At 46.7% G+C, this 57671-nt stretch carries 41 protein-coding genes (1 of these 41 only partly in view); 15 read left to right on the forward strand and 26 right to left on the reverse strand.

Annotation, left to right across the window (positions count from 1 at the left end; genetic code table 11):
* On the forward strand, positions 1-254 hold a 254-nt coding region (locus QUB70_RS04565), incomplete at its 5' end, for a hypothetical protein (RefSeq protein ID WP_332978614.1).
* A gap of 162 nt (positions 255-416) precedes the next feature.
* On the opposite strand, the gene trmB is transcribed toward QUB70_RS04565, so the two are convergent.
* The 3 genes from trmB to csaB form a co-directional block, all read right to left on the reverse strand.
* Positions 417-1049 carry a tRNA (guanosine(46)-N7)-methyltransferase TrmB gene (gene trmB, locus QUB70_RS04570; protein WP_332978615.1) on the reverse strand — a complete coding sequence of 211 codons (633 nt, stop codon included), beginning with the start codon at positions 1047-1049 and terminating at the stop codon, positions 417-419.
* Between the two features lie 159 nt (positions 1050-1208).
* Positions 1209-1982: a Uma2 family endonuclease gene (locus QUB70_RS04575; protein ID WP_332978616.1), complete on the reverse strand. Its 774-nt coding sequence runs from the start codon at positions 1980-1982 to the stop codon at positions 1209-1211.
* Between the two features lie 22 nt (positions 1983-2004).
* Positions 2005-3042, reverse strand: a complete 1038-nt coding sequence (csaB, locus tag QUB70_RS04580) for a polysaccharide pyruvyl transferase CsaB (protein ID WP_332978617.1) — start codon at positions 3040-3042, stop codon at positions 2005-2007.
* A 190-nt stretch (positions 3043-3232) separates the two neighbouring features.
* Between csaB and QUB70_RS04585 the strand changes: the two genes are divergently transcribed.
* From QUB70_RS04585 to QUB70_RS04595, 3 genes are all read left to right on the forward strand, one after another.
* Positions 3233-3577 carry a DUF2499 domain-containing protein gene (locus QUB70_RS04585; protein ID WP_332978618.1) on the forward strand — a complete coding sequence of 115 codons (345 nt, stop codon included), beginning with the start codon at positions 3233-3235 and terminating at the stop codon, positions 3575-3577.
* Positions 3567-3986 carry a lysozyme inhibitor LprI family protein gene (locus QUB70_RS04590; protein WP_332978620.1) on the forward strand — a complete coding sequence of 140 codons (420 nt, stop codon included), beginning with the start codon at positions 3567-3569 and terminating at the stop codon, positions 3984-3986. The genes QUB70_RS04585 and QUB70_RS04590 overlap by 11 nt, the downstream gene beginning before the upstream one ends.
* A 189-nt stretch (positions 3987-4175) precedes the next feature.
* The gene (locus tag QUB70_RS04595) at positions 4176-8009 is read left to right on the forward strand and encodes a DNA polymerase III subunit alpha (protein WP_332978621.1); all 3834 of its coding nucleotides are present in this window, start codon (positions 4176-4178) and stop codon (positions 8007-8009) included.
* 42 nt (positions 8010-8051) lie between these two features.
* Here the strand turns inward: QUB70_RS04595 and QUB70_RS04600 are convergent, their stop codons facing one another.
* The 3 genes from QUB70_RS04600 to QUB70_RS04610 form a co-directional block, all read right to left on the reverse strand.
* Positions 8052-8351, reverse strand: coding sequence for a DUF3593 domain-containing protein (locus QUB70_RS04600; protein WP_332978623.1), 300 nt, complete (start codon positions 8349-8351; stop codon positions 8052-8054).
* A 525-nt stretch (positions 8352-8876) separates the two neighbouring features.
* A complete protein-coding gene (locus QUB70_RS04605; RefSeq protein WP_332978624.1) occupies positions 8877-9527 on the reverse strand; it encodes an ATP-binding protein in 651 nt (216 codons plus the stop codon).
* Between the two features lie 248 nt (positions 9528-9775).
* Positions 9776-9955, reverse strand: coding sequence for a hypothetical protein (locus tag QUB70_RS04610; protein ID WP_332978625.1), 180 nt, complete (start codon positions 9953-9955; stop codon positions 9776-9778).
* 153 nt (positions 9956-10108) lie between these two features.
* Here QUB70_RS04610 and QUB70_RS04615 point away from each other — a divergent pair, with 153 nt between their 5' ends.
* A complete protein-coding gene (locus QUB70_RS04615) occupies positions 10109-10852 on the forward strand; it encodes a pentapeptide repeat-containing protein (RefSeq protein ID WP_332978626.1) in 744 nt (247 codons plus the stop codon).
* 233 nt (positions 10853-11085) lie between these two features.
* Here the strand turns inward: QUB70_RS04615 and QUB70_RS04620 are convergent, their stop codons facing one another.
* The 3 genes from QUB70_RS04620 to QUB70_RS04630 all read right to left on the reverse strand — a co-directional run bounded on the left by QUB70_RS04620 (position 11086) and on the right by QUB70_RS04630 (position 14690).
* Entirely contained in the window at positions 11086-12144 is a 1059-nt protein-coding gene (locus QUB70_RS04620) for an alpha/beta hydrolase (protein ID WP_332978628.1), read from the reverse strand.
* Positions 12145-12265: 121 nt separating this feature from the next.
* Complete coding sequence (gene gatA, locus QUB70_RS04625; RefSeq protein ID WP_332978629.1) at positions 12266-13726, reverse strand: Asp-tRNA(Asn)/Glu-tRNA(Gln) amidotransferase subunit GatA; 1461 nt, start codon at positions 13724-13726, stop codon at positions 12266-12268.
* Positions 13727-14486: 760 nt separating this feature from the next.
* On the reverse strand, positions 14487-14690 hold the full coding sequence (locus tag QUB70_RS04630) for a hypothetical protein (protein WP_332978630.1): 204 nt from the start codon (positions 14688-14690) through the stop codon (positions 14487-14489).
* Between the two features lie 117 nt (positions 14691-14807).
* On the opposite strand from QUB70_RS04630, the gene QUB70_RS04635 reads away from it, so the two are divergent.
* The 3 genes from QUB70_RS04635 (at position 14808) to QUB70_RS04645 (ending at position 17876) form a co-directional block, all read left to right on the forward strand.
* Positions 14808-15263, forward strand: coding sequence for a helix-turn-helix domain-containing protein (locus tag QUB70_RS04635; protein WP_332978671.1), 456 nt, complete (start codon positions 14808-14810; stop codon positions 15261-15263).
* Positions 15264-15718: 455 nt separating this feature from the next.
* Positions 15719-16984, forward strand: a complete 1266-nt coding sequence (locus tag QUB70_RS04640; RefSeq protein ID WP_332978631.1) for a serine hydrolase — start codon at positions 15719-15721, stop codon at positions 16982-16984.
* A 55-nt stretch (positions 16985-17039) separates the two neighbouring features.
* On the forward strand, positions 17040-17876 hold the full coding sequence (locus tag QUB70_RS04645) for an alpha/beta fold hydrolase (protein WP_332978632.1): 837 nt from the start codon (positions 17040-17042) through the stop codon (positions 17874-17876).
* A gap of 119 nt (positions 17877-17995) precedes the next feature.
* Here QUB70_RS04645 and QUB70_RS04650 read toward each other — a convergent pair whose 3' ends face one another.
* The 5 genes from QUB70_RS04650 to carA all read right to left on the reverse strand — a co-directional run bounded on the left by QUB70_RS04650 (position 17996) and on the right by carA (position 22698).
* On the reverse strand, positions 17996-18274 hold the full coding sequence (locus QUB70_RS04650; protein ID WP_332978634.1) for a DUF1816 domain-containing protein: 279 nt from the start codon (positions 18272-18274) through the stop codon (positions 17996-17998).
* 174 nt (positions 18275-18448) lie between these two features.
* Entirely contained in the window at positions 18449-19867 is a 1419-nt protein-coding gene (rlmB, locus tag QUB70_RS04655) for a 23S rRNA (guanosine(2251)-2'-O)-methyltransferase RlmB (RefSeq protein WP_332978636.1), read from the reverse strand.
* Between the two features lie 266 nt (positions 19868-20133).
* Complete coding sequence (locus tag QUB70_RS04660) at positions 20134-20580, reverse strand: Mini-ribonuclease 3 (RefSeq protein ID WP_332978637.1); 447 nt, start codon at positions 20578-20580, stop codon at positions 20134-20136.
* A gap of 321 nt (positions 20581-20901) precedes the next feature.
* Positions 20902-21258: an STAS domain-containing protein gene (locus QUB70_RS04665; protein WP_332978638.1), complete on the reverse strand. Its 357-nt coding sequence runs from the start codon at positions 21256-21258 to the stop codon at positions 20902-20904.
* A gap of 282 nt (positions 21259-21540) precedes the next feature.
* Entirely contained in the window at positions 21541-22698 is a 1158-nt protein-coding gene (carA, locus tag QUB70_RS04670; protein ID WP_332978640.1) for a glutamine-hydrolyzing carbamoyl-phosphate synthase small subunit, read from the reverse strand.
* A 248-nt stretch (positions 22699-22946) separates the two neighbouring features.
* Between carA and QUB70_RS04675 the strand changes: the two genes are divergently transcribed.
* Positions 22947-23591, forward strand: coding sequence for a retropepsin-like aspartic protease family protein (locus tag QUB70_RS04675; protein ID WP_332978641.1), 645 nt, complete (start codon positions 22947-22949; stop codon positions 23589-23591).
* A 279-nt stretch (positions 23592-23870) separates the two neighbouring features.
* Here the strand turns inward: QUB70_RS04675 and trpD are convergent, their stop codons facing one another.
* Positions 23871-24986 (reverse strand): anthranilate phosphoribosyltransferase, encoded by a 1116-nt coding sequence (gene trpD / locus QUB70_RS04680; RefSeq protein ID WP_332978642.1) that lies wholly within the window; start codon positions 24984-24986, stop codon positions 23871-23873.
* Between the two features lie 624 nt (positions 24987-25610).
* Here trpD and QUB70_RS04685 point away from each other — a divergent pair.
* Positions 25611-25868: a hypothetical protein gene (locus QUB70_RS04685; protein ID WP_332978644.1), complete on the forward strand. Its 258-nt coding sequence runs from the start codon at positions 25611-25613 to the stop codon at positions 25866-25868.
* Between the two features lie 53 nt (positions 25869-25921).
* Positions 25922-28909: a PAS domain-containing sensor histidine kinase gene (locus QUB70_RS04690; RefSeq protein WP_332978646.1), complete on the forward strand. Its 2988-nt coding sequence runs from the start codon at positions 25922-25924 to the stop codon at positions 28907-28909.
* A gap of 168 nt (positions 28910-29077) precedes the next feature.
* On the opposite strand, the gene QUB70_RS04695 is transcribed toward QUB70_RS04690, so the two are convergent.
* From QUB70_RS04695 to QUB70_RS04730, 8 genes are all read right to left on the reverse strand, one after another.
* Positions 29078-29254, reverse strand: a complete 177-nt coding sequence (locus QUB70_RS04695) for a hypothetical protein (RefSeq protein ID WP_332978648.1) — start codon at positions 29252-29254, stop codon at positions 29078-29080.
* The gene (locus tag QUB70_RS04700) at positions 29248-31014 is read right to left on the reverse strand and encodes an adenylate/guanylate cyclase domain-containing protein (RefSeq protein WP_332978650.1); all 1767 of its coding nucleotides are present in this window, start codon (positions 31012-31014) and stop codon (positions 29248-29250) included. The genes QUB70_RS04695 and QUB70_RS04700 overlap by 7 nt, the downstream gene beginning before the upstream one ends.
* Complete coding sequence (locus QUB70_RS04705) at positions 31011-31406, reverse strand: response regulator (protein WP_332978652.1); 396 nt, start codon at positions 31404-31406, stop codon at positions 31011-31013. The genes QUB70_RS04700 and QUB70_RS04705 overlap by 4 nt, the downstream gene beginning before the upstream one ends.
* Before the next feature lie 589 nt (positions 31407-31995).
* Positions 31996-38019, reverse strand: a complete 6024-nt coding sequence (locus QUB70_RS04710) for an ATP-binding sensor histidine kinase (protein WP_332978653.1) — start codon at positions 38017-38019, stop codon at positions 31996-31998.
* A 190-nt stretch (positions 38020-38209) separates the two neighbouring features.
* On the reverse strand, positions 38210-38899 hold the full coding sequence (locus QUB70_RS04715; protein WP_332978655.1) for a ribonuclease HII: 690 nt from the start codon (positions 38897-38899) through the stop codon (positions 38210-38212).
* A 2-nt stretch (positions 38900-38901) separates the two neighbouring features.
* A complete protein-coding gene (locus QUB70_RS04720) occupies positions 38902-41193 on the reverse strand; it encodes an Rne/Rng family ribonuclease (protein ID WP_332978656.1) in 2292 nt (763 codons plus the stop codon).
* A gap of 1052 nt (positions 41194-42245) precedes the next feature.
* Positions 42246-45431 (reverse strand): TIGR03960 family B12-binding radical SAM protein, encoded by a 3186-nt coding sequence (locus tag QUB70_RS04725; protein WP_332978657.1) that lies wholly within the window; start codon positions 45429-45431, stop codon positions 42246-42248.
* 231 nt (positions 45432-45662) lie between these two features.
* Positions 45663-46007 carry an STAS domain-containing protein gene (locus QUB70_RS04730; protein ID WP_332978658.1) on the reverse strand — a complete coding sequence of 115 codons (345 nt, stop codon included), beginning with the start codon at positions 46005-46007 and terminating at the stop codon, positions 45663-45665.
* Between the two features lie 454 nt (positions 46008-46461).
* On the opposite strand from QUB70_RS04730, the gene QUB70_RS04735 reads away from it, so the two are divergent.
* Positions 46462-46659 (forward strand): hypothetical protein, encoded by a 198-nt coding sequence (locus QUB70_RS04735; RefSeq protein WP_332978672.1) that lies wholly within the window; start codon positions 46462-46464, stop codon positions 46657-46659.
* A gap of 662 nt (positions 46660-47321) precedes the next feature.
* Here the strand turns inward: QUB70_RS04735 and QUB70_RS04740 are convergent.
* From QUB70_RS04740 to QUB70_RS04750, 3 genes are all read right to left on the reverse strand, one after another.
* Positions 47322-50150, reverse strand: a complete 2829-nt coding sequence (locus tag QUB70_RS04740) for a PAS domain S-box protein (protein ID WP_332978659.1) — start codon at positions 50148-50150, stop codon at positions 47322-47324.
* A 1258-nt stretch (positions 50151-51408) separates the two neighbouring features.
* Positions 51409-54201, reverse strand: a complete 2793-nt coding sequence (locus QUB70_RS04745; RefSeq protein WP_332978661.1) for a Vgb family protein — start codon at positions 54199-54201, stop codon at positions 51409-51411.
* Positions 54202-54439: 238 nt separating this feature from the next.
* Complete coding sequence (locus QUB70_RS04750; protein WP_332978662.1) at positions 54440-54565, reverse strand: hypothetical protein; 126 nt, start codon at positions 54563-54565, stop codon at positions 54440-54442.
* 473 nt (positions 54566-55038) lie between these two features.
* On the opposite strand from QUB70_RS04750, the gene QUB70_RS04755 reads away from it, so the two are divergent.
* From QUB70_RS04755 to ftsY, 3 genes are all read left to right on the forward strand, one after another.
* A complete protein-coding gene (locus QUB70_RS04755; protein WP_332978663.1) occupies positions 55039-55764 on the forward strand; it encodes a DUF502 domain-containing protein in 726 nt (241 codons plus the stop codon).
* 380 nt (positions 55765-56144) lie between these two features.
* Entirely contained in the window at positions 56145-56777 is a 633-nt protein-coding gene (gene nusB, locus QUB70_RS04760) for a transcription antitermination factor NusB (RefSeq protein ID WP_332978665.1), read from the forward strand.
* 191 nt (positions 56778-56968) lie between these two features.
* On the forward strand, positions 56969-57671 hold the 5' portion of the coding sequence (ftsY, locus tag QUB70_RS04765) for a signal recognition particle-docking protein FtsY (protein ID WP_332978667.1). It continues 1046 nt past the right edge of the window; only the first 703 of its 1749 coding nucleotides appear in the window; the start codon lies at positions 56969-56971; its stop codon lies off the right edge, out of view.

Below are 57671 nucleotides of genomic sequence, written 5' to 3' on the forward strand. Positions count from 1 at the left end.
CACAAGAAAAATTAAGTTTTGTGGAACAGGCATCTTGCCTGTTCCTAACGGGCTCTCCGGCCCGTTCCACAAGAAAAATTAAGTTTTGTGGAACAGGCATCTTGCCTGTTCCTAACGTTCCACAAGAAAAATTAAGTTTTGTGGAACAGGCATCTTGCCTGTTCCTAACGGGCTCTCCGGCCCGTTCCACAAGAAAATTAAGTTTTGTGGAACAGGCATCTTACCTGTTCCTAACCAAGGTACAAGAAAATTAAGTTTTGTGGAACAGGCATCTTGCCTGTTCCTAACAAAGGTACAAGATGCCCGTTCCACAAGAAAATTAAGTTTTGTGGAACAGGCATCTTGCCTGTTCCTAACCAAGGTGCAAGATGTAAGTTATAACATTTATCACAAAGGTGAGTTTGCAAAAGCGAGCATTATTTTTGATAGAGTGCTCGATAAACTGGTTCGCCCCGTTTCAGAGTAGCAATTTCTCTTTCAGTAGCAACAGGTAGGGGATTTTCTGCTAGCCATTCGCCCCCATTTTGACGTTTAAAACAGGGGTGAGATGAAAAGCGATCGCACATTTCGCTTTCTACTTCCTCTATATCAGATTGAATAAAAACTTCGCCGCCAACTGCGAGATAAGTTGCCAATTCGTTGACTAATTCCTGCTGCACCACCCGCCGTTTGTGGTGCTTTTTCTTGAACCACGGATCGGGAAATTGAATGCTAACTCGCTGCAAAATACCTGCGGGCAAAGTTTCTAAAATTGGTTTCAGGGAACTATTCGCATTGCAAAACAAATAGTGCAAATTTGTCAAGCCTTTTTCGTCCCGCCAAAGATTCGCTTCTTCTACCAGCGGTTCCCGAATTTCTAATCCGAGAAAATTCCAGTCAGTTTGTACTTGCGCCATGTGCCACAAAAACCTTCCTCTGCCGCAGCCGATGTCTAAATGCAGCGGTAAATTTAAGTCGGCATAGATTTTAGTCCAATCCGGGGGACTTGCAGATGCTTGATATCTAATTGATAGGGGATTGACGTGTTCCCGCACTCTTACTCTTGCCAATTTTTCTGTCTCCTGAATGTAATTTTTAACCGCTGATGAAGGCTGATTAACGGGGATTAACGCAGATAAATATTGATTTTTGCGATGTTGTTCAATACTTTTTAATTAATGAGCAATTAAAAATTGTTTGTCGGCAATTTTTAATTGCTCATTATTGCATTAGGCTTCGGGTTCAATGCCTAATGCTCTTAATTGTGCGGCCAATATGGACGATCGTTCTCGTTCTTGTTCGGCCCGTTCTCGTTCTTGTTCGGCTTGCTGTTGAGCGATTACTCTTTCTTGCCTTTCTCTTTCTACCATTTCTGCACCCCACAATAACATCTCGCCGCTTTCATCCCACCACCGCAACCAATATCCGGTTCTTTCGGCTTTTGTTCCCTGCCAAACACCCAGAAATAACCCAACTCCTGAAATCCAATAACGGCCGAAAGAATCGGGTGGTTGTACTTCATACTTTCCTGATGAATCCAAGTAGTAGACTTCTAACACTCCGGCGGCTGGCTCAAAAAGTACATAGATTGGAACTCGCAATATTTGCTCGTAAAAATACCATTTTCCGGGGGGATAAGTTTTTTTGCTAGAATATTCATCGTTGGGACTAGCTGATAAAAATTCCATGACGATCGCCGGAATATCTCCTTCTAAGTTGGGAGTGTAACTGCGGCGAATTTCTTGACTAGAAAGCGGCTGGACGTTGCGGGCATAAAACCAATCTGGAGCTTTGATAACTAGCTTGTCGTTTAATGTAGCGCAAATTCCCATGTTTGGGGCAACTAATATTCCTGTTAAAATTAGCCCTGCGATTTCTAAGATTTCTCGCAAGGCGGCGGCTAGCAAGGGTTGGTCGATATTTTCCACTGGTTCCTCGTCTAAAATGAAATCGTCGGGCAATTTTTCCCAGGTAATTTTTAATGCGGCTGTACTGAGTGTCATTGTATTTCACCTCTGAATGAGATTACTGGAGCGCGACTCGCAATACTTCGCGATGAAAGAGCGATCGCCCTACAATAAATTTTATCCTGTCTGGCGATAGTGCGTCGCCGTTAGCATAGTGTTCGATCCAGGTTTTGCTGATTAAATAAGGATCTTCTGGCAATTCTGATAATAAGTATCCGGGCATTTCTAACTCGTCCATCAATTGACTGACTTTGGGATCGTAGCTGAGGGCAAAACAGCGGCATTCTTCGGATGCTGCCATAATTAAACTGTGGTAGCGCATCCCGATCGCCATTTCGACACCCCGGAACACTCCTTTCAATTTTCTGGGGTCTTCTAAACTGAGGATGCGGCTCCTTTTGGGCAGGGCTTCGTGCAAATGTTTCGCAATTTCTAAGTCGTGAGACGCTTGAAAAGGCAGCAGCAAAATTAAGGTGCGAGTTGCTTTTTGAAAGTCAACTAAAGCTTGAGTTAAGATTGACAAACGGGCGGGAGTTAGTGTAGAATGAGAGCGCAAACAAACAGCAACTCTGGGCGCAGGTAAATCCCACAAACCGGACACGGGCGAGTTCTCCAAAGCCCACACGGGATCGGGTGCTAAAGTAAAAGGAATTTGCCAATCTGCAAGTAAAGTAGCTGAGCCTTTATCCCGCACGCTGACGGCGGTGCATCCAGCAAAACAGCGCTGAGATAACTTGCGAGTGATTTCGCGCTTTAAAGGGCCAATTCCCTGAGCCCAGGCAACTGTTTTTAAGCCCATCCGCTGCGCTAATCCCATCAAACCGCCATAATAGAAAGGGCTCGCAATGCTGGTAGCGTCTTGGATTAAACTGCCGCCGCCCCAGATTAGCGCGTCAGAGGTGCGGAGTGCTTCGAGAACTTGAAACGCATTCATGCGATCGCGCGCAGCTACCCCGTACCGCTGATTTGTCTCGACAGGATTGCCAGACAGGACGATCGGCGTCACGCCATCTGGTAACATTTGCAGTAGCGATGCCAACAGCGCCTCGTCGCCGCCGTTGCCTTTACCGTAATAGCCGCACAAAATTGCTCGCATTTCTACTCTTGGTTTATAATGGGGAATCTAAGTATTACAATATCTAATTGTTGCGGTCGATTCGTAAAATATTTTAACAGTTAACAGTTAACACTCAACAGTTAACACTCAACAGTTAACAGTCAACAGCCTTAAACAAATAAATACATATTTTATCTTCCCCGTTCTCTGTTATTTTAGAATACAAAAAATGCACGCTTTGTCAATTCCCACCTGGATTATTCATGTCTCTAGCGTCGTCGAGTGGATTGCCGCCATCTGGTTAATTTGGACTTACGGCGAAGTCACTCAAAACCGAGCTTGGTGGGCCCTTTCCGCCGGAATGCTGCCCGCTCTCGTCAGCGCTATGTGTGCCTGTACGTGGCACTATTTCGACAACTCCCCAGCCCTAGAATGGATCGTTACCCTGCAAGCGGCGATGACTCTCATTGGCAATTTTACTCTGTGGGCGGCGGCTTGGTGGATTTGGCGATCGGCTCAGCCAGAATCAGAAAAAATTAAAGATTTAAAAATGGAGAAACTAATTGAAAAATAGCACTATTTGGGTAAAATTTGCGGCGAGTTTGCTTTTGTTGACAGCCGGATTTTTGCTTCCCAGCAAAGCCAGCAACATTCCCCTGCAAATCGCACAACAGCCTAACTGCAAAAATCCTCAAACCACGCTAGAGATGAATGTCTGTTCCAGTCAAGAGTTTGAGGCTGCCGACAAAAAGCTAAATCAAGTCTATCAGCAACTGCAAGCAAAAATCAGCAGCAGACAAAAGCAGAGATTGACGGTGGCACAGCGTACTTGGATCAAATTTCGAGATGAAAATTGTGATTATGCAAAAGGACAGTTTGAAGGCGGTAGTTTGGCTGCTTCTACCTACGATTATTGCAGGGCCAGAGTGACGCAAGAACGGATTAAAGATTTGGAAGGTTATTTGAAACAAGCAAATTTGTAAAAGTTCGATCGCGATCGAGAATAATTTACCCATTCAATGATCAATACCGCGACAACCTCATCTTTTTCACTTTTAGAAGCCCCAGCACAAACCAGCTCAAGAGTGATATAAAGCTTTGTTTTTTATTTTACGCTTTGACACGCCAATGGTGTAAAATCTAAATTCTCAAGTCTTATATTTTAAATCCCTATGTCCTTCGTTGGTTTGCACATTCACAGCGATTATAGCTTACTAGACGGGGCGTCTCAGCTACAGCAGCTCGCAGAACGGGCGGTGGAATTGGGGATGCCCGCGATCGCCCTTACAGACCACGGGGTGATGTACGGGGCGATCGAGCTAATCAAAGTTTGCCGAAATAAAAATATCAAGCCGATTATTGGCAATGAAATGTACGTCGTCAACGGCGACATTGAAGTAAAAGTTCGAGGTAGAAGAAAATACCATCAAGTTGTTTTAGCTAAAAATACCCAAGGTTATAAAAACCTCGTCAAACTAACTACAATTTCCCATTTAAAGGGAATGCCAGAAAGAGGTATTTTTGCCCGCCCCTGCATCAACAAGGAACTGCTAAAACAATACTCCGAAGGTTTAATTGTCACCAGCGCTTGTTTGGGCGGGGAAGTTCCCCAAATGATTCTGCAAAACAAGCTAGATACTGCCCGTGAAGTTGCCACATGGTATAAAGAAGTATTTGGAGAGGATTATTATATAGAAATTCAAGACCACGGTTCCCAAGAAGACCGGATTGTTAATGTTGAAATCGTCAAAATTGCCCGCGAACTAAACATTAAAATAATTGCCACCAATGATTCTCACTATATTTCCTGCAACGACGTAGAAGCACACGACGCTTTGCTGTGCATTAACACCAACAAACTGATTGAAGAAGACAAGCGGATGCGCTACAGCGGCACTGAATATCTTAAGTCTGCGGAGGAGATGGCGCAACTGTTTCGAGACCATTTGGATGCTGAAACGATCGAAGAGGCGATCGACACCACTTTAGAAGTCGCAAATAAAGTAAAATCTTACGACATCATGGGGGAATCGCGCATTCCCAACTATCCAATTCCCCCAGAACACACAGCAGACACTTTTGTCGAAGAAATATCATGGAAAGGACTATTAGAACGCCTAAAAGCTAGAAGTCGCAATGAAATTACCGCCGTCTACAAAGAACGGCTGGAATACGAACTAAAAATGATTCAGCAGATGGGTTTTTCCACCTACTTTCTAGTAGTTTGGGACTACATGAAATATGCCAGGGACAACCAAATTCCCGTAGGCCCAGGACGCGGTTCCGCCGCAGGTTCCCTAGTTGCATACGTCTTGAAAATCACTAATATTGACCCCGTACATCACGGACTGCTATTCGAGAGATTTCTCAATCCCGAACGCAAATCCATGCCAGATATCGATAGCGATTTCTGCATAGAAAGACGGGACGACATGATTAAATACGTTACTGAAAAGTATGGCGAAGAGCGGGTAGCGCAAATTATTACTTTCAACAGAATGACATCAAAAGCTGTCTTGAAAGATGTTGCCAGAGTGTTAGGCATTCCCTACAAAAAAGCAGACGAAATGGCGAAATTAATTCCCGTGTCGCGGGGTAAACCGGAAAAACTCAAAGTAATGATTTCCGGTGAAACACCTGCACAGGAATTTAAAGACAACTACGAAAATACAATTTGCATCAATGAAGAAACCGGGACAGAAGTCCCTGTTCGTCAGTGGATTGACATGGCAATTCGGATTGAAGGGACAAACAAAACCTTTGGCGTTCATGCGGCCGGCGTAGTGATTTCTTCAGACCCGCTCGATGAAATTGTACCGCTACAAAAGAATAACGAAGGTGCTGTGATTACTCAGTATTATATGGAAGATTTGGAAGCACTAGGTCTTCTGAAAATGGATTTTCTGGGATTGAAAAATTTGACAACGCTTCAGAAAACTGTTGATTATATTAAGCAAACCCAAAATCTAATTGTCGATCCAGAAATGCTACCTTCTGATATAGAGCGCAGAGCCCAAGAAACTTTTGGCAGAATCAAAAAGTTACCTGATGATGTAGATAAAACTTATAGACTTTTAGAAAGAGGAGATTTAGAAGGTATTTTTCAGTTAGAATCATCTGGAATGCTGGATGTAGTGAAAAAACTCAAACCTTCTTGTCTGGATGATATTTCTTCTATTTTGGCACTTTACCGACCCGGCCCGCTGGATGCAGGTTTGATTCCTCAGTTTATTGACTGCAAGCACGGTAAAGCTGTTGAGTACGATCATCCGCTATTAGAGCCGATTTTAAAAGAGACTTACGGAACGCTTTGTTTTCAAGAGCAAATTATGCGGATGGCTCAAGATTTGGCAGGCTATTCTTTGGGTCAAGCTGACTTGCTGCGGCGCGCAATGGGCAAGAAGAAAGCTGATGAAATGCAGAAGCAAAAGGAAACGTTTATCGACGGCGCAACTAAGAATGGAGTCAGTCAAAGAATTGCTGAAAAGTTGTTCGCGCAGATGCTACAATTCGCGGAATATTGTTTTAATAAATCCCATTCAATGGCCTATGCCTATATCACTTATCAAACTGCCTATTTAAAGGCGAATTATCCTCTAGAATACATGGCTGCACTGCTGACTGCTAACAGGGGCGATCAGGAGAAAGTACAGAAATATATTGCCAATTGTCTCAAGCTGGGTATTGAGGTTGAGCCGCCGGATGTTAATAGTTCTGAACTTACTTTTACACCGCTTCCCAAACACATGACGGGCTCTGCAAAAGATAAAATTTTGTTTGGGGTTTCGGCGGTAAAAAATGTGGGAGAAGCGGCTATTGAAAATATTTTGGCTGCGCGGCAGGAAGGGGGTAAGTTTAAGTCGCTGCCGGATTTGTGCGATCGCGTAAATCTCCATTCTGTCAACCGCCGCGCTTTAGAAGCATTAATTCAATGCGGTGCTTTTGACAAAATTGAAAAAAACCGCAAGCAATTAGTACACGACCTCGAAGGGGTGATGAAATGGGCGCAAGACCGCAAGAAAGATCGAGAAAGCGGCCAAGGTAATCTCTTTGACTTGTTAGGTACGAATAGCTTTGGGAAGTCGGCCAATACCTATGAGTCTGCGCCAAAATCTAAATTGGTAAAAGATTTTGAAAAACAGGAGAAGTTGCGTTTAGAAAAAGAATTGCTTGGCTTTTATGTATCAGAACATCCCCTAAAGTTTCTGATGCAAGTAAATCAAGACCCCGATGTGGTGACTATCGAACAGTTAGCAGATAAAAAGGGGAAAGTATCAGTTATTGTCATGCTAAACGCTATCAAACTTGTAGTAACAAGAAAAGGCGGCGAGGCGATGGCTATTTTGCAGTTAGAAGATTTGACACATCAAATAAAAGCTGTTGTGTTTCCCAAGGCTTACGAACAAGTGAAACCTTACATTGTAGAGAATGCTATCTTACAGATTAGTGGAAAAATTGAGAAAGATGGGGAGGAAATTCAGATAATTGTAGACACTGCAAAGCCTGTAGAAACAGTAGAGGTTACAGAGGAAATCGAGACGACGGAACTGGAAATAAAAAACCCTTGGCCGGCGGAACCAGTCAACATTGTACGATCGACAAAACCTGTGGAAGTTTTAGAAATGGTGATTGTCAAGCTTACACCGCAGCAAGTACAAGACGGGAAAAAACTCAATTCCCTCAAAGCTATTTTGCAAGAACTTTCCAATCGGGGAGAAGGTGCTAGCGTTTCTGTGGGGGGAATTGTTGTCGGTGAATATTCCTGTCAACCGCTTCGTATTAGCCCTCAATTGTGGGTGCAAGATGGCGAGGGAACTGTTAGCCGGCTCAAGTCGGCTGGATTTGATGCTTGGGTTTTTCCTCTCAACAATCGCCCAGATGCTGCGGTATTTCGAGAAATGCGATCGCAACTTAATGTACATTCTTGGGCGAGTCGTTTACTTGACACTGACACCGATCGCATTTCTCGGTATCTCAATTATCTCGCCCAACTAAACAGACGCTAGCCAAATGAAAATTTCGCATTAATCCCGACTACCATCACAACTTTATTCTTGTGATGATGCTTTGGCTTTAATCACCGCTTCCCTAAAGCCTAAAACTACTAAAATATTGGCAATTGTTAAAAATAGCTCCGCAGAACCGTGCAGCCAATCGACATTTGCTAGCGACTCGTTGTACGCAACTTTTGCGTAAATTGCGGCGGGAATAGTCACGGCCACAAAAACGAGAGTGCCGTAAAATCCCATCAAAGCTAAACGGGGTGTTTTTCCCGATCGAGTCAAAAACCAGAGAAATCCCAAGTAGGGAAATAAAGACAGAACAAATAAAGTTTCTTTGGAAATCATTAGTAATGGGAGAGCGACCAGATACTATGATAAATTAAAATATCAAAAATTAGTGTGAATAATTTTTAACTTTTAATTTTGAGTTTTCAATATTTAATTCGGGCTTGCTGAAAAAGTGTAGGTAATGGAAAAACGAGGCTACACAGCTTGAAAAATAGTAGGTTTATTCCTAAATTCCCAAATTTAGCCAGAAATGAATAAGGAAAGTGCAAGGGTTTTGAGCCTCTATAATCCTATAACTTGCACTTGTTTGAGCGAAAAAAGCTTTAACCCCTTATTTGGCAAGCTTTCTACTTTTATTCAGCAAGCCCTAATTCGAGAAATGATGTACCCGTTTCTATCGAACCGTTAGAGACTTAGAGACTCACCCAAGCCCATAGCTCTTAACCAAAGCCGCAGCAGGTCGGCAGTATTTAAAACCCCTGACCCACGCGGAGACAAAACCCGTAACTCGTCCCCTAACACCGTTTTTAGGATAACACATTTTTAACGGTTCCAGTCTGTTAATTGGCCCTCTCCCCAAAGCTACCCAGCAATTAGAAATAGAGACGGTTCCAAAGTTTTCAGTCTGCTAGGCATCAAGCAAGCATCGTTCAAAACCTCTAAATCCAAGCAGCCTTTTATATGTGCTGCGATAATTTCCTTGAGCTTAGCATCAAAATCAAAACACGGGCCGCAATCCCAAACTTTGAGTTCCCAGCGTCCGTTAAACATCGTAATTTCCAGTTGAACAGGAGTTTCTACTGGCAGATTTTTGTGAGCGTGGCGAACTGCATTAGTGAAACCTTCAGCCAAAGCTAACTGAAACTTCCACCAAACCTCATTGGGGATCGATAAATCTTTCAACTGCTCAAACCACTCCAAAACTAGAGTTAAAGCATTCACGTCTGTGTTGACTTGCAGGCTAATGTGTTGAACAGAACTTTCATACAGCTCTTCTTCCTGCTGTGTTTCACTCTGCCAATCCCAGGTATTTAATAAATTCATTAACCCATCTAAAACGCTAGCATTTTTTATATTTTGCGATCGATTGCGACCTTCTACTTCGTAAGTTTTGCTCAGCGACAAACAATTTCGACCGTCGAGAGTCCGGGTGTAACTTAGCTCGTCGGCAATCTGCCACATGAGTTTGATCCCCCGACCGCCTTCTGCCAGTTCATCTATGCTGTTCGACATTTATTTTCCTCGTCTGAAAGTATTAGCTGTACCCTATTTTCACACCCGCCGAGACACGAGGTATTTTTTTTATACTTGCTTGCTCGGTATTATTTCGGGATCGCACAATAATGCTATCTTTTTAGAGAAGGCAGCGCATCAGCTATATGTCTTAAGAGTCTAAGCCAATTGGCTTATTTACCGATCGCCTGTACGGAGAACTCACGCCCTCCGCAGCAAAATCCGACTACATCGAATACAACAAATACTTATCCGCTGTCGGAGTCAGCCACTTGCCACAGCCGTCGCAAGCTCCAGAATCCCTGACATTCAGCGCAGCGAACGGCCGTTGGAAGCTCCAAGGGAGCCTTGAGGTGCGCGCGCTCATCCCAAAGGTCTAAGTAATATCCGCGATCGCGATCGAACCTTACACCGTCGAGGCGCGTCAATGCACTAGACTAGGACTTAGGCAAACAACTCTGTTTCTGCTAAGAATCTTGGGTTTGAGAGCGAGAAATTAACGAAGAAACCGGGTTTTTAACCGCGCGTAAGTCCAGCAGACAACTCGGTGATGAAAGGCAGTTACAGGACTTACCCAGACTATGACGAAAATCCAACTGAAAATTCTCACAGCAGCAATACTGCTACTCCCATTTTGTGCAGCACTTCCCTTACAAGCTCAAAATCTGTCTCTAGTCAAGCGGCTGCTAGAAACAAGAGGATGTCCTGGATGCGACTTATTTGGCGCATCCTTGAGCCGTGCAGATTTGTTTGGCGCATCCTTGAGCCGCGCCACTCTCAGCAGGGCCGACTTAGCTGATGCCAACTTGACTGCGGCTGACTTAATGGAAGCTAATTTAAACAACGCCAACATGAGAAACGCCTTGTTGGCTGACGCCGACCTCAGCAAAGCCGACATGAGCAGGGCAGACATCAGGGGAGCGAACTTAGAAAATGCCAACCTCAGCGAGAGTTCTCTTCGAGAAGCATCTCTCCAGTTGGCTAACTTAAAATGCAGTAATTTGAGCGCCGCCAAACTAAGTCGAACCGACCTGAGAAATGCCGATTTAACTGGTGCAAATCTCATCGGTGCAGACCTCAAAGAAGCCGATTTAAGCGGTGCAAATCTCAGCGGTGCAGACCTGAGATCGGCCGACTTGAGGGATGCGAGATTGAACAAAGCTAATCTCACAGATGCCAATCTCTGCGGTGCCCGGATGCCAAACCAAAAAACATCTCGGCGAGGCTGCGAAGTTAAGAAAGAACAAGCGATAAGCACGAATAATTACTGCAATTACTGCTATGCCTTGAATGACTGGTGGCTGAATGTATTAAGGTTCTACTAAGCTGTTCGACATTTAAACCACTAACGAGGCCTGTAGGGTGCGTCAGCTAGAACACTTACTAAGCAAGGGAAACAAGATAGGGCTGACGCACCCTACAATACTATTTTAAATGCGTAACAGCTTAAGCAGTATCATCGCGATAACTGCTCTGTTTCAGATATGTACTGTTAGAAAGAAGTGCGAGCAGGCGGTACAGATATCCAACTGAACCTGTTACCGCCAACAGCTTTTATCTAGTTTGAAGAACCTAAAAATTGGCTCACTATTTGGAGATATTCTGCGCCCCCGATCTGTGCCACATTATTGTGACCTCCATCAGGAACTATGTAAAGCTGTTTGGGTTCAGGTGCTGCATCAAACAGTTTTTTGCTCATTTGGGCTGGAACTACACTGTCAGCAGTGCCGTGAATAAATAGCACGGGCATTTGCAGGCGATCGACTTTTGAAAGAGAATCAAAGCGCTGTGTCAGCAAAAAATCGATCGGAAACATCCAAAACAGCCCTTTTTGGAAATCCACCATCTCCCGCGTCGAAGTAAAAGAACCCTCCACAAGTAACCCTGCCGCCTCCGGGTGGCGCACTGCTAAATCGATCGCGATCGCCCCTCCCAAAGAATGACCGTAGATATAAATTTGATTCGGGTTAACCCCCCGCTGTTTCACCAAATAATCCCAAGCAAGTTGAGCATCCTCATAAACCTGAGATTCACTCGGAAAATCGCCCTGGCTTTTTCCATAACCGCGATAATCGATCGTAAATACCGACAAACCTAAGCGATGAAATCGATGAGCGTGTTCGACATTTGCTCCCACATTGGAACCATTCCCGTGCAGGTACAAAACTACCCCCCCTAACCCCCCCTTGTTAAGGGGGGGAACCGGAGCGACGGCCCCTCTCTCACTTTGCGGGGAAGTTCCGACTCCTCTAGCTCCCCCCCTTAGCAAGGGGGGGCTGGGGGGGGTTTCCGAGTCTCCGGTGTCAACAGAGGGAACAGCCTCCCCCTTTCTTGCTCCCCCCCTTGCTAAGGGGGGGCTGGGGGGGGTTTCCGAGGCAGGAATCCACCAGCCATGCACGCTTTCCACCGCGCCTGTTTTAGTTGGAATTGGCAGCCAAACATCTTGATATCTCAACTGAAAATCGTCTGGAGTAGTTTCGATCGCCCGCGCGGGAAAAAAAATAAACTTACCTTGCGCTGCAAATAGAAACAGACAAGCAGCAGAATAAGCAACCGCCAAAACTATCCCAAAAGTTATTAGCGATTTAGACAAGAGGAATACCAGAAACTTGTTCATAGAAAATAGGGCACGCTGGAAATTAGAGATCGGTCAAAAGCTAATGGCAAAGGATTAATTCAGACAATTAGCCAAGATCGATTACTAACTTCCGTCGCAGCGTTCCGCCGAATTTTAAAAATTAATCCAATTCGGGGCGGTGAAAGTGCCAATTCGTAGACTGTTCGTAAGCATGAGCCACTTGAAACAGCCGAGATTCTTGCAAAACATTAGCAATCAGTTGTATGCCCACCGGCAGTCCTTTATCATCAAATCCGCAGGGCAAACTCAAAGCTGGCAAACCAGCAAGATTCACCGGAATAGTCATCAAATCTGACAAATACATACTCAGGGGGTCGTCAATTTTTTCGCCTGCCTTAAAAGCCGTAGTAGGAGCAGTGGGACAGACCAAAACATCAACTTGAGAAAAAGCTTTTTCAAAGTCTTCTTTAATCAAAGTCCGAACTTTTTGAGCTTTTAGATAATAGGCGTCGTAATATCCAGCCGACAACACGTAAGTGCCGATCGCAATCCGGCGTTTAACTTCCGCACCGAACCCTTGAGAGCGAGTTTTGGCATACATATCCAAAAGATTATCGGCGTCTGGAGACCGGAAACCAAACTTAACTCCATCATATCGCGCCAAATTTGCCGAAGCTTCCGAGGGAGCAATAATGTAGTAAGTGGGTAAACCGTAGCGGAACCGGGGACAAGAAATGACTTGAATTTCTGCGCCCAATTGTTGAAATTGCTCGATCGCCTTAGTAACGGCTTCTTTAACCCCGGAGTCCAACCCTACACCAAAAGTTTCTTTAATTACCCCAATTCTAATCTGACCCTTCGGGCGCAAACTGGGTCTCAAAGCTTGGGCGTAGTCAGGAATTGGGACATTCAGACTCGTGGAATCTCTCTTGTCGTAACCGGCGATCGCCCCCAACAAAATCGCCGCATCCTCAACAGTCCGGCCAAAGGGCCCAATTTGATCGAGAGAAGAAGCATAGGCCACCAAACCGTAGCGAGAAACCAACCCGTAAGTCGGTTTCAGCCCCACCAAGCCGCAAAAAGCAGCAGGTTGGCGGATCGATCCCCCAGTATCCGAACCCAAACTCACGACGCATTCTCCCGAGGCTACCGCTGCGGCAGAACCGCCAGAAGACCCTCCGGGCACGCGCTCCAAGTCCCAAGGATTCGCGGTAACTTGATAAGCAGAAGTTTCTGTCGAACTCCCCATTGCAAACTCGTCCATATTCGCCTTGCCCACAATCACCGCACCGGCTGCGTGGAGTTTCGAGACGACGGTTGCATCGTAGGGAGGCACAAAATTCTCCAAAATCCGAGATGCACAGGTTGTGGGAATGCCGTTTGTGCACATATTGTCTTTAACGGCGATCGGAATGCCGGCCAACAGGCCAATTTCCTCGCCTGCTGCGATTTGGGCATCCACTTTGTGGGCCTGGGCCAATGCGCTGTCTGCCGTCACGCACAGAAAGCTTTTCAATTTCGGCTCTAGCTGGGTAATTCGGTCTAATGCTTCTTGAGTAATTTCCACAGCCGAGCGTTCTTTATTGACCAGTTGTCGGTGCAACTCGCGGATGGATGCCATGCTCGTACCTTTATCTTTTCTACTAGCCACTTAGCCAATATAGCTGGCAATTGCACCTGCTTACAGCCTCCGTGCAAAGTCTGCGTTTGGGGCGGGCTGGGATACTCGTGCGGATAGTTGATTTTTGTGGCGATTGTTTGACCGGGCGATCGGCGGCTTTACATCAAACTTATTAAGTGCCAATTATAACACCGTTTATAAGCTGTTCGGCATTTAAAGGAGGATAGTAGGGTGCGGAGCGTAAATAAGCGTTTCCCCTGTATAGTAAGTGTTCTAGCTGACGCACCTTACCTGGATCGTTAATGGTTTAAATGCTCCACAGCTTAACACCGTACAGAAAAGAGCGATCGACTTTTTCACCTATTATTTAAAAAAGAGCGATCGACCCTAACTCTGCTACCATTACTATCGCTTTTCCTTGCTTCGGAATCATAATCTTTCGATTGCAGCGATCGGAGTGCAAGCTCGCGACCTCGATAGCATAGCAAGCGGGTTTTAACTGCGATCACCCCTGACACCCCATAACCAAATGAAGAATAAATAGATAATTTTCACCAAGAAGGTATTAGCTTGGGGCGGCAATTTTTAAAATAATTATGACCGGATTATGAAGTGTACTATTTTAGTCAAAAATTACTGAAATTTATCAGTTATCCGAGCGAATTAATGGCGGCTGCGCGATCGGAGAAAATAGCGATCGACCTTCTCCCATTCGCGTTAATTGGGGGACGAGCCAAAAAGCCTGTGAGAAATCTGCTGTTCACAAAAAAAGGTCGATCGCCCCTTCATTCAACAGAACAAAAGAGCGATCGTGCTTACTGTAGCCTAACCTATCGATCAGAGGTTTAGCGGCGGGGCGATCGCAGCTTGTCCGAGGGCCGATGGAAACGCTCACTGCCACGCGGACGCCTCTTGTTGCGCGCACCTGCAAAAAAAACAGCAGCCCTTCTTCAACTGCGTGCATCTGTGGCAAAAAAAACCTCCATATTTGCCCCAACGATCCCAGCATCAAAATTTCATCCGGAATTCTCCACAAACCGAGAGAAATATGGTAAGAAGTTCCCGATGCCCCGTTGGAGGAATGCCACCTAAAGCTCACCTAGAATCTCACCTGACGGCAGAGGAACTCAAACTTCGCTACCGGCAGGCACAAAACACCACAGAGTCCCGCCGCTGGCACTTGCTGGTCTTAGTTTCCCGAAATTGGACTATCAAACAAGCAGCCCTAGTTGTAGGTATCAACTACGACTACGCCAAAGAAATTGTCCAGCGCTACAACCGAGAAGGGCCTGACTCTGTGAGAAACCGCAGCGGAGACCGCCAGCCCCCTCCTGCAAAATCCTTGCTGAATCCAGAACAGCAAGAAGAACTGCGACAAGCGCTGCAAAACCCAGCCCCCGACGGCGGAGACTGGACGGGTCCCAAAGTAGCTCGCTGGATTGCCGAAAAGACCGGTAACGCTCATGTCTGGCCTCAACGCGGCTGGGATTACCTCAAGCGGTTGGGTGCTGACTGGCAGCGGCGGCGCAGAAAGTAGATAGTTCGCAATATTTTAGAGGGGGTTGATTGCTAAAAGTGCGATCGCTCCCTTTATTTTGGCAGAAGTCATTAGTCAGCAGTCATTAGTCAATAGCAGTATTCGTAGGGTGTGTCGCCATTAAAAATCCCTAAATTAAATCGACTATTCTGTGGCGACGCACCTTCTATCATTTATCAACAAGCTTGCTACCACAAAAATGTTGGGTGGAGTGAAACGGAGGGTTGTTGCCTGGGTTCATTAAAATAAAAGGTGCGTCGCTATGAGATGGTCGCTCTTTTTTGAGGATTTAAGGGTGGCGACGCACCCTACGGCTACGGCTAAAATCCCAAATCTCAAATCTCCAATCTAAAATCGTTTGACTGATGTAACAATAGCTGCTTATATAGAATTTGGTTGTGTTGAGGATGTTGAATATGCGAGGGATCAGGCGTTTTTTGTCGATCGCAAACAAGATGGCGGCAGTAGTAGCCGGCATCGGACTGGTTCAGATGTTAACCATCGCAAGTTCATTCTCTCAATCATCTAACCCGCGTTCCCTAGACGAACTCTACAAAATTCGCGATCGACTCGTCACCGAATTAGAACAACCCGCCTCTCCCTCCCCAGAACCAACCCTGCTTTCGGGCTTAATTCCCCTCGCCGCCAATCCTCAAGAAAAACTGCTTTCTCAGTTGCAAGCGCTAGAGGTACAAATATTAGTAGAACAGAGGGCTAACGACAACTTGCAGCAAGCAGTCCGTTTAGCCGACCAAGCCGTAGAAAGAGGACGGCAGCCAAATCAGTCGATCGAATTTTCGCAGCAAACTAAATTTTTGTGGCACCAAGCCCTCAACAACTTACAGGAAGTTCCTCAAAATTCATTTTTAGCTCCTCTGACTGCCTCAAAAACTCAAGAATACCGGGAAAATTTAACGGCAGCAACGTCTCAAGTGCAGCAAGCAAAATCCGATTTTTTGGCTGCGGTTGCTCGGGAAAGTGGCTTGTCTGGGCAAGCTTCGATCGGCATTTGCCACCTTTCTAGAGAGTGCGTAAACCTGCGGGGCGATGTGCCTCCTGTCAGTCCTGCCAGCTTAATTAAACTGCCGATTGCTGTAGCGCTGATGCAAAAAGTCGAAAAAGAAAAAATTAGTCTGAACAAAGAAGTATTTGTCAATCGCGGTAATTTTACAGAAGACTCATCGACCCAGATTTTGTCTCCTAAAAATTACCCGCTACAGCTACTGTTAGAAGAAATGATCGATCGCAGCAGCAATACCGCCACCAATCAACTTATTGATTATTTGGGTTCGGATTACATCAATCAATTCTTAGAGAATCGCGGCTACCAAGTCACCCGCGTCAACTTCAAATTAATGGGGAAAAAGATTATGCCAACCAACCCCGGTTCCGGCCCCAACCGCTTGACTGCTAACGAGCTCACCGAAATGATGGTGCAAATTTACAATGGCGAAACACCGGGTGCTAAACTGTTAATAGAAACTCTCAACCGCCAGTACGATCGCGCTCTGGGATTTGCAGCCTTGGAAGGAACTCAAGCTCAATGGCTGGGCGAAAAAACAGGCGAAAATTCCCTGGTTCTGGGTACAACTTTAGCGATGAGCATTGACGGCGAAGCCTATGTGATGACTGTGATTGACAGCCGCAGCGGCAGCGATACAGAAATGCGCCAGTCTATTTCTAAAATTGCCGATTACATTAGTAAGAATCCCAGCTTTTAACGGTTGGAATACACAATTTATAGCGGGGACGACGCATCCCCCAAACAGTTGAAAAATGGCGCATCAAAAACTTAGCGTTTCCGTCAAAGGTGAAGGATTTCCCATCCTCTGCTTGCACGGCCATCCAGGTTCCGGCGATTGTATGTCCGTCTTTACAGAACACTTATCAAAGCGGTTCCAGACGATCGCCCCAGACTTGCGCGGATACGGCAACAGCCGCACCTCCACTCGCTTTGAAATGACCGACCACTTGCTTGATTTAGAAGCACTTCTAGACAGATTGGGAGTCGATCGGTGTTTGGTAATCGGATGGTCTTTGGGAGGGATTTTAGCCCTGGAATTAGCCATGAAATATCCCCAGCGAGTCACGGGTTTGATTCTACTCGCATCCGCAGCCAAACCGCGAGGAAGTAACCCTCCCATCTCTTGGCAAGATAACCTTTACACCGGTTTAGCCGGAATTATCAATTGGGCGATACCCGGTTGGCAGTGGAATATTGATACTTTTGGCAGGCGATCGCTCTTTCGCTACTTGATACAGCAGCAGAAAGCCACCCCTTACCGCTACTTAGCACAGGCAGGTACCCCCGCCTACCTCAAAACTTCCAACACGGCCACCAAGGCTTTAAATACCGCTCTGAGGGCTGGATACGATCGACTGATCCACCTCGGCGACATTCAATGTCCGTCCTTGGTGTTGGCCGGAGAGGCCGATCGGCACATCACCTCGGCATCCAGTTTAGAAACAGCCCGCCACCTCCACGAATGTCAGTGGCACTGCTATCCAAATACAGCCCACTTGTTCCCTTGGGAAATTCCCGATCGGGTACTCGCAGACATCGATCGCTGGATCGAGAGTTTCCCCCAAGCAGTTGGCAATTGCGAGTGTTGAGTTTTTAGTTTGTCACAACCCATTTATCGCCCAAAAGTCAAGAGTTTTGGATTTACAACTCACAACTCAAAACTCAAAACTCAAAACTCAAAACTCAAAATTCAAAATTACCTCTACTTTTACTGACTGCTCAAAACAGGCCACAGCCCTCCCTCACCAAGCTTTCCCAAATCATCTGCAACCGTCAAACTAATAGGTTTGCAGCGGTGAATCGAAACACTCAGACCTTCTGCCCCTTCATTTTCTATGTCTTCTATATATCCTGCTTTTGCAGCTTCCGCCTCTTGAGAAGTCAAGAACGGGCCAAAATAGTAAATGCACCGCGGCGCTGAAGTTTTAACTTCAACCCACCAAGCCAATCCGAAAAAATTGAGCAAGCTAATCAAGAGTTCTTTCATGTGATTTTCTAATGTATTTTACGGTTTTTTCCAGAGTGCTGCGGGCAAGGCCTAGACCTTCGTTATGTACACTTTGTTATACTGTGTTGCATTTCATTTTTCAATCACCGAAGATGGGAAGCTTGGGGGGGGGGGCGAGAAGCCCCCGGCTTTAGAAGGTGGGGCTAATGACCGTTACGATCCGTGTACGTGAAACTTTTTGGGCCCGCGCTGGCGGTAAATTTCGTATAAAGCCATTCCCGTTGCTACCGAAACATTCAAGCTAGGAGTATTTCCCCTTAAAGGAATTGAAACTAATCCGTCACAGCCGCGCTGTATCAAAAGGCTCAAACCGTCAGCTTCACCGCCCACAACTAAAACAGTGGGCCCAGAGAACTTGATTGTCTCTACCGAGTCACCCACGCCTGCGACAGTGCCGTAAATCCAGAATCCAGCCTCTTTCAATTCTTCCAGCGCCCGGTTAAGATTGACAACCCTCGCCACTGGCAGGCTTTCCAATGCCCCTGCGGCCACTTTTCTCACTGCCGAGGTAATCCCAACGGCCCGCCGCTGTGGAATCACCATGCCCTGAGTTCCCAATGCTTCAGCCGTGCGAATAATCGCCCCTAGATTGTGGGGGTCGTTGAGTCCTTCTGCTACCACAATGACGGGATCGGCGCAAGCAGACTTAGCCTTCGCGATCAGTTCGCTCAAATCCAGGTATTCGTAAGCTGATACTTGAGCGGCTACGCCTTGGTGGTTTGCCTTGCGCGTGATGTAGTCGAGGCGCAAATCGTCAACTTCGTCAATGATGCTGCCGTTGGCTTTGGCTTCGGTTAGCAAGCTGTGAAAGCGGGGATCGTAACGCAGGTGCGGGACAACCCAGATCCGGTTGAGCACTTGGTTTGTTTCTAAAGCCGCTTGCACCGCATGGCGGCCGTAAATCATGTCTGAGTCTGTGTCTGGCTGCACGACGGTGTTTGATGCACTGTCAACAGGGCGAGTGTCTCTGTCTTTGTCTCTGTCTCTGAAATGGTTGCCCCGGAATTCCGGCGGGCTGCTGTCTCTGTCTTTGTCTCTGTCTCTGAAATGGTTGCCCCGGGATTCCTGCGGGCTGCTGTCTCTGTCTTTGTCTCTGTCTTTGTAATAATTGCCCCGGGATTCCTGCGGGCTGCTGTCTCTGTTTCTGTCTCGGAAATTGTTGCGGGCCGGCTGCGGGCTGCTGTCTCTGTCTCTATCTCGGAAATTGTTGCGGGCCGGCTGCGGGCTGCTGTCTCTGTCTCGGAAATTGTTGCGGGCCGGCTGCGGGCTGCTGTATCCGTCTCTGTCTCCGTCTCCGTCTCTGTCTTTGAAAGGATTATTTCTGCGAATGGACGGTTGGCTGTCGGAATCGACTCTCCGTTTGAAAATCGATCGCACGACGGGCATTTCTCGGGGTTGGGGGGAGAAAGTCGATCGTTTGTGAGGCGCGTCTACTCCTGGGCGAGTGTCGGGACGGGGCTTGCGTTCAAAGCGGGGAGAGGATGGTTGTGAGTCCTGACGGCGGCCTTCGCTTTTGAATGGTTTGCTGTCGGAATTTGGGCGCGAGAAGTTTGGTCTGGTAAATTTTCTCATTGGTTTCTTGTAGTCAAAAAGTTTTGGCTGAAGGCTAATCGATTGTAGATTGTAGATGTGAGATTCTTGATTGAGGAAGCAATCTTTGGGCTTTGAGATTTTAGATAGTCTAGGGAGGTAGCAAGGATTTTGCTGTGTTCAAATTGCTAGTTAATAACTGATAAATCCTGTTTTGCCGATCGAGCTTTTTGCTGTTTTAGCTTTGCCACCGTGCCAGAGTTGTTAATTAATGCCTCGCGATTGGCAACTCTTAACTGCTAAATCTTTTAAGTCTCAAGTTCTAAAAGTGCCAAAAGTTCACTCAATCTTTTGGGATCGGTGAGGTACAAATATCCGACCAAAGTTTCTAAGCTGCTGGCTTGTTGGTATATCTCTGGATCTGCTCGCTTGGAACGGCCCGCTGCGGCATTGCGTCCGCGCTTGACAATCGCTAATTCTGTACTGTTCAAGTAAGGACAGAGCGATCGCAAGTGACGCGCTTGAGTTTCGGCTCGTACTTGCCCCACCACCAATTCGTGATAAGCTTGCAATCTTCTGGGCGGCACTAAGTACGAACTCCGAATGTAGAGTTCGTAGACTGCATCTCCCAAATATGCCCATGCTGCGGGCGAAATCCTTTCTATTTCTGCTGGTGTCGCCCTCGCAGGATGCACTCGATTTAAACTGATATCAGTCAGACTCAGTTTGAGCCCGTCATCTGCGATCGGCGACATACTTTTTTAAATAAAACTTCCGCACAGCTTGGTTTTTCTCGTCACTTACTTATTTCGTCTTTCGTCACTTCAGCAATTATAGCGAGTGCACGGCTTTGTTAACGCGATCGCTACCTGCTGCTTCCCTACTTCTTATACCATTTTTCCGCGTGTTTGCCGCACCTATTTTACTGCCCATCCACCGGAGTTCAAAGCATTGGGGGAAACAGTGGCAAGACCTGTTGCAGCTTCTGGGAAAATCGGTATGGTTTTACCAGCACAAAAATAAAAATTTGCTATCCAGCATTGAGAACCGGATAGCTAATTAAATCCACTTTGGTGTCAAGCATCCTTGACGTTTTTTACCGCCTCATCAACCGAAGGCTGCAAAGACAAAAATTTCTCTAAGCGAACCAGTTTAACAGTCTGAGTTACGCGGGGATTTGAGACAATTTGCAATGTCCCCTCCAAGGTTTGGGCTTTTTTGACAAGTTGCACAAGTGCGCCCAAGCCTGAACTGTCCACAAAGTCTATCTGAGACAAGTCCAAAATTAGGTGTTTTGGGCCCTCGTCAATACATTTGCTCAGTACCTTCCGAAAAGTTGCCTCAGAAAAAGCGTCCAGCAGGCCCGTCAGGCGAAATAACTGATAGTTATTCCTGACTTCGCGAGTGCCTCTGAGGCTAACGGTCAGGGTCAATGACTCAGGAATGACACCCTCCTAGCTAGATATTGCTTAAAGTTGAGGATTCATTGTACGAGTTTTTTGGTCTTTTGTCTACTGTTTTTTAGTTATTGGTCATTAGTCATTGGTCATTGGGGATCGGTCATTGGTCATTAGTCATTGGTCATTGGTTAGCTAACTGCTGAGTGTTGAGTGTTGACCACTGACTACTGACCACTGACTACTGACTACTGACTACTGACCACTGACCACTGACCACTGACCACTGACTACTGACCACTGACCACTGACCACTGACTACTGACTACTGACTGCTTTCTGATTTTCTCTCATTGACTGCACGAATCGATCGAACAAATAGTCAGCGTCGTGCGGCCCCGGACTGGCTTCCGGGTGGTACTGGACTGAGAACAGCGGCAGGGTTTTGTGCTTCAATCCGGCTACGGTGCGATCGTTCAAATTGAGATGAGTAATTTCTACTTCCGGGAGTAGGGAATCCGGGTCGATCGCAAAACCGTGATTTTGGCTAGTAATTTCTATTTGCTGCGTCAAACCCGCTGGATGATTTAATCCCCGGTGGCCGAACTTGAGTTTAAAAGTTTCTGCACCCAAGGAAATCCCCAGAATCTGGTGTCCCATGCAGATGCCGAATACGGGTTTGTCCGACTTTAACAAAGCTTTCGCAGTCGCGATCCCTTCCGTTACCGCCGACGGATCTCCCGGGCCGTTGGACAGAAAAATGCCGTCCGGGTTGTATTTGAGGATTTCTTCCGGCGACGTGTCAGCGGGGACAACAATTACCCGACACCCGTAACTCGCCAAACGCCGCAGGATGTTGCGCTTGATCCCAAAATCGATCGCTACCACCGTCCACATTTTGCCGTTAGCAGGTTTGACAGTGGGACTGAACTCCCAAACCGAATCTGTGGCTTCAGACCACTCGTAAACCTCGCGGGTGGTCACTTCCCGGACAAGATTGAGCCCGGCCATGCTGGGCGCGTCTTGCACTTGCTCCAAAAGCTCCGCCTGGTCGAGAATCGTCGTCGAAATGCCGCCGTTGATCGCTCCCACCGTGCGAATTTTGCGAGTCAGGGCGCGGGTGTCGATCCCGTAAATTCCCGGGATCTCATACTGTTTCAGGTAGTCTTGCAGAGATTGCGAACAGCGCCAGTTGCTGGGTCGGCTGCATACGTTCCGGGCGATCGCACCTCGAATTTGCGGGCGCGAGGATTCTTCGTCTTCGAGATTTACCCCGGTATTGCCCAATTCTGGATAAGTAAAAGTTACAATTTGGCCGCAATAGCTGGGATCGGTCAAGACTTCTTGGTACCCCGTCATTCCCGTATTGAATACTACCTCGCCGACGACGGTAGCGTTAGCGCCAAACGACCAGCCTCGGTAAGCAGTACCGTCAGCCAGGACTAGGAGAGCGGGTTGTGCAGTTGAAAGTGACATGGCATCCTCGAATTACTGTCGTGTGGTTTAATTCTTATCACTGCCAGGGATTTGATGCTAGTCGGCAATATACAGATATTATTTTAATTTGTGCAATGCCAGTTTCTGCCGATCGACAACAACCAGCCCCCGCCTCTATCTGGCGCTCGGTCAAACTAAAGTAACACCTCTGGGCGATCGCCACAGCTAAATCTCTACCGATCGGCAGTTGTCGCTGTTACGATCGAGCTACAGCGTTTTACTAAACTATGCCTAGCAAATCTCAAAAGCCTTTACTCTCAAACTTATACAAGCATCTACTGAACGCTCAAAACCTGCGCCAACCTTTACTGTTTTTAACAGCGGTTATTTCTCTGAGCAGTTCAATTTTAGTAGGGACTGTTGCCAACTCCTCCCGAGCTGCGGCTCAAGAAAGCGAGGGATGCTTCATGCGTAGTTCCTCCGGGCGCACCCTCAACCTCAGCCAATCAGTCTGCGGTTTTCTCCCCAAAGAATCGACTCCCGCCACTTCGCCCGCTGCCAAGTCTGGAGTATTTCAGGCAAAAATTAAACGCAGAGAGGCTAATATCCCGGTCATAGAAGTCACGTTTAACGGCAAACAAAAGTTCGAGATGATGGTAGATTCTGGAGCCAGCGGCACAGTAATTACACCAGCAATGGCTAAAGCCTTGGGCGTTGTTCTCCAGGGAACAGTGCAAGCACAAACTCCCAACGGAGTGGCTACTTTTCCCCTCGGTCGTTTGACTTCTATTGAAGCTGGGGGTCTGGCGGTTCAAAATGTAGTTGTTGCCATCTCGCCATCCCTAGATATCGGACTGTTGGGTCACGACTTTTTTGGTAATAAAGACATAACGATTAAGCAAGATGTGATTGAATTTCGATCGCGCTCTTAAAAAAAACGCAGAAGGAAGAGGGAAGAAGTAAAGAAAAATTGAAAATTCAATAATTAGACCTCTTGCAAAAATAACTAGGACGGGCAAGATGCCCGTCCCACAAAATTTTTTTTCTTGTGGAATGGGCCGGAGAGCCCGTTCCAGAATTTGATTAAAAGGATTTTTGCAAGAGGTCTATTTTTCTTGTTGGTTAGTTAAAACAAAAAACTCCTTCTTCCTTCTTCCTTCTTCCATCCGTTACATCCATTACAAAATCCGTTGCCGAACTTCCTTCTTCCTTCATTTCAAAAACTCAATCAACTGCTGCAACTTCACCCAAGATTCGCCGCTCAATAAAATCTCCTTAGCCAAACAAACCCCTGCTGCGTGAGAACCCATAGGAATTGCGCCTCCCACCTGAAAAGCCAAAGACGCATTCAAAGCTACAACATCCATTTGTGCTGGCGTACCTTTGCCTTGCAAAACGTTCCGCAAAATCTCGGCGTTTTCCTCAACATTTCCGCCTTTTAACGAGCCGATCGCACTTGGTGTCAATCCTACCTTTTGGGGGTCTAAAGTAGTGAGTTCCACTTTGCCATCCGACAAAACCGCCAAATCAGTCACATCTCCCAAACCCGCCTCATCCAATTTTTCTCTGCCGTGAACCACTACAGCTAACTCAGTCCCCAACTCGCCCAAAGCTTGCGCCATAGTTGATACCAGACTAGGATCGAACACCCCGATTACCTGCCCTGTAGGGCGCATAGGATTGACAAGGGGCCCTAAAAGGTTAAAAACAGTCCGCACCTTCAAAGTGCGCCGGAGCGACGCTACAGCCTTAAGTGCAGGATGCCACCCAGGCGCAAATAAAAAGGTGATGCCTACTTCGTCTACTGCGGCTCTTACCTTCGCGGGATCGGCGTTGAGGTTGACTCCGAGTGCTTCCAACACGTCAGCAGAACCCACTTTGCTTGAGGCCGATCGATTTCCGTGTTTCGCGACTCGAACTTGGCCTGCGGCGGTCACAAAAGCTACAGCAGTGGAAATGTTAAACGTCGAAGCGCCGTCGCCGCCGGTGCCGCAAGTATCAATTAATTTAAGATTCGAGATTGAGGATTTGGGATTGAAAACACTCTCGGACTCGCCTGCAAGCGACTGAGAATGCAATACCTGAGCCATTCCTGCCAATTCTTGGGCCCAGATGCCTTTGGCTTGGAGGGCCGCTAAAATTGCTCCTGAGAGGACGGGGGGAATAGCTTCTGCTAGCCATCCCTGCATCAAGTCGCAGGCTTGGGCGCGCGAGAGAGATTGTCTGTCTAACAGTTGTTGCAGCAGGGCCGGCCACAGAGGAGAATCCGCCGTCTGGGTTGAAGCAGGAGATAACTCTGGCGTTGCTAGTAGAGGGGAGTCTGTCATTTATTAGTTCGTTCTAGTCAAATTTAGCCCGATCGAGCTTTTGGGCCAAACCGAGAATCGATCGGGATTTTACCAGACTTGCCGACCAAATTTTGCGTACCTGCACCCAGATTTTTGCTCAACTGCCAGCACCGCGACAGAATTTGCTCGCCCGCAGCAGCCGAATATGAATTTTTTGATACAACAATTACCCTCTTGTTGTGGCAACTTTACAGATAAACCCCAGATAGGACAACTGCCAGCAGTCTGCTGTATTATCTATCAGCAAGAATACTTAACAGTGACTCAGAGCACCCAAAGACCGATAAAAGTTTCCGACAGGAGTTGGGGAGACCCAAAAATTTTAGACACTAGGGAGAGCCCCAGATTCATCTGTGGAGTCAATTCTTTCAATCTAAAATCTCAAATCTCAAATCGACTGACAGCAGGGACAGCGAGCGTTTAGCTCGTCCAGGCGGGTTAGTTGCTTCGGGTAAGAGTCGATCGAACTCTCACCCAAAGCCTAAAAATAGACTCTTGCAGTTTTAGAAGTTGCTGCCTTTTATTGTAACAACAGCCTTGCCACTAACTTATTTCAGGGTATTCAACTGCTAATATCTTCAGGGAGATTGCAAGGAGCGGGTTTTGCTCGAACATCTGCACCGCAGGCCGATCGATCGATTTGCCAATGCGATCGTGACAGCCAGTCAAGCATCAAAGAAAGACAGACCGGATAAACTAAACTTTCATCAGCAGCAACTAACAACTAACAAGCCCGTAGGACAGATGAATAAACACACTTGTGTCATTGCAACCGGACACCAAGCAACCGCAAAGCTTTCTGCTGCTTGGTGTCTGGCTGCGGCACAGCATTCTTCTGCCTCATTAGCGGCTCAAATTTAATAGATGCTCGATCAAAAATATTCAACTCACATACGAGAGCAGGGTATTCACAAGTGGGAAATCAAAAATTAGAAAATAAAGCGATAGAATGCCTGAATGTCGCGGAGGCACTGCACAAAATGGAAGCAAAATATTACAGTATGTTTGAAAATGCTGTGTCGGGCATTTTTCAAACAACCCAATCCGGTCGCTACCTCAGCGCTAACCCAGCCTTGGCTCGCATCTACGGATATAATTCCGCCGAAGAATTAATGGGCTGTCTGACTGATATCAGCGATCAGCTTTACGTCAACCCCGATCGGCGCGATCAGTTTATTTGTGCTTTGCAAGAACAAGGCGTCGTGTCGGATTTTGAGTCGCAAATTTATCGCCGAGACGGAACAATAATTTGGATCGCTGAAAATGCGCGGGCGGTCTGCGATGAAGGGGGGAAATTACTCTACTACGAAGGTTTTGTAGAAGATATCACCCAGCGCAAGCAGGCAGAATCGGGACTTCGAGAAAGCGAAGAACGCCTGCGCTTAATAATTGAAGGCGTTAAGGATTACGCTATATTCATGTTAGATCCTGATGGGTATGTAGCTAGCTGGAATTCTGGTGCCGAACGCATTTTGGGATACAGAGCTCATGAAATAGTCGGAAATAATTCAGAGTGTTTTTTCACGAAAGAAGATATTGAAATCGGCAAGCCCCAAGAAAAATTAATCAGGGCGGTGGCAGAAGGTCGATACGAAAATGAAGGCTGGCGGTTTCGCAAAGACGGCTCGCGATTTTGGGCGAATATTATTGTTACTCCTTTGCGCGATGAAAAAGGAGAGTTGCAGGGCTTTTCTCAAGTAATGCAGGACATTACCAAGCAAAAGCAAGCAGCCGAGGAAAAAATGCAGTTGATTGCTTCTTTGCAAGCCTCAGAAAAAAAGTTTCGCAGTTTGTACGAATCGACGACAGACGCGGTAATGCTGCTAGACGAACAGGTTTTTTTGGATTGCAATCCGGCTACTTTAAAGTTATTTGGATGCAGCACTGAATCAGAGTTTTGCGGCAAGCATCCTTCAAAATTTAGCCCGCCGCTGCAACCAAACGGACAAGATTCTATGAGTCTGTTTCAAGAGCAAATTGGTACGGCTCTAGAAATGGGAAATTGCCGCTTTGACTTGCTGCAATGCCGTTTGGACGGTTTCGAGTTTCCGGCGGAAGTGGTGCTAACTTCTATGGATATCGGCGGCAAAATGGGGCTGCAAGCCGTGGTACGCGATATCACTTATCGGGTGCAGGCTGAGGAAGCCCTGAAGCAGGCTAATGAAATATTAGAATGCCGGGTTAAAGAGCGGACAAGTCAGTTGGAAGCAGCTATTAAACAGTTAAGTTTGTCGGAGGAAAAGTTTTCTAAGGCTTTTCGATCGAGTCCCGATCCGATGACTATTACTACTTTTGTTCAGGGGCGGTTTCTTGAGGCTAACGACAGTTTTTTGTCGGCGCTCGGTTACTTTAGGGAGGAGGTAATCGGTCATACAGTACCGGAATTAAATATTTGGGTAAAGCCGCAAGACCGATTTGATTTCAGGCAAAATTTGCAGGAACAAGGTGTTGTTCGCAGTCAGGAATGTGAGTTTCGGATGAAGTCGGGATCGGTGGTGGTGTGTTTGCTGTCAGCGGAGTTGATTAATTTGGACGGCGAACTCTGTATGCTGGCGGTGATGACGGATATTACCGATCGCAAGCACGCCGAAGAAGCCCTGCGGGAAAGCCAGCGGGCATTGTCAACGCTGATGAGCAATTTGCCGGGGATGGCCTACCGTTTTCGCAACGATGCCGATCGCAGTATGGAGTTTGTCAGCGAAGGTTGCTATCAGTTAGCCGGCTATTCTCCTGAAGAATTTATCGGCACTCGGCAAGTTTCTATCTCGGAATTGACTCACCCGGACGATCGCGATAATTTGTGGAATGCCGTGCAAGTTGCCTTGCAAGAAAACCGACCCTATCAGCTAAATTACCGCATTACTTCTAAAAACGGCGAATTAAAATGGGTTTGGGAGCAAGGTTTGGGAGTGTTTTCCGACTCGGGAGAATTGATAGCTTTGGAAGGGTTAATTACTGATGTTTCCGAGCAGAAACGCAGTGAAGAAGCTTTGCTGCGATCGCAAACAGAGTTAACCCAACAAAAACTTCAGCTCGAAAATACTTTGCACGAATTGCAGCAAACTCAAGCATTATTAATTCACACTGAAAAAATGTCTACACTCGGTCAAATGGTGGCCGGTGTCGCTCACGAAATAAACAATCCTGTTAATAGCGTCTGCGGCAATCTCGTTCACGTCGGTCACTACACGGAAGATTTGCTGAATTTGATCGATATGTACCAGCAGCACTGCCCCCATCCGCCGGCGCCAATTCAAGATAAAATTGAGGATATCGAGCTAGAGTTTCTGCTAGAAGATTTGCCGAAAGCGATGTCCTCGATGCAGGTTGGGGCCGATCGCATTCGGGAAATTGTGCGCTCGCTCAGAAATTTCTCCCGCAAAGACGATTCTCAAATGAGCAAGGTTAACCTGCACGAAGGGATTGAAGGAACGCTGCTGATCCTGCAAAGTCGTTTGAGAGCGCGCGGCAGCTATCCAGAAATTACCGTAATTAAAGACTATGGAAATTTGCCTTTGGTTGAGTGTTATGCCGGGAAAGTCAATCAGGTATTTATGAATTTGATCGGAAATGCGATCGACGCGATCGAGGAATACAACGAAGGGCGTTCAGTTGACGAAGCCACAGCTAACCGCAGCAAAATTAAAATTAGGACAGAAGTCCAAAACTCCAATGCTGTAATTCGGATTTCTGACAACGGCTCCGGTATGCCAGAAGAAGTTTCCCAGCAGTTGTTCGAGGCCTTTTTTACCACCAAACCCGCCGGCAAAGGCACCGGTTTAGGCCTGTCAATTTCCTACAAAGTTATCCAAGAACACGGCGGCAAACTGAGCTGCGTGTCTGCACCGGGCCAAGGAGCCGAGTTTATCATCGAAATGCCGATCGAACAAATTAGTCAGTAGTTATTAGTCAGTAGTCAGCAGTCAGTAGTCAGCAGTCAGTAGTTATTAGTCAGTAGTCAGCAGTCAGTAGTCAGCAGTCAGTAGTCAGTAGTCAGCAGTCAGTAGTCAGTAGTCAGTAGTCAGTAGTCAGTAGTCAGTAGTCAGTAGTTACTGATTATTGGGAGATATTCAAAACAAATAACAAATAACAACTGCCAACCACCAACTGCCAACCACCAACTGCCAACCACCAACTGCCAACCACCAACCACCAACTGCCAACTGCCAACCACCAACTGCCAACTGCCAACTGCCAACCACCAACTGCCAACCACCAACTGCCAACTGCCAACTAACTACTAACACCTATCCAAATAAATTCCCGCCACCTTATCCCCCGGATTTTGCCGCAAACAATCCGCAAAAAATACCGCAGCTTCCCTAAAACTCTTCATATTGTACAAAGACAAAGCCTCAGTAAACACCTGCAAAGTAGCCAACTTTCCCGCTTTAACTTCCGGCAAATCCGCATCAAAAACTTCATAAACAGTCACCCATTCAGACTTACCCTTAACCTGAACCTTATCAATTACTCTAACTGCATAATCAGCAGGATTTTTCAAGCGATCGAAAGTCTGCTGAGTAATTAACAGCGACACCCCGTAATTTTTCGTCAAATTTTCAATCCGAGAAGCCAAATTAACCGCATCGCTAATCACAGTACCGTCCATCCGGCTTTTTCCGCCCACTATACCCAGCATCAAAGAACCAGTATTAATTCCCACCCCAATCTGAACCGGCGCATCGCCCACAGAAGCGCGATGTCGATTGTATTCAGCAAGAGTATGCAGCATGGCAATTCCCGCTTTCACAGCATCATCCGCCCCCTCGCTAAACAAAGCCATAATTGCATCGCCAATATATTTATCAATAAACCCCTTATTTTCCACAATCAGCGGTTCCATTCGACTCAGATAAGAATTGATAAATTTAAAATTTTCTTCCGGTGTCATCTGTTCCGAAAGAGTAGTGAAATCGCGGATGTCAGAAAACAAAACCGACATTTCCAACTCCACCGCTTCTCCCAATTTAATATCAACAATACTGTCACATCCCAAAAAAGCTAAAAACTCATTGGGTACAAAGCGACTTGTCGCCTCCGCAATTTCTAATTCTGCATCCAGTGAAATTTCCAAATTGCAATTAACCTCAAAAAGATCCTCAATGAACTTTTTGCGCTCGGCCTCAGCTTCTTTGCGTTCCGTGATATCTTGAAGAGTGTTGATAGCATAAACAATATTGCCTTGTCGATCGTAGATTGGAGTAGCGAAAATTTCTATGGGAATAATCTTGTCGCCTTGATGGATTTCAGCATCGTCAGCGGTAGCACTTTCCCCCTTCAACGCGCGCACGATGGGCAAATTCTCGACAGGATACTCTCGATTTGTGCCTGCTTGATAGACTTGATAAACCTCTGACAATTGCTCGGAACTCGTATCCGGCACAACTCCTTTACCAAATATCTCTTGTGCTTTCCGATTGATGTAGTAAAGTTTGCCGTCCGCATCCAGCACACCCACACCAATCGGCATTGCTTCCAAAAACTGTGTCAAGCGATTTTCGTTTTCATGGAGTTTGGTAATCAGTACCGCTTGCTCGTAGTTTAACTGTGCCAACTCCTGATTCATTTGCTGGAGTTGGGTGTTTTGTTCGGTCAGTTTTTTATCTTGAATATAACTATTTAGCGCTTCTCTAACCGTCAATTTCAAATCTTCAGCTTGCCAAGGTTTTGTAATATAACGATATAAGTTTGCCGAGTTGATAGCATGGGCGATCGCCCCAATATCTGCTTGTCCTGTCAGCATAATTTTTATAGTTTTAGGCGAAATGAGATGAGCCTGTTTTAACAGCTCATCTCCCTTCATCTCAGGCATAATGTGGTCGGAAATAATTAAAGGAATTTCATCTCCATCATCTAGCAATTCTTCAATTAACTCTAATGCCTCTTCTCCACCTTCAGCAATTTCGATTATATAATCATTGCCGACAGCCTCTTGCAGTTCTGCTTTGAGGCTCCTGAGTACAGTTCTCTCATCATCGACACAGATAATTACCTGTTGGCTCATAGTTTAGATAAACCAGATTTAATAGTTTCCAGCAAATCGGCTTCCGACCAAGGTTTAGATAAGCAGCGATGGAGGTTAGCCTGTTTGTTGGCTCGGTCAATTGCTACTTCATCAGCTTGACCTGTCAGCATAATTTTAATAACATGGGGGTATTTTTTGTGAATGCGAATCAGCAACTCATCTCCCTTAATACCGGGCATCAACCAATCCGAAATAATCACAACAACGCTAATTTCATCGTCATTTAGTTCACTAATTAACTCGAAAGCCTCCTCAGCATCTTCGGCTCCTTCATAGGTGTAAGTATTCCCAAATTCTGCTGCTAGCTGCGTCCTGAGACTGTCTAACACCATTCTCTCATCGTCAACGCACAAAATAACTGGTTTAGACATCTATTTTTTCTCCTTTTTAATTGTCATTAGTAGCAAAAGTAGTCAAGTGTATTAGTAGACCCCATCTTATCTTAAGATGTCACAAGCCAGCCGATCGCCAAATCCTCTCCCCCTCCCAGTCGCCGAAACCAAGAAATCTATATGCGTAGCAGCTTAGCTGAGCATAACGCATCGTACTGCTGTTTTACATCGATTTCCGGTGGAATCGAAGTTATTGGCGTCAAAACGCTTTAACTTTTGACATCCTCCCGATCGGGTAAATTGCAGGTTGGGTGGAACCAAGTAATACCATTTTAGATTTTAGATTTTAGATTTTAGATTTTAGATTGGGGATGACTGATTCAATATGGGTTGGGAGCACGGGCCTACAGTTGCATTCTTTTTTTTACTTGTATAAAACCAGACCTACTTACTAAGTTATATCGTTTGCGAGATCCTTGACCGAAAGCATCCAGGATACAAGCCCCCGGATTCATCCGTGGAGAAATAAAAAATCTGTATCCGAGAAACTTGCCCCCCGAATTTATCCGTGGGGTCAATGCTTCAATTCTAAAATCTAAAATCTAAAATCTAAAATCGATTGACCTGCTTATAGGCCGCTCATGGGCAGGAAAACATTAAATGTGGTTTGACCCGGAATTGATTCCACTTCAATTTTTCCCTGATGTTTGTCAACAATCTTCTTCACAATATCTAGTCCCAATCCGCTGCCTTCTCCTGCCGGCTTAGTAGTAAAAAATGGCTCAAATATTTTCGCTTTTATCTCTTCTGGTATCCCCTGACCGCTGTCGCTAATGCTAATCTTAGCCTGGTAATCTTGAGCAGTTAACTCAATTGTTAGCGTGCCTCGATAACCCATTGCTTGCAAAGCATTGTGAATTAAATTAGTCCAAACTTGATTTAATTCGTCGGGATAGCACAGTATCGGCGGGATTTCGGCATAGTTTTTGATGACCTTAACTCCCTGTTTAAGTAGATTTTGATAGAGGGTTAAGATTGTTTCAATGCCTTCTGTAATGCTGGCTACTGTTTTTTCGCCCGACTGTTCGTAGCGGGCATAGGTTTTCAAGGCAAAAACTACTTTTGATGCTCTATCTGTGGCTGTGTTGATAGTAGCAATACCTCTTTTTAATTCGGAAAGTTTGTAGGCGATTTCTAAGAGGTGCAAGCTGTCTGCTCTTTGCAGCAGGGGAACAAAAGTGTCGATTTCATTATAAACCCCCATTATGACTAATCGATCGGCAACAGTATCGGCACTGTCAATCTCTGATTCTTGCAGTTGAGTCCTTAAAGCTCTCTTCAATTTGCGTTCTTCTTTGGTTGATAATGTTGCTTCTTGTTGGAGCGATCGCTGAAGTAATTCTAAGAAGTTCTGCCCTGCTTCTGGGGAGAGAGATTGAAAAAGTGCGGGCAACTGTTCTAGGGTTTGATTCAAGAATTTGGCAACATTTCCGGCTGAGGATCGAATCGCACCGAGGGGTGTGTTAACTTCGTGAGCAACTCCCGCCACAAGTTGTCCTAAAGCTGCCATTTTTTCTGATTGAATCAGTCCTTCTTGGGTGGCTTCCAGTTGTTGGAGAGCATCGCTTAGTTCCTGATTTTTGGAGTGCAAAGCTGATTCAGCTTGTTTGCGATCGCCAATTTCTCGCCAAACCGTGTGTAAAATTTCCTTACCATCTAAAGGAATTACAGTCAGCAATACTTCTACCCAAAAATCTTCTCCGTCGGTGCGCTGGTGCATCCATTCAAACCGATGGCTGCCTCGCGAGAAGGCTATGGCGGTGATTTCCTTGGCTTTCTCAAAAGAGTTTCTACCGTCGGGTTGAATCTCTGGGGAAAGTTGAGCCGGATGTAGGGAAAGAAGCTGTGTTTTGTCATTGCAGCGCATCATTTTTACCGTTGCGGGGTTGCAGTCGATAAAAGCGTCTCCATCTAACAGCAGAATAGCATCGCCAGATTGCTCGTAAAGTTGTCGAAAACGAGCTTCTGACTGCTGGAGTTCTTGGGTGCGTTCTTCGACTTTGGCTTCTAAGTTGGCATAGAGTTGGGCATTTTCGATCGAGATGGCTGCTTGGGAGGACAAGACTTTTAAGAGGGCTACCCTATCGGGAGTAAATGCACAGGCTACTAGGTTATTTTCTAGGTAAAGAATGCCGATCGTTTTTCCTTGATGTTGAATCGGCATACACAAAATCGACTTTGGTTGATGCTCGATGATATAAGAGTCAGCAGCAAATTTATTCTCAGCCGCAGCATCATTAATTACCAAGGTTTCTTGAGTGCGCCAGACATAGTTTATCTGGGCGATCGGAATTTCCGTAGAGTCAGCAACTAAAGTAGACTCTAGGCTGCACGTTTTACGGATCGAACAGCTAACAGCAACGAAGAGTAAATTTCCATCTTGCAAAATCAAACTACCTTTTTCTGCTCCCGCATTCTCAATCATCACTTGCATCAAAGTAGATAGCAAACTATCGAGGTTTATTTCTCCTGACATTGATATAGAGGCTTTAATTACTGTTGCCAAGTCCAGAATTCCTGACACGCCTGAACTGGTACTTGCAACACTTACAGTCATCATTTGGGCAATTGTCTCGCCTGTATTTAAGCTAGTTTTCTGATTAAAAATAGGCGCCAGTAATTGGGGATAGCGTTTTTCTAAATCTTCAACTTTTGCCTTGGCTCCCCACCGTGCATAGGCGTAGTAAGCATCAGTTAGGTAGAGTTGGGCAAATTTCTCTTTCCCCCAGCCGAGATAGCATTTGGCGGCGAGTTCGTTGGCGAGTGCTTCTTCGTTAATGTACTCGTTTTCTTTAGCTCCTTTGATGGCGCGATCGTACATTTCCATTGCCTCGAAATTTTCCCCTAAAACTCGATGCCGTTCAGCCTCTACGAGATAGAATTTATGCAGATAATTCATCGGAGCATGATTCGCCCATTTTTGCATTTTTTCCTGATTGGCAATTACAGTTTCGACAATTATTGGTTTTTCGGAAACTTTTACATCAGAATACACAGCCAACTTAGAGAGAGAATCGTAGGTATAAAAAATCGGCAACAATATCGAAGCTACTCCCGCATCTAAATACTGTTCTGCTGCGGCACAATACTCCACCGCTTCGCGGTAGCGATCGAAAAGATAACAAAGGATTAACTTATTTAAGTAAAAATAGTAACAAGCTATTCTGTAATTGTTAGCAATATGAAGCGGTAACATTTTAGCTTCATCACAAACTGAACCGATTAAATAGCAAGGATTCTCCGTCATTCCCAGCAAGTTTAATACAACTTGATGGTGAATTTGATGCAGTTGAAGAATGCTCTCCTGATTCATCTTTGTGAAGGCATCCCTGTAGGTTTGCATTTCTAGTTCAACCCTTGACAGTTCGGCAGAACCACTAAAGTACAAAAGGTAACAGTACCTTTGTGCTGAATAGCCAGCGTGTTCTAAATCTCCTGTTTCTAAACCGCTAAAGTAAGCAGATAACAGGGGTTTGAACGTTTCCTTAACATGATTTTTCCAATGCTTTGTAAAGTAAGTTGCTACAAATAGCGTCATAGCTTTGAAAGGCTTAGCATCGAGTTTTTCGAGCAGATTTAGTGCCAGTTCTCCAAATTGATAGCCCGATTCTAACTCTCCCATGACTCCGCAGAGAATCAGTCCATAATTAGCATAAGCATGAGTATGAGTTGGTGCATTGCCGTATTCAAGGGCTAACTGAATTTGTTTAAAAGTAATCAGCGGCAACAAAACTGGAGTTACCATGTAGGCAGCAGGACAGAGTTTTAACAATATCTGAGTCGCTGCCAGTTTTTGCGGGTCTGTCATGTCAGGCAAGTCAATTAAGTCCTGAATGCGTTTCCCCTGTAAAGTTAATTGCGTCTCTTCAAAAGCCGGGGTAATTTCTGTCGGTTCCGGATCTTTAGGTAGATATATCCCCAATAGTTCTAGAATGTCTAACCCAAAATTTAAAGATTGTTTGATTTGGTTCTGTGCTTTCAAAGCTTGAATTTTAACTTGATAAACTTGGATTTTATCTAAGATTGTATTTGCCTTTTGGATAACTATTTCTGTTAATCGCTCCATTTGCTCAAAATCGCCGTTCAGATACATCGCTTCTGCGGCTTCTTCATAGAGTTGCAAAGTCAGATTGTAATGGTTCTGCCAACACTCAATATCTAGGAGTTCTATACCTACAGTTAAATACTTTTGGGCCGTAGCATAAGCAGTTGAAGTTTTAGCTTTATGTCCGGCAATTAAATTCAACTGAGCGAGTTCGTCCCGTTCTATTTGATGGGTAATTAACTCTACCCCAATATTCAACTGGTTGACAATATCAAAAATCTTCTCTTCTTTTTCTGCTTCCGTAGGGGCGGTACCCCCGTGCCCGCCCTTCCTCAACAGCAGTTGCCCGATTTCGAGGTGAGTTGACTGTTTTTGGGATTCGGGAATCAGAAAATATGCTGCTTGTTGCACTCGATCGTGCAAAAATTTGTAGGGAACGGATAACTCACATACTTGGGGAATTTCAACTGATTCAGATTCCACAAAGAATTTGTATACTTCACTGATGGGAATAACTAATCCTTCTTGCAGTGCTGGCCACAAATTTGCTGCTGTTTCCGACTCGGATTTTTTAGAGACAACTGCCAGCGTTGCTAAGTCAAATTGATTGCCCACACAAGCTGCAAGTTTTAAAGCTTGCTGGGTATTTGCAGGCAACTTCTGCAACTGAATCGCCATAAACTCGACGACATCATCAGTCCAAGAAAGCGCCCTCAATTTGGCAATGTCGCACTGCCAATACCTGTTACTAAAATCAAATGAGATAAATCCTTCTGTTTGCAAAAAAATCAGAAATTTAGTTGCAAAAAAAGGATTGCCTTTGGTTTTGATAAAAATCAGTTCAGTCAAAGGCATTGCCCTTTCTATTGGACAAGAGAAGGTATCGGCAATCAGGCGATTTAGGGAAGGTCGATCTAGGGGTGTTAAAGTAATTTGATTTACTGTTGCCGAGTCTTTGCGAATCTCATCCAATGTCAGCATCAGTGGATGGGCGGGAAACACTTCGTTATCGCGATACGCTCCCATTAACAACAGATAGCGGGTATTGGTCTCGCTCATCAACAATTGCATTAGCTTCAATGAAGCTGAGTCTGCCCACTGCAAATCATCTAAGAAAATTACTAAAGGATGCTCTTTTGTCGCTAAGACTCGGATGAAATTTTGCAATAATAGATTGAAGCGATTTTGAGCGGCAGTTCCCTCTAGTTCTGGCACTTCTGGCTGCTTGCCAATTAGTCGTTCTAATTCTGGGATGACATCGATAATGACTCGAGCATTCTCACCCAACGCCTCTAATATTTTGACCTGCAATTTCTGCACCTCGGCAGCACTTTCGGTAAGTAATTGTCGGATTAAATTCTGGAATGCTTGCACCCATGCCCAGAAGGGTATATCGCGCTTAAATTGGTCGAATTTACCTTTAATGAAGTAACCCCGTTGGCGGACAATGGGTTTGTGAACTTCGTTGACGACGGCTGTTTTACCAATGCCGGAAAAGCCCGCCACCAGGATGATTTCGCAAGTGCCTTCGCTGACTCGATCGAATGCTTCTAGTAGCGCCTTAATTTCAGCTTCTCTGCCGTAGAGTTTTTCGGGAATCACGAAGCGATCGCAAATATCCCTATTCCCCAAGGCAAACTGGCCGATCTTCCCATTCTCTTGCCATTGCTGCCAGCATTTTTCTAAGTCGTACCGCAGTCCAAAAGCACTTTGATAGCGCGATTCTGGAGTTTTGGCTATCATTTTCATAATGATGTTATTCAACACCGCCGGGATAGCTGGAATCAGATCGATCGGGGGAGTTGGCATCCTAGCAATATGGCAGTGAACTAGCTCCATCGGATCGGTAGAGTTAAAGGGTAATTGCCCTGTTAGCAATTGGTAAAATGTGATTCCTAATGAATAAAAATCCGTGCGGTAGTCAATCCCTCGATTCATCCGTCCCGTCTGTTCTGGGGACATATAAGCTAGGGTTCCTTCTAAGAGGTTTGGATTTTGGATCTCCTGGTTTTCTCTGGGTAGAAGTGAGGAAATGCTGAAGTCAATTAATTTAACTTCTTTGGTTTTGGGGTTAATTAGAATATTCTCGGGCTTGATATCTTTGTGAATAATTCGGTTGTGATATAATCCTTCTATGGTTTGGACAATCTGAAGGGCGATCGGCAGAAATTCATCTAGCGGTAGGGGGGAAGTATGGGGGAAGGCAATCTCAGAATTACTCGATAGGATATTATCTAATTGCTCTGGGTTAGCAGTATACTCAGCAAGGGAAACACCGCCAATATCCTCCATTACCAGAGCAAAAGCATTGCGGTAGTTTAAGAGTGCAATGGGTTTGACAATTCCCGGCAGGTCAAGATTTTTGGTAATGGTGTACTGATTCCGAAACTGCACGAGTTCGCTAAAAGTGGGATACTCGCTCAATAGCAGTTTGATAATTACTTTTTGGTTTGACTCAGAAAGTCCTCGATAAACCTGTGTTTTAGAGCCATTATAGATTTGCTCGATCGGGCGATAGCTGGGAATTGTTAACATATTATCAGTCATGGTGCAAAGTTAAATAAAGATTTTATAGATGCTACCGGAGGCTGAAAATGATAATTTTGGGAAGAGACTAAGACACCTCTAAGCGAGCAACGGCTAAAAAAACAGAATACCCAGATACCCGACTTTTTTTAGAAGTCGGGTATCTAACAGCTATGGCATTTTACGTTTAATTAGGTTTTCCACGGCAATTTTAAGATTTTCGACAAGGGCTAAATGACACCCGGTGAAAGACAGATGCACCGCAACGCTCCAAAGCCAATTTATGTTTAGCTGTGCCATATCCCTTGTTATTTGTCAAGTCATATTCAGGATATTTAACAGCCAAGCGAGTTATTAATTCATCGCGCCAAACTTTAGCCACAATACTAGCAGCAGCAATCTGAATCGATCGCGCATCACCCTTTACCATCGTCTCTTGCTCGATCGACAAATTAGGAATTCTTTGATTGCCGTCAACCAAACACAAATCAGGAGTCACACTCAGCTTAAGAATCGCCCGTTTCATCGCCAACAAAGAAGCCTGCAAAATATTGAGGCGATCGATCTCCCGCACCGAAGCCGCACCAATTTGACAGTCAACAGCCACAGCCCGGATTTTCACAGCTAACCGACTCCGGGCTGCGGCACTCAACTGCTTGCTGTCGCGCACGCCGCAACGTGCTAATTCATCAAGAACTTCGTCGGGCAAAATGCAGGCCGCAGCCACCACTGGCCCGAACAAAGCTCCCCTTCCGACTTCATCCACACCTGCAATTACCAGAGAGTTTGAGGGAGAGGGGGAAAGGGGAAGACGGAAAGATGGGAAAAGAGTAAAAATTTCTACTTCTTCGTTGTTCTTCTTTTTCGCTTCTTGCTTGTTCCTTTTCCCCTCTTCCTTCATAATTATTCATCCAAAAGGGCAGATGAGCGGCGGCGGCGGCGGCGGTTGATAGCAGGTTCTTCGGGTTCATTGGATTCGATCGGCTCATTGAATTCGATCGGCTCATTGAATTCGATCGGCTCATTGAATTCGATCGCCTGATTCGAGAAGCCCATTACATCGCTGGGTTCCTCCATCCGATCGAAATCATCAGTTTCGTCGATCGAAATCGCGCCGTAAATTTCAGCATCATCATCATCATCCTCCTCATCATCATCATCATTCTCAGAAAATGCAGGCTCAACTACCGAGAGTTCTGGATAATAATCCCGTTCCTCAACATCTTCAGCAGGCGCCGCCGGTTCAAATTCAAATTCGAGCTGCTCGAAAGGCGGCTTGTTCGGGGCCGCTCCGGGGAGAGTCACCGAAACGATCGCATTCTTAGGATTTTTCACGCTGCGATCCGCAAGCACCAAAGGAGAAACCCCCATCAGAGCATAAACATCCTGCTCCTCCGGTGTCATTTCCACCGAAATCATTTCGGGAGGCTCCACCATCGGCTTCAGCAGCTCAGACTTAGTTGGACGCACGCGATCGAACTCCTCGCGCCTGCCAACAGTCGCCATATTCACCAGCCCGAAGCCCTCCGAAGCTGCGCGGATGCCGGGGGGTGCGAGATACTCAGAGCGCGTCTCCGCGACGGGCGCGATCGAAGTATTCGGCAGCCGCAACTTGCTGCGCACCGGTTCCTCCTCCACCGGGAGGGCAAAAGGCTCTTCACCAATCCGCCGGCGGCGGCGCCGTCTGGTTCCGTTCCCCAAATCCTGATAGCTGGGATGGTTGAGCAAGTCCAAAGACGAGGCGTTGCTGCCGGTCTCAAAATCCAAACTTTCGCTAGACGGTTCCCAAGCAGCCCGAGCAGGCTCGGGGAGGCGTTCTTCCCGCACCGGTGCAGGAGTTGCAGCCGCCACAGGCGTCAAGCTGCGGCGTTCGACTCCTTCTGGCAAGTTCAACATCACCCGGTTCGAGGTAGCGACAGTGCGATCGCCCGATTCCCGCACCGCTGGGGCCATGTCTTCTTCGCCCGGGAGTTGCACCAGATGACCCAACCCGCTGCAAGTAGGGCAAGTGTGGCCGAACAACTCGTAAATATTTTGACCTTGGCGCTTGCGGGTGAGTTCTACCAGTCCCAATTCCGACAGTTGAGCGATTTGCGGTCGAGATTTGTCAGCTTTGAGAGCTTTATTGAAATGTTCCAGCACCTGCAACTGATCGCGGCGGGATTCCATGTCGATAAAGTCAACAATAATCACCCCGGCAATATTGCGCAACCGCAGTTGTCTAGCAATTTCCGTTGCTGCTTCGCAATTTGTCCAGAGTACCGTTTCCCGAGCCGTGGCCGATCGAGTAAACGAGCCGGAGTTGACATCGATCACAGTCAGCGCCTCAGTCGGCTCGATAATCACGTAACCCCCCGAAGGCAAATCCACCCTCGGTCTCAGGGCTTCTCGAATCGCAGCGTTAACGCGGAAAAATTCTAAAATCGAGGCACGCTCTCGGTGGTGGTCGATCAAAACTCCCGCAGGAAGTTTACCGCCGTTCCAGTTCATCAACTGCTGCTTGACCCGCTTAATTGCATTTTGCGAGTCCACCACAATCCGATTCACGTCACTGCTAAACATATCCCGCAGCACGCGCTGGATAAAATCGTCATCGCGGTTGAGCAGTGCTGGCGCCCGCGAGGTACCGCCTTCGAGTTGAACGGCTTCCCACTGTTTTTGGAGGACTTCCAAATCTTCCATGATGGCTTCTTCCGTCATCCCTTCGGCTTCGGTGCGCACCAGCAGCCCCATCCCGGCCGGTTTCACCAAAATAGCCAGAGCTCTGAGGCGGTTGCGCTCGGCTTCCGACTTGATCCTGCGGGACAGATTGACTCCCCTGCCGTAGGGCATCAGTACCAAATAGCGGCCCGGCAGGGTAATGTTGCCTGTCAACCGGGGGCCTTTGCTGCCCGTCGGTTCTTTCATCACCTGTACCACCACTTTCTGCTGGGGGGTCAGGAGTTCTGTAATTGCTCCTGCCGATCGTTTGAGCCGCAGCGGGCCGAGGTCTGTGACGTGCATGAACCCGTTGCGTTCGGGGTCGCCAATATTGACGAAGGCCGCATCTATTCCGGGGAGTACATTCTCGACAATTCCCAAGTAAATGTCGCTGACTTGGTGGCTGCCTGTGGCTACCACGAGTTCTTGGATTTGATCTTCTGAAAAGACGGCAGCAATGCGATGCTGCTCTGCTATAACTATTTGCTTTGTCATTCAATTTCCTCAAAAAACTGGCAGCAAGTTAGAGACACTTACGCACTCTTGAGTGCCTCTGACTTTAACTGTAATTAGTAGTAGCTTGAAGAGTTATTAGCTGTGAGTTGGTGCAGGGTGGAATGACTGTTGACTGTTAACTTTTAACTGTTACAGATAAAGTGCTTAAATCCACCCGTACACAGTTATGAGTTATGCTTCGCAGACTGAGCTGGAAGATAGAAATAAGGACGCTTTTACAGAGTTATAAATATTGAATTTTGATTGGTGAATTGCAAACTATTCCACTCAAAATTCAACCTTTGCAACTCTTCCTTTGAACGAGCGCGAATAAATTCAGTGACACCGTACCAATTTCTTAACACACAACTCAACACAAAAAACTGATAACTCCGCTTGCGTGGTGGTGGTTGAGGGCTGGTTTCGAGGGAAAGTAAGAAAGTACAGAGGTCTGGTAGGGACACGGCAGTCCGTGTCCCTACAGCCGTCTGCTTGTGCGATCGGCCCATAGCACTCAACTGAATTCAGCTTGCCATTCGACTGCAACCTCCGCCCCTGCCAACCCTAAAACCTCGTCAGTCGATTTTAGATTTTAGATTTTAGATTTACTCCACAGATGAATGTGGGAGCTTGAACTTTAGTCTAAAATCTCAAATTTTTGGTTCTCCACGAACGACTTAAGTCGGGGGCTTATCTCCGTTTTTTGACGGGTCAAAAACATCTATTGTTGAATACCCGCTCTGCGATTTGAACCGTAAGATTTTTGAGTAAGCCGACGATCGACAACCAGTCGATCGGTCGAAATTAATCGCTCAACTTGGTTCAGAACCCGCTCCTGCGGATTTGGCGCTAGATGAGAGCCCGTGAAACAAAAAGGCTTGAATTCTTGAACAGAAGCAGTTTGCACCCAGCCCGCGTTGCTGGTTGACTCTTAGCGGCGAGCGACTAAAGCGCTCGAGCCGCCGCAGCTTCCATAACAAGCAATTATAGCGTGCAACGACACATCCCGATCGAGAGCCGAATGTGAAATATTCCACGACGGCTTCCCTATTTTAACCATAACCCAGGATTAGCTGACTGCGCTGAACTTGCAGAAGCTGAATTTGCTGCTGGCTGACTTGTTCGAGCATGAAAACAATATGTTCTGGCTTGAGCAAGTTGCCGTCGTTGCGACAACTGCCGGTATAGCGCAAGACGGCTCTACCTTCGGATGTAACACCCCTAGCAGAGGCGCTGCTGTCTTGTTTGCGCTCTAAAAGTTCGAGTTTGTGCAGCCGATCGCGCAAATTGACATCGTGAGTCTTTCCCGACTTAGTAGTGTGCACCCGCCAAAAAGCCTCGGTTTCGGCGATCGTCTTCACCCACTCTTCCCAGTTGGCACTATCCGCGACGGAGACAGCAGCAGAATTTTCCCGGTCTAATTCGCCATTTTCTGCCAACGAGCCCGCTACAGCCACAGTAATCAGGTACTCCGCTGCTTCCAACAACTGACTGGCAGAAGGAGCCTTGAGATCGATCGACTCAACCTTGTAAATCGGAATATTTTCCGGCAGCTTAGCGGCCAACTTTTCCCGAAAACTCTCAACATCGATCGGCTCAGTCAGCTCAAAATCCGCAATTTCCCCAGTGCTGGTAACGCCCAGAGGCAGGGCATTTGCCAGAGAAATCCGAGGGTTCGGGTGAAACCCGCCGGTAAACGAAATCGGCAAATCGGCTCTGCGAACTACTCGATCGAACAATCGGAGCAAATCCAAATGACCCACCAAAGCCATATCGCCCACCTTCCCGAACCAAACCCGCAAACGCTGTTTCCGCTCCGTATTCGGCACAAATTCGCCAGCAAAATCGGGAATTGGCAGCGCATCAACAACCACATTGTGTCCGAAATCAGTGCCGCAAACCCCGCAGCGCGAACACCCTTCAAAGGAACAGTCGGGAACCGTCGCCGCTTCCAAAGCCTTTTGCAAGTCTATTTTCAGCCAGTTTTTGTCAATTCCGGTATCTAAATGATCCCAAGGTAAAGGGCGATCGAGAAACAGGGGAAGAGTGGGGGAGGGGGAGAGGGGGAGAGGGGAGGAGGGGGAGAGGGGGAGAGGGGGGGAGGGGGAGAGGGGGAGAGGGGGAGAATTCGGAAAATCTTCCTGCTTCCTGCTTCCGACTTCCATCCGACTTCCATCCGTTACATCCGTTGCCGAACTTCCTTCTTCCTGCTTCCGACTTCCATCCGTTACATCCGTTACAAAATCCGTTGCCGAACCTCCTTCTTCCTGCTTCCGACTTCCATCCGTTACATCCGTTACAAAATCCGTTGCCGAACCTCCTTCTTCCTGCTTCCGACTTCCATCCGTTACATCCGTTACATCCGTTACAAAATCCGTTGCCGAACTTCCTTCTTCCTGCTTCCGACTTCCATCCGTTACATCCGTTACATCCGTTACAAAATCCGTTACCGAACTTCCTTCTTCCTGCTTCCGACTTACATCCGTTACATCCGTTACATCCGTTACAAAATCCGTTGCCGAACTTCCTTCTTCCCCATCAAAAAGATTCCACTCACCGCTTTCAACTTGGCGGTATTTCCAGGTAAGGCCCGACTCATCGATCGCCTGAGTCCAAGCTTTGTAAGCCCGATCCAAACTTTCCCACCACGCATCCATACCCGCGCCGAGTTCCCAAGCGCGGCGGACTACAGGGCCCAAACGCCGATCGCCCCGTCCGACAAAATCCTCCATTGCCGAAATCCGCACGTCAGTGTAATTCACTTTTACGCCCCGCATCCCCCGAAATTCTTCCTTCAGGAGTTTTTGCTTGCGGGAAAACTCAGCAGTCGAAACCGAGTGCCACTGAAAAGGAGTGTGAGGCTTAGGCGTAAAATTAGAAATTGTCAAATTAAAATTCAGTCCCCGCCTGCCATCCACCCTGCATTCCCGGTGCAGCCAGCGGACTGTTTCGGCGATGCCCAGAACATCAAAATCTGTTTCCCCGGGCAAACCGATCATAAAATACAGCTTGATTTTATCCCAGCCGCGATCGACCGCAGTTTTGACACCGCGAAGCAATTCTTCGTTTGTCAAACCTTTGTTAACGATATCGCGCATCCGCTGAGTACCAGCTTCCGGGGCAAAAGTCAAACCGCTTTGGCGCGTGCCGCCGAGAATGTCGGCAATGTTATCGTCAAATCTGTCAACCCGCTGGCTGGGTAGAGACAGAGAGATATTTTTATCTTTCAGGCGGTTTTTGATTTCCATCCCGACTGCTGGGAGTGCCAGATAGTCGGAACAACTGAGGGAAAGCAGGGAAAACTCGCTGTGCCCGGTGGCTTTCATGCCTTCTTCGATCGCCTCTACGACTTGCTGTGGTTCGACATCGCGCGCGGGACGAGTCAGCATTCCCGGCTGACAGAAGCGGCAGCCGCGAGTACAACCGCGGCGGATTTCTACTGTCAGTCTGTCGTGTACTGTCTCGACGTAGGGAACTAGCCCGATCGAATAAGCTGGTATCGGAGTCGCCACGCGGCGCAGAATTCGATCGGGAACTTGCGGGCGGTTGGGACTAACAGAACCGTCGGCCGCCATATCGTAAAATTGCGGGACGTAGACGCCTGGAATTTGCGCTAAATCCAGCAGCAATGCTTCTCGGCTCAAATTATTAGTTTTGCCTTCTTCTAAAATCAAGCCAATTTCTGGCAGCAATTCTTCTCCATCTCCCAAAGCGATGAAGTCAAAAAAGTCAGCGTAGGGTTCGGGATTGGAAGTTGCCGTTTGCCCGCCAGCAAAAATCAGCGGCATTTGACCGTTTTGGTCATTTGTCGCTCTTTCTTTCCAAGTTAGGGGAATGCCGGCCAAATCCAGCATTTCTAGAATGTTTGTGGCTCCGAGTTCGTAGCTGAGGCTGAAGCCCAGAATATCAAATTCTGTGAGCGATCGCCTGGATTCTACCGCAAACAGGGGAGTTTTGGTCGCTAGCGCAGCCCTCGGAGAGGATCGCAGTTTTGCTGCCAAGTCTGGTGCGGGCAAATAAGCTCGATCGCACAACTGTCTCGGCAAAGCGTTCAAAATGTTGTAAAGGATGATGTGCCCCAGATTGGAAGCACCAACTTCATACACTTCAGGGTAAGTGAGCACCCAGCGCACAGACGCCCCATCCCAAGGCTTGCGCGCCGCCCCCAACTCGTTTCCCAGATAACGAGCAGGCTGATTGATTTCTGCTGTAAGTAATTCTTCGACTTTTACTGCCACGGCTGGACTCGCTCTCATATTTGCGACTCTTAAGCAGCCTACCTTAAAATCTGCCAACACGCCAACGGCACTCAGTCAATTTTCGATTTGAGATTTTCGATTGAAGAATTGACTTGCAGCATTGAATCAAAGGAGCAGGAACAAAAGTCTAAAATTTTGGGAGCACCCATTCGCTCGGAGAGCAAGCTGTCAACTGTCAACTGTCAACTGTCAACTGTCAACTGTCAACTGTCAACTGAAACAGGAGTTTTCGGCTTCAAAGCTATCGACGTTTTCAAATATCTCAAAAACTCGATCGAGTTGACTGAGTTCCAGAACCATCCTAATCCCGGCGGATACCGAGCAAATACTAAACCTGCGCCCCATTTTTTTCGCCTGCTTGAGGCCCGAAACCAATGCCATCAAACCGGCACTGTCAATAAATGTTACTTCGCCAAAATCTACGAGTACCGTTACAACCCCGGGGGCTGCAATTGCTGTCGTTAGTTGCCGTTGGAATTCTCCGCAGGTGGCTGCATTCAGGTGGTCTAGGGGTCGAATCACTGTAATTGGTCGATCGGCAAGAAGTGTCTGCATATATCAAACCTATGGTTGCTGCGTATTTTCAACTACTGTGCTAGAAGGTTGTAAGCCTAAACCTACTTGATACCTCCGAGCCTAACTTGCTCTGAGGGAAACCGACCAGTTGTTTTCAGTATATTTTACTGAATCTTTATTTATTAACTCTTTTTTATGAAATTTTCCGCAAAATTTGGGGAGCAAACGTAAGCTACTATACTATTTTTTATTTTGACCAGCAGGCGCAAGTCTTGAGAATTCTAAAAATGAGGAAACGTAAGCTACTATACTATTTTTTATTTTGCCAGCAGGCGCAAGTCTTGAGAATTTTAAAAATTGCGATCGACTTTGCCCTAGCTGTTAGGTTAAACTGAATAATGTAATTGAAATCACTTATTCGTTCTGATTTAGATCACGCGCGCGATCGACCGTTCGGATGATAATTGAACTGTACGGAGTTCTCCGAGCTACTATGCAAGCAACCTATGCTATTCGTCATCTTGTAGAAAAAGCCCTCTACATTAAGCAGTTAACGCCTGACATTGAAAACGAAATCAACTACGAGCTCACCCGTTTGGGCTACATCTCGGATATTGATTATGAGGCTTTAGAGTTATTAATGGATGAAATGGATGCAGGCCGGGTGCAATTGGTATCTAGCCGTCGATAGTTGGAACCGGGCGGCCAGTCCAAATCCTTGCACGGCGGGAAATAGACGAGTGCTAGAAGCATTGACGGCAGGGTATTTTTCTGTTGAAGCACCGATTTGCTGAACTTGATATTTGAGCAGATACAGTTGAGGACGATCGTCCCTGCACCTCATACCATTTTAGATTTTAGATGGGGAATACTGATGACTATCAGGGTTTGGAGCGCGGGCCTACAGTTGCATTCTTTTTTGAAACTGCTATCAGTATCAAAAACTACCAATATTGACCTCAATTAAATATCTAACTTTTGGGGATTGACAAATTAGCTTGAATTGTTAATTCAAGCAACCGCGCCAGACACTTAGGACATTAGACCTCTTGCAAAAGTCCTTTTAATCAAATTTTGGAACGGGCATCTTGCCCGTTCCACAAGGAAAAATGTTTTTTGTGGGATGGGCATCTTGCCCGTCCTAGTTGTTTTTGCAAGAGGTCTATTCTTAATCGCTGAAACTATTGCCGTTACTGCTTATTCACATCGATGTTCTTCCGACTTCCATCGGACTTCTGCTATATACTAAAAAAACGTTGGTCGGCAGGATTATCCGATCGCTCGAATCCAAGAAAATTGCTTTGCAGTTAGGATTTCCGTCCTCAAAGTTGGCAAACAAAGTCAATCTCAAATCTAAAATCTAAAATCGTTCGATCTCCTCGCCAAAGTTGCCACCACAGCCACCAACTCAGCAGGATCGATCGGCTTGGGGACGTGAATTTGAAAACCCTGCCGCAGCGCCCGCACCCGTTCCTCTACCCTACTGCGAGCCGTGAACGCCACCGCCGGAATTTCCCTGTCCAGCACGAGCGATCGCACTTGTCGTAGCAGAGCCTCTCCATCTTCCCCATGCATCCCAATATCGATCGCCAACACATCTGGATTCAGCCTTGCAATCGCCTCCAGGGCTTCCATTTCCGAGGCAGCAATCTCCACCTGGGCCCCACAATCTTCGAGCACTGTACGCGCAAAATCCAGGGAATCCCCGTCGAAATTGACCGCCAACACCCGCACAGCAGAAAGGTTGGTACTGACAAAAGACTCACTTGCAGAAGCTCGCACGTTCCTTTGTCGAACCCCAAACTCCCCGGGCCCGGCAACAGAAAATCCGCCGTCGCCATGAAGCTGTTGAATTGGCAATCTCACCAAAAACCTCGATCCTTGTCCCTTCCCGGCCGATTCGGCTTGCACCGTCCCCCCGTGCATTTCCACAAAATGGCGCACTAGGGCCAAACCCAAACCCAATCCGTTGTACGATCGCGTTGTAGAGCTGTCAGCTTGGGTGAACCGCTCGAAAACGTGCGGCAAAAACTCTGCCGCAATCCCTTCTCCCGTGTCGCTGACTGAGATTTCCACACTAGCCGGCGACAAATTTTCGATTCTGGCCGATTGCACGGGGGCCCGAGTCCCCTCCACCTTCCGCAGCGCCACCCTCACCTGTCCGCCATCAGGAGTAAACTTAACCGCATTCGACAGCAAATTCCACGCTACCTGCTGCAAGCGGCCCGAATCGCCCACAATCCTCCCCGCAGTTGGGTCGAAATCCGTCACAATTTCAATATTTTTTGCCGCAATAGCGGGCGCGAGAGTATCGAGCGCAGCTTCAACAGTCGAAATCAAATCCACCCACCGCAAATTCAGCGACAGTTGGCCGGTAATAATCTGCGACACGTCCAACAAATCCTCGATCAGAGTTGCCAGCGATCGCGTATTGCGGTCGATCGTGGAGAGAGCCCCAACAGTCGTTTTTTCGTCAAACTTCCGGTTTCGCAGCAGTTGCGTCCATCCCAGCATCGCATTCAGCGGCGTCCGCAATTCGTGGGACAAAGTTCCCAGAAACTCATCTTTAATCCGGTTCGCCCGCGCCAATTCCTCGGCTCGATCGTGAAGTTCTCTTTCCAACTGCTTGCGCACCGTCAAATCGAGAACAAAAGCCACAGATTCTTGCCGCTTTTCGCCCAGCAAAACATATCCGATCAGCACCGGAATCCGGCTGCCATCTGGTCTTCGGTATTCCTTTTCGTAGGGAGTGCAAACGCCCTTTGCCTTTGCCTCGGCGATGCCGATATCGTCCTGCGGTAGGGACTCCGGCGGTGTAATGTCAATCCAGCGAAGTTCCCCGCGCTGCAACTGTTCCCGCGTGTAGCCCACTATCCGCAAGAATTCGTCGTTAGCCTCACTGATACCGCCGTCAACATCGCTGAAGAGAATTCCGATCAAGTTAGATTCTGCTAACATTCTCAGCTTTTCTTCGCTAGCTTTGAGTGCAACTTCTGCTTGCTTGCGATCGCTAACGTCTTGGATGTAAGCCGACAAACCAGAATCGGAAGGATAACAGCGCACCTTCAACCACTTATTCCATAACGGCACGAATTCTTCACACTCGACCGTTACTTTTTCTGCTAATGCTTGGGCAGCCATTTTGTAACACTGTAAATCGACAGCCCAGGGAAATACATCCCAAACATTTTTACCTATCAGTTCCGCTTGTGACTTGCCGAAAAGCTCAAGAGAGTGGTGGTTGACATAGGTGAAGTTCCCCTGTAAATCGACCGCTATAAAAGCATCGGTAATGCTTTCGAGAATGTTAGTAATTCGATCGTTTGCCGATTGCAGCGCTTTCGCTGTCTCTTCTGCTTGCTTGCGAGCCGCTTGTTCGCAGAACAAAGCAGCAGCGCGTTCTTGTTCTGCCTGTTGTCGATCGCTAATATCGATGTAAGAACCGATGTAACCTGCAAAAGTGCGATCGGGCCTGTACCGGGGTACGCCCGTACCCAAAACCCAGCGATATTCCCCGTCATAGCGCCTCAAGCGGCATTCTAGCCGGTACTCGCAGCGGGCGTCGAAGGCTTTTTGGTAAATATCCAGACATTGTGGCAAGTCATCGGGGTGCAAGTTTTCCATCCAACCCCTGCCCATTTCTTGCGCCAAAGTTCTACCCGTAAACTCCAGCCAAACTTTGTTAAAGTAATCGCCAAGTTGGTCAGTGTCCGAAATCCAAATCATTACCGGCGCGGTATCTGCCATAATCCGAAATCTCGCTTCGCTCTCCTGCTGCTGTGCTTCGGCTTGCTTGCGATCGCTCCGTTCTTGAACTTCCCGCAGGGCCCGCTGAATCGACGGCACCAAGCGTAGCAAACGGCGTTTTAGAACGTAATCAGTAGCGCCGCTTTTGAGAGTTTCGATCGCCACTTCCTCGCCCAAAGTACCCGATACAAAAATAAACGGCACTCCCGGACAAGTAGCGCGGGCGATTGAGAGCGCCACTATCCCGTTAAAACAAGGCAGCATATAATCTGCCAAAATAATGTCACAACACTGTTCTTCCAGTGCTGCTACAAACTCTTCCCGAGTTTCCACGCACCGCAGAGAAAATTCCAGCCCGCCATCAACTAGATAAGCCTCGATCAGTTCGGCATCCAGCGGACTGTCTTCTACTAAGAGAATATTGAGCGTTTTCACAAAAATTCCTTAATATGTTTTACTTAAATTTTTACTCAAAATCCATTGCATACTTCCATTATTTACTTAATTTCGATCGCCGCTATCAAAAAAATATAAAAAATTGCTCCGCTTTCTGCTTAAACCTCTGCCCCGGTTTGCGGGTGCATCGCGAACTCCGATAAAAAAAACTATCTTTTTGGGTCTTGGAGGCACAAAAATTCGGTTAAGAGTCAAAATAACAGGTTGTGAGCGATCGGCGTTAATGCCGAAACCGGGTTTTTGACCTTATTTGCGTCCACAACTATTTATCAAAAATTTGGGTTTTAAACCCTGTCCTTCTAGCAATAGTCCGGACAGTTTTCAATCACCAACGGTAGAATGAGGGTTCCAGCTTCCTCAGCAGGTGAAATCTTAACGGTAGAATGCGGGTTTCTGTCGCGGCCCAAAAAACTGTCCGGAGTATTGTCTAGGACAGCTTTAATTTCTTAAAACTTTTTTCAAAAAGTCCGATAAGTTCCGATATCTGGGGTATAGTATAAAAGTCAAGGTCAAATTCCTTTGCCCGAAGTGAAACAGGACATGAGACACACTTTTAGGCATAAACCGGGGGACGCAGAGCAGCGAAAACTCTTTAAACAGCTAGAGGCTGAATTCAGTAAGTCTTAAACCAGTCAAAACAAACTATTTTTAGGATTGTTAAGTAGGGTAGGGCATACCCAAACTCTAGATAAATATTCTAGTACGCTTTTGGAGACAGACCCGCTGGGGTGGCTGCGAATCAGGCTCGTTAATTGGTAGGATTCTACGGTTGAAAAGTCGGAGTATTGCCGAAAGGACGCAACACTTAAAGGTTAGTCGCTGAATTAAGAATCCCCGTACCTTGATAGTCGGGGAGTGTCAAGTATCCAATGCAGGGAAACACAGGCATCTATCCCAAGATGGAGCTTTGCGAACTCGCTCTAATTCAGAAACTCGGTTTCCTAAAAAAACCGGGTTTTTCAGCACAACAGACAATTTAAATGGGTTAGTCTTGGACGCGCAAAAATCCGGTTTCTACGCAACATACTTAACCGTACCCTTACGGTAGCTAAGTATGTATTTGCGGTCAAGATTTGTCCATCTAATTTTCAATAACAGGCTAAGGAATGAGAATTAAATAACTTACACTCTTGAAAGTGGGGAGTAGGGGTTGGGCGGGAAAGCCCGCCCTTTTTGGACGGGCGGGACGCCCATCCCACAATAACAATTAAAATTGTAAGTTATTTAATTCGCGATCCTAAGCGATCGACACAATACTAGCTCGATCGTAAGGCAATCTGTTAGTCGGCAAAACCTCCAGATTAATTTGCAGCGAATCCAAAACCTGATTTTCGGCCAGAAGCTTTTGCGTCAAACTCTTATTAATAATTTCCCAGAAATCCGTTTCATTTGGGTAATTAGTTAAGAAATTGTCGATGCTTTTATAAATCGGCACAAAGTCTGGATATTCATCCTGCGTAATTCCTGGTTTGTACTGATATTTAACATCAATATTGAGGTTATTCAAACCCTGGTGATCTATGGAGTAATTAGGAATATTGAAATCCCACGCTTCGCCTAATTTACCATCTTGAGTGCGAGTCACCGTACTGCTGCGATCGTAAGGCAATCGATTCGTCGGTAAAACATCCAAATTAACCGTTACAGACGAAATTTCCGGATTGTCTGCAAGCACTTTTTCAGTCAAATTTTTGTTAACAATTTCCCAAAAATCAGTTTCGTTCGGGTAGTTAACTAAAAGATTGTCAATGCTCTTGTAAATCGGCACAAAATCAGGATACTGAGAATTTTGAATCCCATCTTTGTACTGATAATTTACATCAATATTTAGGTTGTTTAACCCTTGATGATTAATTGGGTAATTTGCCAGTGTAAAATTCCATTTCTGCGTCAGTTGAGCATCGGAAGGAAAGAAAGCAATTCCTACTGGACGCTTTAGCTTGCTGTCGGGAGGGACAAAAATAGAACTGTTACTCGATCCAGGATTTCCCGATATTGGCAGCGGTTCGCCAGTCTTGCCACTGTACCGCAAAACAGCGCCGGCACCGTTAGCATTGGCGCGGTTGTCAAAGCCAACTGCAAACAAATTGCCGATCGGCGAAAATGCCAAACTACCCACATAATTGCTACTGGGCGAAGTATCAGTATAATTGGTAGATAAAACCTTGACCAATTCCCCACTTGTTAAATTGTAGCGCCTGATATCGTTAGCAAAATCGCTGACATAAAGGTCGCCGTCAGCGGGCCCGATTGCCATTCCCAAAAGACTTGCAAATCCCTGACTCCGAGGCGAAGGATCGGGCGAAGCAAAGATACTTGACTGCCGGGTTTGCGGGTTGTAACGCAGCACCTGACTGGGGAAACTTGCGCTAAAATCTGGTTGACCATTGCTCGCAACACTCCCCTGCGTTGTCACGTACAAATTGCCGTCAGGAGCAAACAGTAAACCGTTCGGGCCATTCAATCCTCCCGCTTGCTGATTCCCCGAAGCAAATACATCAATAAACTGTCCTGTTTTGCCGTTATATCGGAGAATTTGGTCGCTCAAAAAACTGCTGGCATAAAAATTATCATCAGGGCCAAAAGCTAAACCGTAAGGGCGAAACAATCCGCCAGTTTCATCGGCCGCCGTGTTCGGATTATCAGCGACAAACTTGTCAATAAATGCGCCAGTAATTCCGTCATACCGCAATACCGCAGATGCTGTCGCTTCTCCCGAATTTCCTGGCTTGTCGCCGCTAGCAACGTAAATGTCCGACTTACCATCGCCATTGCCATCTGGCCCAAAAACGATCGTATCTGGATTGGACAAACCGCCGCTTCCCGGTGGAATAAATTCGCCTAGAAAATTGCCGGTATTGCCGTCAAACCGAAGTACATTATTTCCCCTGGTATTGCCAACGAGGAAAGTTCCTTGAGGATTGCTGGGTTGAGTGCGAGTAACTTTGCTGGTGCGGTTGTAGGGCAAGCTTTGGCTTGGCAAAACGTTGAAATCGATCTTAATTGCCGCCAAGGCAGGATTTTCGTTGAGGATATTTTGAGTCAAGTTGTTATTGACAATTTCCCAAAAATCTGTTTCGTTCGGATACTCGGTTAAAAACTTATCAATGGTTTTATAAATTGGCACAAAATCGGGATATTCTTGTTGGGTAATTCCTGGCTTGTACTGGTAATTGACATCGAGATTGAGCTTGTTCAATCCTTGGTGATTTATTGCGTAGTCTTTGACTGAAAAATTCCAATCTTCTGTGATTTTGCCCGATTGACTGCGGAAAACTGTACTGGCGCGATCGTAGGGCAATATCTCCGTTGGCAAAACTTCAAGTTGTATCGTAACATCTGTGAGTACCGAATTTTCATTGAGTACCTTTTGCGTCAAATTTTTGTTAAGAATTTCCCAAAAATCTGTTTCGTTTGGGTAGTTAACTAAGAAGTTATCAATACTTTGGTATATTGGCACAAAATCGGGATATTCGTTCGGGGTAATTCCCGGTTTTAAGTCGTAACCAACTTTGATATTTAGGGTGTTTAAACCTTGGTGGTCGATGGTATAATCTTTAAAGTCAAAAGCCCATTTTTCTGAAGGTATTAGGGAAGAAGTTTGGGATTGCGCGAGTTCTGGCCCGCCATCACGATCGCCCACAGCATCACCAACAGCAAAATCCATCCCTGTCAGTTCGTCTCTCTGAACTTGACTGGAGACATCGGTCTGGGATTTTAGACTGCTATCAAATTTAAGATTGTCGTCTCCTGACGATTGGAGGCTGAAATCGGTGAAGGGCTCAAAAAGGTCGTGAAGCGAAGCTATCCCGAAGGGAATCGCACTATTAGTCGCAGCAGCAGCCAAATCTGGTTTTTGAGTGAAATCGTAGCTGGTATCAAATAAAACATTGGTATCGCCGACGGCAATTTGGCTGCTTTGATTTAAGCGATCGAACTTACTGCCAAATAAGTCTAGTATTTCCGCTGAAACACTCGCAACATTTCGCTGAATAGGGTTTTCTTCAAACAGTCCTGCTGTCTTAAACATAAGCTATTTTTTGGGTACTCCCGCCACAGAAAATCAATTTCCGTATATTTTACGATTTTTCAAAGTATAGTCACACAGTCTAAGAAGTAAGCTGTGTTGCATCTAGATTGCCTATGGTATTAGAGAGGGAGAGGGGGAGAAGGGGAGAGGGGGAGAGGATTTGACGATTTTTGCTCGGGACTCGAAATATACAATTTAAATGCACAACAGCTTACCTTATTTTTTACAAAAATTAAACCTAAAATCTGTCACCTTTCTCAATCACAGCCCTTTCGGCTTGTTCCACAAAAATTTGATTTTCCCGCCAGGGGTGGGCGCGATCGCGGTACGATCGCCACGGATCTTGTTCTAAGCTGTTCTGCATTTATTAAACTGCATATTTCAATGCCGTATTCCCCAGCCGTCAACTCCTCTCCCCCTCTCCCCCTCGAACATAATAGACAATCTAGGATGGTGCAGCAGAGACGCCCACCCTAAAAACTCATGTGTGGAAGAAGCCCAAAAGCCCTTTACAGGAAACGCCCCGACTCCCGCAGCCTCAACGCTGCTGTGAGCTTATTGGTTAAGTCCGAGCTAAATTGTCTTAAAATATACAATAGGGTAAAATGTTTCAGGGATCGCGCATATTAAAGACAGCCACTAATTTGCAATAATTCTTTACAATACAAGTACAGCAGTGCGAGTGACTACCACCTAACTCTTCCCTAAAGAAAGGGCGCCCAAAGATCGGATAGAAGACAATAAAAATGGTGACTTTCACTCTTCGCCCGTGCAGTTTCTTTAGTCTCAGGTTTGTTCACGTTATTTGCAGCCAGTTACGAGGAGATTTGACCCGCCGTGCTCCAACGCATCAAACAAGACTTAAAAAACGACCTAATCGCAGGTCTGCTGGTAGTGATCCCCTTAGCTACCACCATCTGGCTGACAATCACCGTCGCCAGTTGGGTCATCAATTTTCTCACCAAAATTCCCAAGCAGATCAACCCTTTTGACGGACTCAACCCGCTTTTGGTAAATCTGCTGAATCTCTTAGTAGGGCTGGCTGTACCCCTGCTGAGCATTACAATCATCGGTTTGATGGCCCGCAATATCTTTGGGAGATGGTTGCTAGACTTGGGCGAACGCCTGTTGCAGGCAATTCCGCTAGCGGGTTCGGTTTACAAAACCCTTAAACAACTGCTGGGAACTATCCTCAAGTCCAATGACAAGTTTCGCCGGGTGGTGTTAGTAGAGTATCCCCGGCGGGGAATCTGGACTTTGGCATTTGTGACCGGTACGATCGAGAGTAACGATATTCCGCCTCATTTGTCCGGCGAAAGCCCGATCGGCATTTTCATCCCCACCACTCCCAATCCCACCACCGGATGGTACGCTATAGTCCCGGAGGCAGATGTAGTCACTTTGTCAATGTCGATCGAAGATGCCTTTAAAGTCATCATCTCAGGCGGCATCGTCAACCCCAGCAACTCAGTTGCAGTCTCCAGCGATAAACCCCCAGGAAAAACACTCGAACCCTTGAGATCCGAATCAAGATACCAGCCTGTCCCAGTCGAAGAAGATTGAACCAAGATAGGACGTACGGTTGAAACCGCGCCTAGAAAAACGTAATTTCAACGGCCTTTGTCTTCAACCCACGGAGGTGGGTGAGAGTTTGACGCTTACGCGGTTTCAACCGCCTTTGTCTTCTCCAAAACCTGCCCACAAACAATCATGACCGAGGGCAGGTTTTTTGCTAAGATCAGACGGCGGTTGAAACCGCGCCTAGACAAACGATGTCCGCCTCCGCGGACTAAAGAAAGATCGCGTAACGTCAACCTTCCGATCTTCAACCCGCGGAGGCGGGTTTTGTCTGTGTAGATGCGGTTTCAACCGCCCAGTCTTGTCTTTCTTAGCAATCTCAACAATTCCTAAATTCCTAAATTCCCAATTCCTATCTAAAAACTATGAAAAAAGCCCGCGAAACAGCACGCGAACTCGCACTCCTCGGCATCAGCCAACTGCCGGCGAATCCAGAACTCTTAGAAGCCAAGAAACTCCAAGATGTCGTCCTCGCCGCCATCCGCACCCTGACAGCAGAAGTTCAAGAAGCCCTAGAAGCAGCAGCCTCCGAAGTGCAGCGGGGTAGCGACAAACTGCTTGCCAGCGAAATCCGCGCCGCCGATATCCAAAGTGCTAGAACAATGGTGCGCGAAGCAGTCGAACTCACCCAAACCGCCATCAACCGTCTCGGTTCAGCAATGGAGTTTCCAGAACTGATCCAGCTAGCCAACCAGCAAGATGTCCGCACCTATGCTTTGCAAATCCTGACGAAAGTCAGCGCCAACCGTGTTCAAATTGACGAATTGCTCTCGGAAGCGCTTGTAGACTGGCAAATAGAACGGTTGGCTCGGATCGATCGAGATATCATGAGAATCGCGATCGCCGAAATCCTATATCTCGGCTTAGCCGAACAAGTCAGCGTCAGCGAAGCCGTCCAACTCGCAAAACGCTACAGCGGCGACGAAGGACATCGCTTCATCAACGGAGTCCTCCGCCGAGTAGTCGATAAAATCAATGCAGAAGCTGTTACTCAGTAGTCAGTAGTCAGTAGTCAGTAGTCAGTAGTCATTAGTCAGTAGTCATTAGTCAGTAGTCATTGGTCATTAGTCATTGGTCATTAGTCAGCAGTCAGCAGTCATTGGTCATTAGTGATTGGCAATCCGCAATCGGCTCTACACTAAGGACTGAGGACTAATGACTAATAACTATTCTCTATTCCCCATAAACTATGGTATTTAATTGGTTTCGTCGCCAGTACAGCGAAAGCGAATCTTCGGAAAAAGAAACACCCGAACAGCCCCAAGATGAGCAAGCCAAATCCGCACCGGTTGAGCCTCCAACAGATGCAGCAGCCGACCAAAACTCGGACGCTGTAGCCGAAGATTATCTCAATTGGGCAAAAGCGGCTTACAAAAATATTCAAAAACAGCAGAAACCTGAAGCAGAAGTTGCTGAAAAAGCAGAGCCCGAGGTTGCAGCTACCGAAACAGAAGTTGCAGAAGTTGCAGGACCGGCGACTGTTGAAGCAACCGGTACGATCGAACTTGAACCGGCACCCACAGCGCCAACTGTTGCAGAAGTTCCAGAAGTTGCAGAAGCTCCAGTGCTTGAAGCTACCGATGCGACGGAACTCGATGCAGCCAACCCAGTAGAAATTCCAGAAACTCTGCAACCAACAGCCGGGGCGATCGACATTGCACCTATTGCTCGACAATTAGAAGTTACAGCAGAAAATATAGAAATTGCCGAACCTGCAACTGAGGTTGTAGAAACCGAATCACTCGCATCCGAAGGCCGAGCAGACGAATCCCTGCCGTTTTGGGCCAGAGCTCAGGCCGATCGAATGGAGCGCATCGAACGCCTCAAAGAAACGGCAATTGAAGAACCCGAAGTAATTGCAGCCGCCGCCGAGAGAGCAGCAATTATCGAAG

The sequence above is a fragment of the Microcoleus sp. A003_D6 genome (genome assembly GCF_036702825.1).
GTDB lineage: Bacteria > Cyanobacteriota > Cyanobacteriia > Cyanobacteriales > Microcoleaceae > Microcoleus.

Excerpts from the sequence above, each read along its gene's own strand:
- QUB70_RS04575 (WP_332978616.1), bottom strand. The coding sequence starts at position 1,982 with ATGACACTCAGTACAGCCGCATTAAAAATTACCTGGGAAAAATTGCCC.
- csaB (WP_332978617.1), bottom strand. The coding sequence starts at position 3,042 with ATGCGAGCAATTTTGTGCGGCTATTACGGTAAAGGCAACGGCGGCGAC.
- QUB70_RS04585 (WP_332978618.1), top strand. The coding sequence starts at position 3,233 with ATGCACGCTTTGTCAATTCCCACCTGGATTATTCATGTCTCTAGCGTC.
- QUB70_RS04595 (WP_332978621.1), top strand. The coding sequence starts at position 4,176 with ATGTCCTTCGTTGGTTTGCACATTCACAGCGATTATAGCTTACTAGAC.
- QUB70_RS04600 (WP_332978623.1), bottom strand. The coding sequence starts at position 8,351 with ATGATTTCCAAAGAAACTTTATTTGTTCTGTCTTTATTTCCCTACTTG.
- QUB70_RS04605 (WP_332978624.1), bottom strand. The coding sequence starts at position 9,527 with ATGTCGAACAGCATAGATGAACTGGCAGAAGGCGGTCGGGGGATCAAA.
- QUB70_RS04615 (WP_332978626.1), top strand. The coding sequence starts at position 10,109 with ATGACGAAAATCCAACTGAAAATTCTCACAGCAGCAATACTGCTACTC.
- QUB70_RS04620 (WP_332978628.1), bottom strand. The coding sequence starts at position 12,144 with ATGAACAAGTTTCTGGTATTCCTCTTGTCTAAATCGCTAATAACTTTT.
- gatA (WP_332978629.1), bottom strand. The coding sequence starts at position 13,726 with ATGGCATCCATCCGCGAGTTGCACCGACAACTGGTCAATAAAGAACGC.
- QUB70_RS04630 (WP_332978630.1), bottom strand. The coding sequence starts at position 14,690 with ATGCACGCAGTTGAAGAAGGGCTGCTGTTTTTTTTGCAGGTGCGCGCA.
- QUB70_RS04635 (WP_332978671.1), top strand. The coding sequence starts at position 14,808 with ATGCCACCTAAAGCTCACCTAGAATCTCACCTGACGGCAGAGGAACTC.
- QUB70_RS04640 (WP_332978631.1), top strand. The coding sequence starts at position 15,719 with ATGGCGGCAGTAGTAGCCGGCATCGGACTGGTTCAGATGTTAACCATC.
- QUB70_RS04645 (WP_332978632.1), top strand. The coding sequence starts at position 17,040 with ATGGCGCATCAAAAACTTAGCGTTTCCGTCAAAGGTGAAGGATTTCCC.
- QUB70_RS04650 (WP_332978634.1), bottom strand. The coding sequence starts at position 18,274 with ATGAAAGAACTCTTGATTAGCTTGCTCAATTTTTTCGGATTGGCTTGG.
- rlmB (WP_332978636.1), bottom strand. The coding sequence starts at position 19,867 with ATGAGAAAATTTACCAGACCAAACTTCTCGCGCCCAAATTCCGACAGC.
- QUB70_RS04660 (WP_332978637.1), bottom strand. The coding sequence starts at position 20,580 with ATGTCGCCGATCGCAGATGACGGGCTCAAACTGAGTCTGACTGATATC.
- carA (WP_332978640.1), bottom strand. The coding sequence starts at position 22,698 with ATGTCACTTTCAACTGCACAACCCGCTCTCCTAGTCCTGGCTGACGGT.
- QUB70_RS04675 (WP_332978641.1), top strand. The coding sequence starts at position 22,947 with ATGCCTAGCAAATCTCAAAAGCCTTTACTCTCAAACTTATACAAGCAT.
- trpD (WP_332978642.1), bottom strand. The coding sequence starts at position 24,986 with ATGACAGACTCCCCTCTACTAGCAACGCCAGAGTTATCTCCTGCTTCA.
- QUB70_RS04700 (WP_332978650.1), bottom strand. The coding sequence starts at position 31,014 with ATGAGCCAACAGGTAATTATCTGTGTCGATGATGAGAGAACTGTACTC.
- QUB70_RS04705 (WP_332978652.1), bottom strand. The coding sequence starts at position 31,406 with ATGTCTAAACCAGTTATTTTGTGCGTTGACGATGAGAGAATGGTGTTA.
- QUB70_RS04710 (WP_332978653.1), bottom strand. The coding sequence starts at position 38,019 with ATGACTGATAATATGTTAACAATTCCCAGCTATCGCCCGATCGAGCAA.
- QUB70_RS04715 (WP_332978655.1), bottom strand. The coding sequence starts at position 38,899 with ATGAAGGAAGAGGGGAAAAGGAACAAGCAAGAAGCGAAAAAGAAGAAC.
- QUB70_RS04720 (WP_332978656.1), bottom strand. The coding sequence starts at position 41,193 with ATGACAAAGCAAATAGTTATAGCAGAGCAGCATCGCATTGCTGCCGTC.
- QUB70_RS04730 (WP_332978658.1), bottom strand. The coding sequence starts at position 46,007 with ATGCAGACACTTCTTGCCGATCGACCAATTACAGTGATTCGACCCCTA.
- QUB70_RS04735 (WP_332978672.1), top strand. The coding sequence starts at position 46,462 with ATGCAAGCAACCTATGCTATTCGTCATCTTGTAGAAAAAGCCCTCTAC.
- QUB70_RS04745 (WP_332978661.1), bottom strand. The coding sequence starts at position 54,201 with ATGTTTAAGACAGCAGGACTGTTTGAAGAAAACCCTATTCAGCGAAAT.
- QUB70_RS04750 (WP_332978662.1), bottom strand. The coding sequence starts at position 54,565 with ATGCAGAACAGCTTAGAACAAGATCCGTGGCGATCGTACCGCGATCGC.
- nusB (WP_332978665.1), top strand. The coding sequence starts at position 56,145 with ATGAAAAAAGCCCGCGAAACAGCACGCGAACTCGCACTCCTCGGCATC.